The following is a 57,671-nucleotide window of genomic DNA, read 5'->3' on the forward strand; positions in this document are numbered from 1 at the left end:
TTTTGAAGTAATATCGTTTATGCCCACCTAAAGGCTCTTCTGCGCTACTGATTCTCTCTCGTTTTCAGTGGGGCAAAGATAATAACTTATTACAAAGCAAAACAAGTTTAGTTAACATAAATTTTACCGTTTCGTAATATTTAAACCTAAACAGCTGGATAGCAAGGTGAAAAATTTTAAACATTTGTTTGGAAGATCAGGTGGGTGGGTTGGAGGGTGGGAGCGTTGGAGAGGGTGAGAGGGGATGATTCCGGATGCAAGATGCGGGGTTTTGGGGCCGAATGATCAAAATATGGTCTATAGAATTATGAGAATAGCTTTTTTAAATTAATAACCTATATATAGGTTTTGGCTAAACCTGAATTAAGGGGTTCTTTTTTGCTAAACGGGATTCCTTCGACGAAGCTCAGGATTATACACCGCTTCTATTGAATAGGTATAAGAAACCACAGATGACACAGATGGACACAGATAAGATGTTTGCTTTTATATTATATATAGAGTAATAGGATTTAGCTCCTATACCCATAATTAATTAAAATGCTTAGCCTCAGCTCTGCAGGACACGGCTAATACTAACTGCTAAAAAAGTCTTAGATATTATCCTGACCACTTACTTCCTTTAAGGGCTCTCGTAAAGATGTTGGGATTCATGCAAAAATGACACAATGGGAATAGGGATTCTTACTCATTCCCCCGAAACCCACATCATCCATCATCCATCATCCATCATTCATCATTTATCATTTATAACTCCCCCCCTAGCCCTGATAGAAATGGTTACCCCGCAGCTTGCGTGGGAGAGTCGGTGGGTTGGAGCCTGGGAGACCCTTCGACTTCGCTCTGGGTGACAGCCTGAGAGAGCGCTGGCGCGAGGAGTAGGAATGGATAGCAGGATGAAACTCCCAAAAAAAAGTTGGAGAGTAAGAGAGTGAAAGGGTTGAAGATAAAAGAGGGTAAGACGCCTGGTGATGGAAGAATAAAAAAAGAAATAGGAAATAGTGAGAGTGTTTCTGGGAGTAAAAAAACATTCCGTAAGAGTCCTGTATATAAGGGACTCCTACGGAATGGGATAAAACAAAGTTATATTTTTTAGTTCAGAACGTATGATGTTCCGTCTCTTCCGTCTTTTAATTCGATACCTTCTGCAAGCAATTTGTCTCTGATCTGATCTGAAAGCTCAAAGTTTTTGGATTTTCTTGCCTGATTTCTCAGTTCGATCAAAACTTTTAGGGTCTGATCAAGCTTTTCATTGTTATTCTCTTCCACGGTTTGTAATCCCAGAACGTCAAAGATAAATGCATTGAGTGTAGTTTTCAAATCTTCAAGATCTGCAGTTGAGATTGTTTCTTTACCATCATTTAAAGCAAAGATGTATTTCACTGCTTCAAACAGGTGGGCAATCAGTATTGGTGAATTGAAATCGTCTGTTAAAGCTTCATAGGCTTTATTTTTCCACTCTTTCAGGCTGAAACCGGATTGTTTTGAATCATCTGGAGTAATAGAATTCAATACTTTCACTGCTTCCATTAATCTGATGAATCCTTTTTCACTGGCCATCATGGCATCGTTTGAAATATCCAGAACGCTTCTGTAGTGCGCCTGCAGGAAGCAGAAACGTACAATTGAAGGGTGGAAAGGTTTTTCAAAGAAGTCATTATCTCCGGTAACCAACTGCATTGGAAGGATATAGTTCCCTGTAGATTTGCTCATACGCTGAGAATTCATCGTCAGCATATTGGCGTGCATCCAGTAATTTACCGGTGCGGCATCGTTACAAGCTTTCCCTTGTGCAATTTCACATTCGTGGTGAGGGAATTTAAGGTCCATTCCTCCTCCATGGATATCGAATGTTTCACCCAAATATTTTGTACTCATTGCAGTACATTCCAGATGCCATCCCGGGAAGCCTTCTCCCCAAGGGGAATTCCATCTCATGATGTGAGCAGGGGATGCTTTTTTCCATAATGCAAAATCCTGTGGGTTTTTCTTTTCACCCTGTCCGTCAAGGTCTCTGGTATTGGCGAAAAGCTCTTCTATATTACGTTTTGAAAGTTCACCATAGTTCAGTCCTCTTTTGTTGTATTCTAATACATCAAAGTATACTGAGCCGTTGCTTTCGTAAGCAAAGCCTCTTTCAATCAGTTTTTGCGTTAATTCTATCTGCTCTACAATATGTCCTGTTGCTGTAGGTTCGATGTTGGGTGGCAGCAGATTGAACATATCCAGTACTTTGTGGAAGTCTACAGTGTACTTCTGTACAATTTCCATAGGTTCCAGCTTTTCAAGTCTGGTCTGCTTTACGAATCTGTCGTTATCTACATTTCCATCATCGGTAAGGTGTCCAGCATCGGTAATATTTCTTACATATCTTACTTTATACCCCAAATGAGTCAGGGTACGGTAGATAAAATCGAAGGAAAGGAAGGTTCTTACATTTCCTAAATGCACATTGCTGTACACGGTAGGTCCGCAGACATACATCCCGATATTTCCTTCTAAGATGGGTTTAAATATTTCTTTTTCCGCTGTAAGGGAGTTATATATTTTTAATTGCATTTATTTTTAAGTTAAAAGATTTAATAGTTTTAAAGATTCAAAAAGTAGTTAAAAAATAATTCTGTCACAACAAATAATTGTTGCAATGAAGATTTTATCGGAAACTTTTTTAAATTTTATCATAATTAAATCGCTTTTAAATGATGCTGTAAATGGTCTACATAATCATTAATAATAAATTCCAACGTATACACCCTGGGTTCTGTTTTGGTAGTATCACAGGTTCTCTGTAATGCTTCATCCGGAATATTTTCCACGATGTGAACAATCTGATAGTTCAAAGACTTCCAAAGGTCAATAAGATCTGAAACAGGAACATTCTGATAGTTCTGAGCTTTTACCCAAAAATTCTGGTCGTATACAATATTTTCGTTCTCTTTATATTGTGTCACAACAAATCTACGGATATTTGTAAAAGCGCTGTCACAAAGATGACCAATAATTTCTTTTTTTGACCATTTTTCAGAAATCCCTTTATATGACCACTCTTCATCAGTGATGTTTTGAAATCTCTGAAGCTCGGCATCGATAATATTTCTAAGAATCCGGTAGTTCATGATTTAATAATCAAGCTTTGCGTGGCTTCCTACGTAATGTAAGAATTCCTGTCTTGTAATAGGGTTGGTTCTGAAAATACCACTTAGTTCCGCAGTAATTGTAGAACTTGCTGTATCTTTTATTCCTCTACAGTTGACGCAAAGGTGTTTGGCATCAATGATACAGGCTACATCTTTTGTTCCCAAAGCTTCTTTCAAGGCATCAACAATCTGCATGGTCAATCTTTCCTGAACCTGTGGTCTTTTTGCATAATAATCCACAATTCTGTTAATTTTTGAAAGACCTATTACTTCTCCATTGGAAATATAAGCAACATGCGCTCTTCCTATGATAGGTAAAAAGTGGTGTTCGCAGAAAGAGTATACCGTGATATCTTTTTCCACCAACATCTGGCGGTACTTGTATTTATTTGAGAAAGTGGAAATTCCTGGCTTATTTTCCGGAAGAAGTCCTCCGAAAATCTCATTCACATACATCTTGGCAACACGTCTTGGAGAGTCTTTCAGAGAATCATCTGTCATATCCATGCCCAGCGTTTCCATGATCTCGCCGAAAAGTTCAGTAATTTTTTCAATTTTTTCCTGTGGCGATTTATCAAAAGCATCTTTCCTTATAGGCGTATGTTCTTTTCCCGTGAAAATATCATCGTCGTTATCAGTAAAATCAACCATTTTTATTTAATTTGCAGCAAAAATACGGATAATATCTTTTTCTCTATTTCAAATGAGATGAAAAACATTATCCTTTATAGCCATTTCTGATTAAAAAGCCTATGATTATTGTCGAACAAGTACAAAACCAACTCCAAAAAAGGGAATTTCTGGAATTCCCTGCCCGCCTCTATCAACACGACAAAAATTATATACGTCCTTTGAATAAAAATATTGAGGAGATTTTTGACCCTGAAAAAAACAAATTCTTTAAAAACGGAGAATGTGAGAGATTTTTGTTTAAAAAAAATAACAAGACAGTTGGAAAAGTTGCTGTTTTTGTGAATGGATGCTATGAGCAAAAGCAGCCTACGGGAGGAATTGGTTTTTTCGACTGTATTAATGATCAGGAAACAGCCAATTTTATTTTTGACTATTGTAAAAACCGGCTTCAGGAAAAAGGAATGGAGGCAATGGACGGCCCTATCAATTTTGGGGAACGGGATAAATTCTGGGGACTTTTAACTGAAGGTTTTATAGAGCCTTTGTTTGGAATGAATTACAACTTCCCTTATTACAAGGATCTTTTTGAAAATTATGGATTTCAGATTTATTTTGAGCAGCTTTGTTTTACCAGACCTGTTTTTGCAGAAGTTTCAAGGATTTTTACCATTGCACATGAAAAGAACAGAAGAAATCCTGCCATTTCTGCTCAGCCTGTAAAAAAGAATAATCTGCCGAAATTTGCAAAGGACTTTACAGAAGTTTATAATAAAGCCTGGGCTTCCCATGGGGAAGGGAAACGTTTGGAAGAGGCAAAAGTTCTGAAAATGTTCAAGACGATGAAACCCATCATCAATGAACATATTTCATGGTTTGTCTATGAAAATGAGAAACCGATTGCAATGTGGATCAATATTCCTGACGTTAACCAATGGTCTAAATATCTGAATGGAAAGTTCGGAATTTTTGAAAAGCTCAAATTTTTGTTTTTAAAGCGTTTTAAAAAGAATGAAAAAATGGTGGGTCTCGTTTTCGGTGTGGTCCCTGAATGGCAGAAGAAAGGGATTGACGGGTATATGATCTGGGAAGGAACACAGCATTTAAGAAAGCATACGGATTTTACGATTACGGAGCTGCAGTGGATTGGGGACTTTAATCCAAAAATGATTAAAATTGCAGAGGCTCTTGATACTACTGTTACCCGAAAACTGGCTACTTACCGGTATTTGTTTGACAGGAATAAGGAATTTGAGAGACATGAAATATTATAATTAAATACTTTAATGAAATTTAATTATTTTAAGAATAATAGTCGTATTTTTGAAAATAACTTTTGAAAACTTTAAACAAAACTAACAAAATGAGAAAAGTAATTATAAGCACCTTACTGGTTGCTTCATGCATTGTATATGCACAAGACTTTACACCTAACAACTACTCGTCCAACTACTCAAGTACAATATCTGTAAATAGCCTTGGAGGGGATCACGCAGTATTCGGAGTACGATCAGAAAACTTTGGGAGAGCATTAAAGTATGATGAAATAGCAGGTTCTCCTTATTACAATGCAGAATTCCATCTTGCTAAAGTAGCTGAAAACTTTGAAAAGGTATCTGTAAGATACAATAGCTATAAGGATGAAGTAGAATTTCAGAAAGAAGGTAAACCATTAGTCCTGCCTAAAGAAGAGCAGTTCTCCAGAATTGAAATTTTATCGCCCAAAAGCACAATGGTATTATTAAAAACTAATGACGACCTGAGTGGATATTTTTTCGAATTAGTTAATGGTAAAATCCCGCTTTACAAAAAAGTAAAGGTTAAATTTCAAGATGCTATTCCTGCAGCCAATTCATATGCAACTGATAAAGCAGCTTTTTTTAAAACATTAGATCCTGTTTATTATATCAAAACAGAGTCAGGGTATATTAAAAAACCAAAAAAAGTAAAAGATATCGCAGAGGCCTTTCCAGCAAAAAAGGATGCAATTGAAAATTTTGTAAAATCTAATGATATTAAAATCAATAAAGAAGAAGACCTCATCAAACTGGTTAAGTTCTTAAATCAATAAAAAAATAAACCCCTGTGGAATTCACAGGGGTTCCTTCATTTTGGTACTTTTATTAGAATAGCTCACCGGCTACTTTTTTAATATTATCACTTTTCCCCATTGAATAGAAGTGCAGAACAGGAACTCCAAAATCCAGCAATTCTCTGCATTGTGCAATGGCCCACTCAACTCCGATCTGCTTTACAGCTTCATTATTCTTCGCATTTTCTACCTCATTGATCAGTTCTTCGGGAAGATCTATTTTGAATACCTGAGGTAAGATTTTCAGGTGTTTCTTGGTCGCAATAGGTTTGATTCCCGGAATAATCGGAACTGTAATCCCTATTTCTCTTGCTTTCTGAACGAATTCAATATACTTTTTATTGTCAAAAAACATTTGGGTTACGATATAATCTGCTCCGGCATCTACTTTTTGTTTGAGCCACTTCAGGTCGTAATTCATGGAAGGGGCTTCCATATGCTTTTCGGGGTATCCGGCAACCCCGATGCAGAATTTGTTCAATTCATCACATACCTGTTCTTCGTTATGAAGGTATTTTCCTCTTCCGAGATCATTAATCTGCTCCACAAGATCCATCGCACTGGCATGACCTCCCTGAGTCGGTTCGAAATACTGATGTCCTTTCATGGCATCTCCCCTTAAAGCCATTACATTGTCTATCCCAAGGTACATACAATCTACCAGTAGATATTCTGTTTCTTCTTTTGTAAAACCTCCGCAAAGAAGATGTGGAACTGTGTCCACATTATATTTATGCTGGATTGCAGCACAAATTCCCAGTGTTCCGGGGCGCATTCTTGTAATACGGCGTTCCATCAGGCCATTTCCTTTATCTATATAAATATATTCTTCCCTTGAAGTGGTAACATCAATGAAAGGTGGTTTAAATTCCATCAAAGGATCTATATTGGTATAGAGATCTTCAATCCCGATTCCCTTCTGTGGCGGAACAACTTCTAAGGAGAATAAAGTTTTTCCATTTGCATTTTTAATGTGTTCTGTTATCTTCATGTCAATATTAATCTGCTAAATTGGGTGATAACCATTTTTTCGCTTCCTGAATGCTACAACCTCTTCTTTCTGCATAATCTTCAAGCTGGTCTTCTGTAATTTTTCCTAATCCGAAATATTTGGCATGCGGGCTTCCGAAATAATATCCGGAAACGGATGCTGTTGGGAACATGGCAAGGCTTTCTGTAAGGAAAACGCCTGTATTTTCTTCTACTTTTAATAAATCCCAGATGGTTTTCTTTTCCAAATGATCAGGGCAAGCCGGATAACCTGGGGCGGGACGGATTCCTTTATATTTTTCGGCAATAAGCTCTTCGTTGCTTAAGTTTTCCTGATTGGCATATCCCCAATATTCTGTTCGTACTTTTTTATGCAAAAATTCTGCATAGGCTTCTGCAAAACGGTCTGCCAGAGCTTTCACCATGATGGCATTGTAATCATCATTGGCTTTTTCATATTCTTCTGCCAATTCATCAGTTCCGAAACCTGTGGTCACACAAAATGCTCCTACATAATCGGTTTTACCTGAACTTTGAGGAGCGATGAAATCACTTAGCGCCAGATAATCTTTGCCTTTTGATCTCTGAGCCTGCTGTCTTAAGGTTAAAAACTTGGCCAGTTCATTATTATTTTCATCAAAAATCAGGATATCATCAGATACATTGGAATTGGCTTTAAAGATTCCGAAGATGGCTTTTGCTGTTAAAAGTTTCTCATCAAGAATTCTCTTCAGAATTACCTGAGCATCTTTGAACAGTTCTTTTGCCTGAGCTCCTACAACCTCATCTTCTAAGATATTCGGGTATTTCCCATGAAGATCCCAGCTTCTGAAGAACGGAGACCAGTCGATAAAAGGAAGAAGTTCTCTCAGATCCTGATTTTCTATTACCTTTATTCCAAGATTATTGGGTGTGAAAATTTCTTCATTTTCCCAGTCAATTTTAAAATTATTTTGTCTTGCTTCTTCAATGGAAACATAATCTTTATCTACCTGCCTGTTCAGGAACTTTTCTCTGAAATCGGAATAGTCATTCTTTAAATCTGAAACATATTCTTTATTCCTGTCGCCCAACAATGAACTTACTACGTTTACAGCTCGGGAAGCATCATTTACGTGAACAACAGCGTTTTTATATTTTAAATCGATTTTCACTGCGGTATGTGCTTTTGAAGTTGTTGCACCACCTATCAGCAAAGGAAAATCTAAATTTTGTCTTTCTAATTCTGAAGCGATATATACCATTTCATCCAAGCTTGGTGTAATCAGTCCGCTTAATCCAATAACATCTACTTTTTCTGCAATAGCGGTCTGGATAATCTTTTCAGCGGGAACCATCACACCGAGGTCTACGATTTCATAGTTGTTGCAACCCAAAACAACACTCACAATATTTTTACCGATATCATGAACGTCTCCTTTTACCGTTGCCATTAATATTTTTCCATTGGCAGGTTTCGAGCCGTCTTTTTCTGCTTCAATGTAAGGTTGTAAATAGGCCACTGCTTTTTTCATTACTCTCGCAGATTTCACTACCTGAGGTAAGAACATTTTCCCGCTTCCGAATAAATCCCCTACGACTCCCATTCCGGTCATCAGATTAATTTCGATCACATGAAGCGGTTTTGCAGCCAATTGTCTTGCTTCTTCTACATCTTCTTCGATAAAACGATCAATCCCTTTTACCAAAGCGTGGGTAATTCTTTCCTGTAATGGATTGTTTCGCCATTCCAGATCTTCGGTCTTTTCTTTCTTTACAGACTTGTGCTTTTCTGAATAGTCGAGAAGTCTTTCTGTAGCATCTTCTCGTTTATCCAGAATGACATCTTCTACCAGCTCCAGCAATTCTTTATTGATTTCATCATACACTTCCAGCATCGCAGGATTTACAATACCAATATTCATTCCTGCCTGAATGGCGTGATAAAGGAATACCGAGTGCATGGCTTCTCTTACGGTATCATTTCCACGGAAAGAGAAGGAGACGTTGCTCACTCCCCCACTTACGGATGCATAAGGAAGATTTTGTCTTACCCAGCGTGTCGCTTCAATAAAGTCGATGGCATTTCTTCTGTGCTCATCCATTCCTGTTGCCACCGGAAAGATATTTAAGTCGAAAATGATATCTTCTGCAGGGAAACCAATCTGATTGACCATAATATCATAGGAACGTTTTGAAATTTCAATTCTTCGTTCAAAACTGTCAGCCTGCCCTACCTCATCAAATGCCATAACAATGACTGCTGCTCCATATCTTTTAATAGCTTTGGCATGTTTTATAAATTCTTCCTCGCCTTCTTTTAAGCTGATAGAATTCACGACACATTTTCCCTGAGCTACCTGAAGACCAGCTTCCAGGATTTCCCATTTGGAAGAGTCTACCATGATTGGGATTCTTGCGATATCCGGTTCGGAGGCAATTAAGTTCAGGAATTTGATCATGGAAGCTTTTCCATCAATCAAACCATCATCAAAATTGACATCCAGAATCTGGGCACCTCCTTCTACCTGATGGCGGGCAATATCTAATGCTTCAGAGAATTTCTCCTCTTTAATGAGTCTTAAAAATTTTTTGGAACCGGCAACATTGGTCCTTTCACCAACATTGATAAAATTACTTTCCGGGGTTATGATAAGAGGCTCAAGGCCTGATAATCTTAAATACTTCATTTTATTCTTCTAAAATATAGTAGGCGTTATTGGCATTCTGCCTCAATAAATCCCTATGCTTACTTAAAGCTGCAGTCACTGAAAATTTCCCATATGCTAAATAATATTCTTTAGCAAATTCCCAGCTTTCCTTGGTGAATACTGATCTACCAGGTCAGCAATTGCTTTGATGTGCTCCGGAGTTGTTCCGCAGCATCCTCCGATAATGTTGATCAGTCCTTTTTCCACATATTCTTTGATCTGCCTTGCCATATCTTCGGGAGTTTCATCATATTTTCCGAAGGCATTCGGTAAACCGGCATTCGGGTATGCTGAGACATAGAATTCTGAATTATGAGCCAGTGTTTCAAGATAAGGAGTCAGCTGATCTGCTCCCAACGCGCAGTTAAAACCTACACTTAATAAATTCAGGTGGGAAACCGAAATCAGGAAAGCTTCTGCCGTCTGCCCACTTAATGTTCTTCCGGAAGCATCCGTAATCGTTCCTGAAACCATGATTGGAATTTTTATTCCTCTTTCGTCCTGTAATTCATCAATCGCAAATAAGGCAGCTTTTGCATTCAGGGTATCAAAGATGGTTTCTACCAGAAGGATATCTGAACCTCCGTCCAGCAAAGCTTCACACTGCTGTTTGTATGCCACTCTCAGCTCTTCAAAAGTGATGGCTCTGTATCCTGGATCATTAACGTCAGGGCTTAAACTAGCTGTTCTGTTTGTTGGTCCTATAGATCCGGCTACGAATCTCGGTTTGTCCGGATTTTTCGCGGTATACTCATCACAGGCTTTTCTGGCAATTTTTGCTGACTCATAGTTCAGTTCATATACCAGTTCTTCCATATGATAATCTGCCATTGCAATGGTAGTTCCTGAAAAGGTATTGGTTTCAATGATGTCTGCTCCTGCTTCCAGGTATTTTTTGTGAACTTCTTCAATCGCCTGAGGCTGCGTCAGAGAAAGCAGGTCATTATTTCCTTTTACAGGATGTTCCCAGTCTTTAAAACGCTCCCCGCGATAGTCTTCTTCTTCAAATTTGTATCTCTGAAGCATGGTTCCCATGGCACCGTCAAGAATCAAAATTCTTTCGGATAGCGCTTTATATAATTGTTCTGAATTTTTCATTTTCTATCAATTTGTAATAGTTTATAAATCCGCTGACCAGTTTTTTGCATAAGAGGATTTGTTTATTGATGATTTCAAAATCTTCTTTAGAAATATAATGCCGGTCTGAAGCAAAATGGAATTGAGTTTCCAGTTTACAGAGAGATTTTCCAGCAATATGCAGAAACTGTAAAGTATCTTCAGAAGCCTCTCTTCTACTTCCTTCCGTTATATTCAACGAAACTGAAGTTGCCATTCTTCTTATTGGACCCGTTAAAGCCAATAGCTCTTTTCTAGGAAAATTTGCAGTAAGGGCATAAGTTAAATGCACCAACTTTTTCCCTTCTCTCCAAATTGCTAATTCTGTGTAATCTCTATTCATTGAGTTCTTATAAACTGTTAACAATTAACTAATCTAAAGCCTGCTTCAAATCTGCAATTACATCCTCCACATTTTCCAGCCCTACTGAGCAACGAACCAACCCTGCAGTAATCCCTACTTCATTTCTTTCTTCGTCAGAAAGCTTGGAGTGCGTAGTGGATGCCGGATGCGTAACGATCGTTCTTGTATCACCTAAGTTGGCAGACAGCGAACACATTTGTATCTTATCTAAAAAGTTTCTTCCGCCTTCTATTCCTCCTTTTATTTCAAATGCTACAATGTTTCCTCCCAGCTTCATCTGCTTTTTGGCTACTTCATAATTTGGATGGGATTTCAGGAATGGATATTTTACTAATTCCACATTAGGATGGCTTTCTAAAAATTCGGCCACCTTCAAAGCATTTTCACAGTGTTTTTCTACACGGATTGCCAATGTTTCTAAACTTTTGGATAATACCCACGCATTAAAAGGAGATAATGCAGGTCCTGTATTTCTTGCGAAAAGATAAATTTCTCTGATCAGGTCTTCTTTTCCTACAGCTATTCCTCCTAAAACTCTTCCCTGCCCGTCAATCAGTTTCGTAGCTGAGTGTACCACAATATCTGCACCGTATTTGATTGGCTGCTGAAGATAAGGTGTTGCAAAACAGTTATCTACAATAAAAATAAGATTATGCTTTTTAGCGATCTGTCCGAAAAACTCAAGATCCAGAATTTCAATAGCCGGATTGGTAGGTGTTTCAAGATATAAGATCTTTGTATTGGGCTTAATGTATTGTTCAACATTTTCCGCATCTCCAGCTTTGAAATAAGAGGTTTCAATATTCCATTTCGGGAAATACTTGGTAAACAAAGTATGCGTAGACCCGAATACAGACTGACAGCTTACAATATGATCTCCGGCATTCAGCAATGCGGCAAATGTAGAATAGATGGCAGCCATCCCCGTTGCAAAGGCATATCCTGCTTCTGCGCCTTCCATTTTAGCAATTTTATCTGTAAACTCTGTTACGTTGGGATTAGAGAAACGGCTGTATAGGTTTTTAGGTTTTTCTTCAGCAAAGCTGGCTCTCATATCTTCCGCATCCTGAAATATAAAACTGGAAGTAAGATATAATGGTGTAGAATGCTCATCAAACTGAGATCTTTCCGTCTGGGTTCTTATTGCTGATGTTTCAAAATTTTCCATATAGTTTTAATTAATTTACCAATATAGCAGTCTGACAATGTACCAATTAAAATCTTCGCTTTGCTCAGAATAACGACACCAATTATTGGTAAACTGATACATTATTAGATTGTTACATTAAATATTATTTTGTTTCACTTACTCTTAAAATATCCCCGAATACACCTCTTGCCGTTACCTGTGCTCCGGCTCCGGCTCCCATGATAACAATTGGATTTTCTCCGTAACTTTCTGTATAAATTTCAAAGATTGAATCTGAACCTTTTAACTGACCTAAAGCGGAAGTTGCAGGAACTGAAATGAGTTTCACATCCAACTCGCCTTTATCTGTCTGCAGATCACCGTGCAGATCACCTACATATCTCAATACGTGTCCAGATTCCTGATTTTCTTTTATATTCTGGTATTCATCATCCAGTTCTTCCAGTCTTGAAAGGAATTCTGATTTTGAAACCTCCAATAAGCTTTCCGGAACCAGATTTTGGATATTGATATCTCCGAATTCATTGATTAAGTCTAATTCTCTCGCAAGAATCAATAGTTTTCTGGCTACATCATTTCCTGATAAGTCTTCTCTTGGATCCGGTTCTGTGTATCCTTTTTCAAGAGCTTCGTTGATGATGGTTGAAAATTTATCATCTCTTAAAGAAAAATTATTAAAAACATAGCTCAATGTTCCTGAGAATACGCCTTTAATTCTTGTAATATTCTCTCCTGAAAGGTGTAATAATTTGATGGTGTCAATTAACGGAAGACCTGCACCAACATTGGTTTCATACAGATAACGTCTGTTGTTTTTGCTCAACGTATATCTTAGTTTTCTGTATTCCTCAATGGGAAGCGTATTAAAAATTTTGTTGGAAGAAACGAGATCAAATCCGTTTTCTGCCAAAGCATGATAGTTTTTAACAAAATCTTTGCTGGCTGTGTTATCTACAACGATCAGGTTTTCCAGTTGATTTTCGTTCGAGAAATTAATCAGTTCTTCTACATTCGATGGATGTTCTGCGGTTAAAACCTCATCTTTCCAATTGGCATCAAATCCTTTTTTGTTGAAGGCAATTTTCTTAGAGTTGGCTACTGCGACTACTTTAAGATCAATTTTTTTACGTTTTTTAATTTCTTCTGCTGATTCAAGCACTTGTTCTATCAGTGTTTTTCCTACGTTTCCGTGACCAATGATAGCCAGATGAACTGTCTTTGGCTTTTTGAAAATTTCAGATTCTATGATATTTTTTGTTTTTTCATCCTGTGAAGAAGTCACTACGATATTGACTCTGTTTTCTCCTGCCACCTGATTTAAAAGCAATGGGAAAACATTATTTCTTGCCAGCTCAGCAAAGACTTTATTGAAATCTTCTGCTACAAAACCAATCACAGAAACATTATTGATACTATAGATCTGGGAAACTTTTCCTGATTTTCTTTCTTCTTCAAATTCATCAATAAGACAGGCTACTGCTTTTTCTGCATCATTGGCGTGAACCAGAATAGAAATTCCGTTTTCTACGGCCTGCTGAGAAATTACACCTACACTGATGCGCGCTAAAGTAAGCGCTTTAAAAATACGTCCGTCAATCCCGATTTCTCCCAGGAAATCTTCTCCTTCAAATTTGACGATTGATCTGTTCTTCAAAAATTTTATTTCGTTAGCATTTTTCATTACTTCTGTAAAATGTTTTTAATGATATTATTTAATTGTTGATATTCCATTAGGAAGGCATCATGCCCGTGTATAGATTGGATCTCGTGATAAGAAACATCCTTATTTTTCTCTTTTAAGTTTTCAAAACACATCCGGATTTCAGAAGCAGGGAAGAATAAGTCTGTATCTACGGAGATCATGTGCATTCGTGCCTGTATGTTCTCCAGTGCTTCTTCAGCAACGTTTATATTCATTAAGAGATGATTCATCAGCTTGTATGCTTTTAAACTAAACCTTTCGTTCAGTGCATTACCATGATAAACCAACCAGTCTTCTGATTCCAGGCGTTGTTTTTCCTGATTATATTGGTTTTGAAATCTGTCATTGAGTGACTGTGGAGTTCTGTAACACAGCATGGCATGAATTCTCGCTTTCTGTAATGGTTCTTCTTTATCATTCAATAAAAATTTCTGAACCAGACACTGCGCATGAAGCCAGTCGTGTGTTCTGTAATCACAGGCTATGGGAATAAATATTTCTGCGAGATCCGGCTGCTTGGCAAGCATTTCCCAGGCAATCCCTCCTCCCAGAGAGCCTCCGATAATGGCATATAAATTTTTGATATGTAAAGCTTCAAGTCCTTTCAGAAATATTGCGGCAATATCTGAAGGGGTGAAGTCTTCATAGTCTTCAATTAAAAAATCGTCATATCCGTTTCCGGGTATATTGAAACACAGAACAGTGTATTGATCAGTATCAACAATCTGGTTTTCTCCTACCAGCTGTTTCCACCAGCCTTTATCTCCGGATACATTTGAGTTTCCGGTAAGGGCGTGGTTGATTAAAATGACAGGGGCTGTAAACAGATCTTTCCCAAAAAGCTGATAGCTTAACGGGATATGGTATTCCTTTTGGGAATTTGTTTGATACGAAAGATTAATATAGTTTAGTTCTGTTTTCAATTCTATTAAATTTTAATACAATTGAAAATGCCACAGGAAATGGCTGAAAAGAACTTCAGTAAGTTATCTGTCCAAAATACTTTGGTAGAACGTAGCACCTTCTTTGCTTGCACAAAGGGTTGCTAAGGTTTCATAGGGTCTAATCCCTCAACCTTTCTTGATAACATTTTCAATATTTGAATGAACGAATGATGCAAAGGTAGTTCTTTTCTTTTAATTTCAAAAAAAAATTATTTTAATATTTAAAAAAGCCCTTAAACACAAGCATTTCAAGACTATATTAATAATTATTCAGATGAAAAAAATTGGAATTACTTGTCAAAAAAACTAACTTCGTGTGGAAAAATGATGAGATATGACCGCCGAAAAAGATAGATTACAAGATATCAAATGGAAAAACTGGGGACCTTATGTAAGTAACCGGCAGTGGGGAAATGTACGCGAAGATTATAGCCCGAACGGGAATGCCTGGAACTTTACCAATCATAATAATGCCGAAAGCTATGCCTACCGCTGGGGTGAAGAAGGCATTGCCGGAATTTCTGACGTAAAGCAGCTTTTGTGTTTTGCTCTTTCGTTCTGGAACAAGAAGGACAAAATGGTAAAAGAACGGTTCTTCGGATTGAGCAATCCTCAGGGGAACCATGGGGAAGACATCAAAGAAATCTTTTATTATCTGGATAATACGCCTACTCACAGCTATATGAAAATGGTGTATAAATATCCAATTAATGAATTTCCTTACGATGAGCTTGTTGCAGAAAACGGAAGACGCAGCAAAAAGCAACCGGAATATGAGATTTTCGATACCGGAATTTTCGATAATGATGAATATTTTGATATTTTCATTGAATACTGTAAAGCCGATCACAATGATATTCTTGCCAGAATAACAGTATGCAATCGAAGTCAGCATGAAGCTCCTATTCTGGTAGCTCCGACTGTATGGTTCAGAAACAACTGGAAATGGGGATACAATACGTATAAGGGAGAAATCAATGCATCTCCCGACGGAAGTATTAACATTGAACACGACAGCATTTCGATCAAGAAATTCTATTCCAGGAACTCAAACTCAGAAAGTGTATTTTGTGATAATGAAACCAATACGTCTAAACTTTACGGAGCTCCTGCTCCTGAAAATATGTATTTCAAAGACGGAATCAATAATTTCATTACTGATAAAACGAATACAGTAAATCCCGAAAAGCGGGGAACAAAAGCCTCTTTTCTGATTGATGAGCTTATCGGAGCCGGAGAATCAAAAGTTTTTGAATTCAGATTATGCCCTGAAGAGACCGATGAGCCTTTTGAAAACTTTGATGCCATTTTCAATACGCGGCAGGCTGAAGCTGAGGAATTTTATAAAGAAATTCAGAATGACACCGTAAACGAAGATGAAAGAAATGTACAGCGACAGGCTTTTGCCGGACTTCTCTGGAATAAACAGTTCTATCATTATAATATAGGAAAATGGCTGAAAGGTGATCCCAACTTTGAAGCACCAAGAAATTTCAACGAATATGTAAGAAATACAGAATGGAATCATCTCCATAATAAGGATATTATTTCTATGCCTGATAAATGGGAATATCCATGGTATGCAACATGGGATCTGGCATTTCACTGTGTTCCTTTTTCCATCATTGATGCTGAATTTGCCAAGGGACAGCTTTTGCTGCTTACAAAAGAATGGTACATGCATCCCAACGGACAGCTTCCTGCCTATGAATGGAATATGAGTGATGTGAACCCTCCTGTACATGCATGGTCATGCTTCCGGGTTTTTAAAATTGATGAAAAAAATAACGGAAAGCCGGATTTATTATTTTTAGAAAAAGTCTTCCAGAAATTGCTGCTTAATTTCACATGGTGGGTGAACCGGAAGGATAAAAAAGGGAAAAATATTTTTGGTGGCGGTTTCCTTGGTCTCGATAATATCGGAGCTTTTGACCGGAATATGGAACTAAAGGATGGCCAGCATCTGGAACAGGCAGACGGAACAAGCTGGATGGCGATGTATGCACTGAATATGATGCGTATTGCGATGGAACTTGCCCAATATTACAAGGTGTACGAAGATATGGCGATCAAATTTTTTGAACATTATCTTTATATCGCTGAAGCGATGGAAAATCTGGGTGAAGGCACAAAAGGTCTCTGGAATGAAGAAGACGGATTTTTCTATGATGTACTACAGCTCGGAAACGGAGACAGTGTTTCTTTAAAACTAAGAAGTATTGTAGGTTTAATCCCTATGTTTGCCGTTGAAATTGTAGATCATCATTTATTGGAAAAGATGCCGAATTTCAGGACCAGAATGGAATGGATCTTAAAAAATAAGCCGGAACTCACCAAGCTGGTTTCCCACTGGGACGAAGAAGGACAGGGAAGAAAACACCTGATGAGTATACTCCGCAAAAACAGACTGACAAAGGTATTGACCAGAATGCTTGATGAAAATGAGTTCCTGAGTTCTTACGGAATCCGTGCCATGTCTAAGGTATACGAAGAAAATCCGTTTGTATTCTCAGTACATGGAAAGGAAAACATGGTCTACTACACGCCGGCAGAAAGTGACAGCCGCATGTTTGGCGGAAACAGCAACTGGCGCGGACCCATTTGGTTTCCTATCAACTTTCTGATTGTAGAAAGTCTGCAACGTTTTCATTATTATTATGGAAACAGCCTGAAAGTAGAACTTCCAACAGGCAGCGGCGACAAGAGAAACCTTGATGAAGTGGCTCAAAATATCAGCAAAAGACTTTGTTCTATATTTTTAAAGGATGAACATGGGCAAAGGGCTTTCAACGGAGGGAATCCGAAATTCAATTATGATGAACATTTCAGAGATTATATTACCTTCTTTGAGTATTTCCATGGAGATAACGGCCGTGGCGTAGGGGCTTCCCACCAAACAGGATGGACCGCAACTGTGGCAAAACTGATAAAACCAAGACTTACCTTTTAATAAGCAATGAGTAATTGGTAATGAGTAATAAAAAAAGAGGCTGTCTCAAAAGTGCCATTCTGAACGAAATGAAATGTAGTAAAGAATCTCATATGTTTGGTTATCAATGAGATTCTTCCTTCGTCAGAATGACAAAAGCCAGATTGTTTGACTTTTGAGACAGCCTCTTTGCTCTTTTATGTAAGAGATTAAATTTTTTCTCCGTTCAGATATACTTCGTATCCGATTTCTACATTCGGTTCCAACGTTTTGGATACGGAACAGTATTTTTCAAAAGAAAGTTCCGCAGCCTTTTGTGCTTTTTTAGGATCAATTTCTCCTTCCAGAAGAAATTTAACGGTAATTGATTTAAAAGGTTTTGCATCCTCTATCTGTACTCTTTCTCCTTCTACCTCTACCTGAAAACTTTTGATCTCCTGACGCTGCTTCTTTAAAATAGAAACTACATCAATTCCGCTGCATCCTGCCACAGCCATCAGTACACTTTCCATCGGGGAAACACCTTTCGCTCCCGGCTGGGAAGTATTATCCAAAAGAATGGAGTTTCCCTGAGCGTTGGTACATTCAAATAAAAAGTCGTCGTTTATTCTGTTAAGTGTAATTTTCATTATTTATTGCTTATTGCTTATTGCTTATTGCTTATTGCTTCTACAAAGTTATAAAATTCCTCTCGCTTTTATCTCCAGATATTTATTGATAACATCAATATTCAAATTTTCTGGAAGGGTATATACTGTATAGATTCCATATTTGCGGAGTTCCTGGATGATCAGTTTCTTTTCAAACTCAAATTTTTCAGCAATGATTTCGTCGTAGATTTCCTGCGTACTTTCAGGATTTTTGTTGATCAGCGTCTGCAGTTCTGAATTTTTGAAGAATATCACTACCAGCAAGTGATTTTTAGCAATTCCGCGAAGATACTTCAGCTGCCGGTTCAGCCCGTCCAGGGTTTCAAAATTGGTAAAAAGCAGAATCAAGCTTCTTTGATTGATGGAATATTTTACGTCCTGATACAAACGGTTGAAATCACTTTCGAAGAAATCTGTTTTAATATTATAAAGAGCTTCAGAGATTTTCTTCAACTGTCCGGATTTATTATCTGCAGCAATTTTATTCTCCGCTTTTTTAGAAAATGTCATCATTCCGGCCCGGTCTCCTTTTCTTAAAATAATATGTGATAATGCCATCGTTGCATTGATGGAATAATCCAGTAAGCTTAATCCGTTGAAAGGCATTTTCATGGTTCGTCCTTTATCAATCAGCATAAAAATACGTTGTGATTTTTCATCCTGAAACTGGTTAACCATTAGACGATTCGTTTTGGAAGTGGCTTTCCAGTTGATCGTTCTTATATCATCTCCTTGTACATATTCTTTGATCTGTTCAAATTCCATGGTATGTCCCAGTTTTCTCACTCTCTTGATTCCGCCTAACAAAAATTCACTCTGAATGGCCATCAGCTCGTATTTTCTGAGATGAATAAAAGATGGATAAGAAGGAAGCATGGCATCTTTCTGGAAAATAAATCTTTTGGAGACGAATCCCAATGGTGAAGATGCATACAAATTCAAACCTCCGAAATGATATTCTCCTCTTTCCTTGGGTTCTAATGAATATTGAAAAAATGTATTGGCTCCGGACGCAATCTGCTTCTCAATCAAGAAATCTCTTTTCTGAAACTGGAACGGAATTTCATCAATAATTTTAGTGGTTATGGTAAAGCTGTAATTGTTTTTAATATCAATTTTCACAAAGTTCTCATCTCCGTTAGAAAGCTTTTCCGGCAGAATTCTTTGAACCTGTAAGGCATTTTTTTGATTAAAAATCAACAGAAAATCTACCATTGCGGCCAGAAAACATAGCAGGAGTACGATATGGGCAGCCCACATCAGTACCGGAAAGAAAAATGCAAGGACATACAGAATCCCCACTCCGATGAGTGCAAAAAAGAAACGTGTATTAATGTATAAGTTTTTCATGGGTTGGGTTGCAGGTTGCAGATGAAAGGGTTTAGAAATTATAATCCAAACTCTTCTCTCTACTAACCTATCTCGGTATTTCTATTCCTTCTAAAATCTGGCGGATAATTTCATCTGCGGTAAGACCTTCCATCTCTCTTTCCGGAGATACGATTACTCTGTGCCTTAAAACAGCGTAGCTTGCTTCTTTAATATCTTCAGGAGTTACAAAATCTCTTCCTCGTAATGCCGCAAATGCCTTTGATGCCGTAAGAAGTGCTAATGAAGCTCTTGGGGAAGCCCCTAAATATAAGAATTGGTTTTCTCTTGTATTGATGATAATTTTCGCAATATATTCCATCAATTGGGCTTCCACAATGATTTCTTTTACCAGATGCTGATAGTTTTTCAATTGTTCAGCTGTAATAACGCGGTTGATTCCTTCTGTTTTATCCTCTTTTTTACTTTCGTGCTGATTTTTAATGATCGCGATTTCCTGTTCAAGATTAGGATATCCTACATTGATTTTGAATAGAAAACGGTCCAGCTGCGCTTCCGGAAGTCTATACGTTCCTTCATGTTCTATCGGATTTTGAGTAGCGATCACCAGGAAAGGCTCTTCCAGAGTATAACGTGTTCCATCCATTGTGATCTGTCTTTCTTCCATAACTTCAAATAATGCAGACTGTGTTTTTGCCGGCGATCTGTTGATCTCATCAATCAGGATGAAATTGGAGAAGATAGGCCCTTTTTTAAATTCAAATTCTGAGTTTTTCACATTGAATACGGATGTTCCCAAAATATCAGAAGGCATAAGATCCGGTGTAAACTGGATTCTGCTGAAACCCACGTCTATGGTTTTGGCTAATAATTTCGCAGTGATTGTTTTCGCGACTCCCGGAACTCCTTCAATAAGAACGTGGCCGTTGGAAAGTAATGCGGCCAAAAGATGTTCAATCATCTTCTCCTGTCCTACGATCACTTTTCCGATCTCAGATTTTACTTTCTCCAGACTTGCACGAAGTTCTATCATATTGATTCTCGACTGAAACTGCTCTTCCTGTTTATTAAGATTGATAGCGCTTTGGTTTTCTATATTGGGGTTATCAAAGTTTTCCATAATAATTTTAATTTGTCTGTTTAACAATGCTTATCTACAATTAAATTTATGTTAACGAGCTTAGATTTTAGCATTGAAAACTTTTATATGGTTAGGTTATTCTATTGTTATATTATTTAAGTATTTCATCAAGGAGCTTATTGATCCTTGTAAGATCTTCTTTCATTACGCTGGCGTAAGGATCCTGAGCTTTTTTGATAAGTGCCATAGCTTCATTGATCATTTCCATGGTTTTCCCGGTTTTCAAATGTAATTTTTTTGCAAATTCTTCATCTAAATGCTGGGTATCTATCAACAGATCCATTCTCACTTTGTTCAGAAAGTACTGAGCTTTCTTGGCCATCATATCATGAAAATCGCCTTCCTGAAGATACAGATTTCCAATGCTTTTCACAAAATCAAGGGAAGTATTTCTCAATGGTTCCGTTACAGGGACTATTCTTTGTTTTCTTTTTGCATTAAAGAAGATAAAAAGAATCAAGCCTCCTAAAAATATCCACCAAGCATATTTTAAAGCCGGATTTGACAATATAAATCTCATAAAAAACCGTGATTCAGAGCTTTTGTTTGAGACAAACCATAGGGTTTCCTTATCCTGAAGATATGAAAACACGTCCTGAGCGTATTTTACATTTCCGGGTTTCAGAAGATAATAATTCGTCAGAAAAAGTGGTTCCGCATGCGCATAGATGTATCCCTTACCAAACTTTACTTTGATAAAGTTCGCCTGATCTGTATTCTTTCTTTCTACCGTTTTTCCAAGTACTTCCACTCTGGGTTTAATGAATGAAAACCCTCTCCCCGATGGGAATTTATCCAGCTTAATGAAATCATTCTGAAATTTTTTATCGGTAAGTTTCAATACATTTTCTTCTTCAAAAGAGATTTCAGAATCATAATATCCAATGCTGTCTGAAATTTCTTTAGGCATACGGGTCACCATCAGAAATGCGTCTGAGCCTTCAGATACCTGAGTCAGAATTTCATTCCAGGACTCTCTGTCAATATTATTTTCAATAACTACAATATTGTGAGGGGACTTTTTATGCTGGCTGTAGTATTCGTAGGGGATCTGCTCAATTTTTTTCAGATTATTTTTAAAAAGATCTTTAGCTTCATTATTAAAAACAAACAATCCAAAGGGAGACTTTTCATTGATATCAAAATTCTTCCGCCAGTCTGTTGTTTCTTTTTTGTTAACTTCAAGCAATGCCAGAACAATCATCACAATGACGAAAATTACAGCATATGTTTTGAAAGTTTTATTCATGGTTATTATTGTTATGGTTTAAATGCCTGATACTGATTTTTAAATTTCTGGTAGCTTTCTTCTTCAATATTGAACTCTCCGTACCAGACATAATCAAAAATATAAGACAGATTAGAGAAGTCATTTTTCAGATGAGGAGCTTTTAGCTCTGCGGCATAGTCCTTATTTGTTTTTTCAGGATTCCAATTAATCAGTTTCTTGTCACTCAGCTTTTTTAAGATAAACAGGAATTGGTAACGAACTGCAGAACGGTAATCTCCTGCAAGTTCAAATTTTGCGATACTTTCAGGAAAATTAATTTCGTGGATATTTTCATGAAGCTCCTGCACATTAAGCTCCAGTTTTTTATTCTTTTTACCAAAAATAAAATTTCCGTCTTTGCCCATGATATATCTGATGATGAAATAAAGCAGAAACCCAACAAGAACAATGGCAAAGAGACGAATAAGAACAGTCGTAAGTTCCGCCGACTTATTGAGTGCTGTATCTCCAAAGATTCCCTGTATAATCTGATTAATCTTCCGCATCAGTTTTTGAAAGAAAGATTCTCTCGGTTTTGAAACGGAGTAATCAAATTCATTTCCTTTATATCTCGACGGAATGTTTTCTTTGAATGTTTTGGGGTACACCTCATTCTCCGATACCGGATATTTCATCAGTACAGAATCTGCACGAAGCATATTCCTGTAATGTCCGGTTGTATATAATGAATCTGCCAGATCATCAGAAACCGGAGCATCATCCTGAGCCTGAACCAGCCCAAGAGAGAAAAAAAACAGTATGAAAAAAAGAATTTTATTCATTGATTCCAATCGTATCTATTTCTGCCAATTCTACTTTCTGGTGAAGATCTGTTCTGCTGTCATAATACATTAATCCCGCATTCACATACATCAGATTAGATAGAAAAAATGAAAGCAACATGGAAACTCCGTAGAATACAAAAAAAATGATTCCGGCAGTTCCGGTAAAAGGATTCTGTTCAAAATTTCCGTCCGGTGTAGAGGTAAGAAGCGATCCGTAAAAAAACATCATCGGGATAAATGTGAATATAGATGTTGCCATGTAAATGATAATAAACATTACAAAGGCAGATCCCCAATATTTCCAGAACGGAGATTTTTCACTTCCATGCGGGTAAGAAAACTGAGAACGCAAAGAATAACTCAGACTTCCCCAGAAGCCTCTGTCCGAATTAAAATAATCATACATCAGAAAGGTAGTAAAATTAAATATTGTTGGATAAAGCAACAGGATGAGAAACAACCCGATAATAATAAAAATCAGGATATAAGAAAAACCTACCACGAATAAAATTGCCGGAGTAACAATAAAGATCATTCCCAGACACAGCTTTACAATTCTACCGGCATTGTTTTTAAAGTCGCCAAGAATTTCATCTGTCTTTATTTTTTCTGCTCCCTGTGCAATTCTTTTTAAGTAAAAAACTGGATACAGATAATTGACAATCATCAGAATCATAAAAAGCAGGAAAGTCAGTAATCCTACTGTAATCAGCATTCCGGAATTTTCTGCAAAATACTGTTCAAAATAATAGGTCTCGCCGCTAAGATTGGATCCGAATATCTGCGAAAAGAGTTCTTTATACCCGAAAATTACAACGGTTACCATTAAAATCAGGAGCAAGCCATTGATCAGGATATAGTTTTTAAAATAATTCTTCCCGTATAATTTGAAAAAATTGAAACTATCACTGATAAAAGTTCCAAAATCTCTTTTTTTATAAAATTGTATCATGGATGTGTTGATTAGTTTTTTTGTAGACAACAGACGGATATACAAAATAGTAGAATCCTATGATTGCCAGTGAGCCTAAAATAATGATCAGGTTCAAAAGCAGAGGCATCTTCAATGCGTGTCTGGTGACATAACCTTCTATAATCCCTGCACAAATAGTGAAAGGAACCGTACTCAAAAATATTTTAAATGAATCTTTAAATCCTTTTTTAAAAGAATTAAATCTCGAAAACGTTCTCGGAAACAAAATAGAAGCTCCCAGAATCAATCCGCACATGGCTTCCACTACCATGGCAAAAATTTCAAAGACTCCATGAAGCCATATTCCTCTTGCACTCTCTTTCAATGCACCATAATCATAGAAAAAATATTGAAAAGCCCCCAGCATCACACTGTTGGAAAGTAGTGCGAATAATGTTCCCACTCCTCCGGCAATTCCGTAAATGTACAACTTCGCTCCTACCTGAATATTATTAAAAATAATCCCGATCGTACTTCCCCAAGTGCTTCCACTCTGATACACTCCTACAGCATTGTTATTTTTAATATTTTCAATAGTTTCATTCACATACCCTTCACCCAGGATAATATTCACAAAGCTTTTATCATAAACAGCAGAAAGTACTCCTATTGAGGTAAATAAAATGAAAAAGAGAAACGCATACATCAGATATCTCCGGTACTGATACATCAGCAGCGGAACTTCCGTTTTGAAAAAGTATACCAGCCTGTTCTCCTCCACCCTTTTTGTTTTATAGATCTTCTGAAAAATCTGGGCAGATAAATGATTCAGATAAACGGTAGTATTGCTTTTGGGATAATAAGTCTGGGCAAAAGAAAGATCGTTGATCAGGTTTATATACAGTGAAGACAGGTCATCAGGATTTTTTTTTATTTTCCCTTGAATAACCTGTTCGATTCCCAACCATTTTTCTTTATTTTGTTTAATGAAATAAACTTCTCTCATAATTGTTAAGGCTAAAATAATAAAAAATATGTCTCAAATTGCGATAAATACCTCACAAAATGTAAATATTAATTTTAATATTGCTGGTGTAGGAGAAAGGATGCTTGCCTTTATTATTGATCTTCTGATCAGGATTGCCTACGTGGTAATTATCCTGTATCTGTTCTTCAATATTTTTGATTTGGGATATCTTTTAGAGGGTCTTGACAGCTGGTCAATACAGGCTGTATATCTTGTCCTTACCTTTCCTGTTTATATTTATCCCCTTGTAATGGAAAGCTTGATGGAAGGTCAGACTCCTGGTAAAAAGCTCATGAAAATCAAAGTAGTGAAGATTGACGGTTACCAGGCAAGCTTCGCTGATTATATGATCCGGTGGGTCTTCAGAATTGTAGATGTTTCATTTGCCGGAGTAGTAGGACTTATTTCTATGATTGTTTCTAAAAATAATCAGCGTTTGGGTGACATAGCTTCCGGAACAGCTGTTATTTCTCTAAAGAACAACATCAATATTTCTCATACAATCCTGGAGAATATCCATGAAAATTATATTCCTTCTTTCCCTCAGGTGATTGCTTTGAGTGATAACGACATGAGAATCATCAAAGATAATTATACCAAAGCTCTGAAAGTAGACGACCGCCAGATCATCAGTAAACTGTCTGAAAAAATCAAAAGCATTCTGAAACTGGAAATAGATCCCACTAAAATGACGGAAAGACAGTTCATCAATGTTATTATCAAAGATTACAACTATTATACAGGAAAAGACAATTAGTAGAGTTGATCGTCAATTTTGCTTCGCAAGTGAACGGTTAATTTAAAAATGTTGAAAAATTAACAGCAAAGCCTATTCTCTATTGCTTATTGCTTATTGCTTATTGCTTATTGCTTACGCAAAGCTCGGTGCAATTTTTGTATATTTATCATTAAAGTCCTGAATCATGAAATTTGAAAACAATAAATCCGGAAACGGCGGAGTTCTTACTCTAAACAATGAAACAAAAGAAGTAGGGAGACTTACCTATACAATTTTCCCTGAAGATCATAAATTCATTATTTCTTTTGTATTGGTACACCCTGAATTCGAAGGAAGAGGAATGGGAAAATTTTTAGTGGAAGAAGCCATCAAATTTGCCAGAGAAAACAATTGGAAAGTATATCCGCACTGTTCCTATGCAAGATCTGTGATGATGAGAATGAGTGATGTGGACGATATATTTTTAAAGAATTAAAACTTCGTTGAGCAGGATATCTTCAATATCATCCGGATAATCTACTTTTAGATGATGATCGGAAGCTACCCACTCCATAATTTCCTGAAGACTTAAAACCTTGGAATTGGGTATTCCCATTTTGTCAAGAGCACATGCATTGCATTCCTGTTCATATTGATTGTGGATAGGAATTACGAAAAGTTTCTTATCCATAAACAATGCTTCTGCCGGACTTTCAAAACCTGCGTTGCACAAAACCCCTTCACAGCCTTCAAAGAATTTCAAATACTGAGTTTCATCAATAGGAAATACTTCCACGTTTTTCACCCTTACCTGTACTTTGCTGTATTTTGAAAATACTTTCCACTCCACAGGAATTTTTCTTAAAACCTTAATAATATTCTCATCTGCAAAACTGGGAAGATAAACAAGATAATATCCATGTTTATAAGGATTCAGATTTCTGATCTTTCTTCTGATTACAGGTTTTTTGATCTGTGGATGATAATTTTCAAAATGGAATCCTATTTTTCTTTCGCTGGGAACATAATATTTAAGAATCATTTCCCCCAGAAAATCTTTTTCCTTTGGTTTGGGGGTTTCAGGAAAACTCATGGAAGCCTGGTGGCTGAGTTCTATCATTGGCAGCTTTTTCAGCTTGGAAGCCCAACCTGTCAGAGGTTCATAATCATTAATAATTAAATCATACTGTGACAGTTCCAGCTCTCTGATTGTTTTAGCTGCTTCAAAGAATTTATTTTCGGTAAATGTTTTTCGGTAAGATAAGCCTCCTGTCTTATTATAGATAAGAGAAATACCTTTGTATTGAAAATTAATATCAAAATCAGCCTTCAATTGCGATTGATGACCACTGATCAGGGTATCCACAGATGCATGTTTTTTGAGAAGAGGAATGATTTCCTGTGCTCGGGCGACATGCCCGTTTCCAGTACCCTGGAATGCATACAAAATCTTCATTTAGGAAAAGTTGGTTACAATCTTTAAAAGAGCTGAATTATCCATCTCCTGGATTTCTTCTGCTTCATCATCTTTCAGTAAATGTTTATGCTCATCATAATAAAAAATACTCCATTGTTTATCATGATACTCCAAAGCAGAAAGATTTTCTATCCAGTCACCGGAATTCAAATAAGTACAGGATCCTTTTTTATTAACTACCTCACGAATCTGAGGCTGGTGGATATGCCCGCACACCACATAATCATATTGGTTGTCAATAGCCAGCTCAGAAGCCGTCAATTCAAAATCTCCGATATATTTTACCGCTTTTTTCACATTGTTTTTGATCTTCTTTGAAAATGAGTATTTCTCTTTACCCATTTTTTCTAAGAACCAATTTACAACATTATTGATAATAATCAGAAGGTCATAACCTTTTCCACCGAGTTTGGCGATCCATTTTGAGTGCTGGACGGATGCATCGAAAACATCCCCGTGAAAAATCCAGGTTTTTTTCTGATCGATATTCAGACAGATTTTATTACAGACTTTAAGTTTTCCCAGTTCAAAATCTGTGAACTTACGGAACATTTCGTCATGATTGCCTGTAATATAATAGACATCTGTTTTCTTGGTAGCTAATGAAAGAATCTTTCTGATTACTTTCAAATGAGGTTTAGGGAAGTAAGACTTTTTAAATTGCCAGATATCAATAATATCACCGTTTAAAACTAAAGTTTTAGGCTGGATAGAATTGAGGTATCTCAACAGTTCTTTAGCCTTACATCCATAAGTTCCCAAATGAACATCCGATATAACAACTAATTCAACGTTTCTTTTCATAGTTTTGTACAAAGAAACTAATTGAAAATTAACTGTATATGAATGCTATATTATTTTTTATAAAGAGTTCATCAGCTCTTCAGTAATTTCCATGTTGTGATAAACGTTCTGCACATCATCATCCTCTTCAAAACGCTCAAGCATTTTCATATTCGCTTTGAACTGTTCTGCGTTTACTTCTTTTGTATTATTTGGAATTCTTTGAAGTTCTGCACTTTTTGCTTCAATTCCCAGCGCATCCAATTTGTGAGATAAAGAACCAAAATCTTCAAAAGCTGTGGTAATCATTACTTCTTCTTCATCTTTTTCTACATCTTCTGCTCCTCCGTCAATCATTTCCATTTCGAAATCATCCCAATCCATTTTGATCTGAGCCAAATCTATTGTAAAAATTCCTTTTCTGTCGAAAATAAATGCTAATTCACCATTTTTACCAAGGTTACCGTCAAACTTGTTGAAGATAGCCCTTACGTTGGCTACAGTTCTTGTTGTATTGTTTGTAGTACATTCTACAAAAAATGCAACACCACCTTGTCCATAACCTTCATAAGTGATTTCTTCATAGTTTTCTGCATCTGCACCACTCGCTTTCTTAATGGCTCTTTCAACATTATCCTTAGGCATATTAGCCCCTTTTGCGTTCTGGATACATCTTCTCAACGCGGGATTGGATTCCGGATCTGTTCCACCTGCTTTTACAGCCAGTGCAATATCTTTTCCTATTTTAGAGAATGTCTTGGCCATTTTATCCCATCTGGCCATTTTAGAAGCTTTTCTATATTCAAATGCTCTTCCCATTTTAATTTTTAAATTTCCAACAAAATTACTCAAAAGTCAACAAAAAAAAAATACCTCCAATCAAATTGGAGGTATTCATTATTTAGAAAAATTAATTATTTTTTCTTTTTAACTACTTTTTTAGCAGGAGCTTTCTTACCTCCTTTTTTAGTAGCTTTTTTTGCTGGAGCAACAACAACATCAGATTTTTGATATTTGTTCCATTCACTGTCATCACCAATGTATCTAACAGTTACTTTTCTATCAGCTTGTCTTTCAGCATCAGATGCAGATTCTGCAACTTTAGCATTTTGCTCTCCAATACCTACTGATTTTAATACGTTAGTATCTACACCTCTCGCATCTAAAGCAGCAACTACAGAAGCAGCTCTTTCTTTAGATAATTTCAAGTTGTAAGCATCACTTCCTTTTTTGTCAGTTTCTCCAACTAATAGGAATCTACCTCCATCTTTCTTAATGATTTCAGCTGCAGTATCTAGAGCTCCTTTAGATTCAGGCTTGATAGTAGCTTTGTTAAAATCAAAGTATACGCTCTTAAGGTTCTTTTCAACATCAGTAGCTGTTACTTCTTTTGGTTTAGGACATCCGTTGTATTCTGGAAGACCTGGAACAGTAGGACAAGCATCATCTTTATCTAAGATACCGTCATTATCTGTATCTGGCCAAGGACAACCGTTGTTTTCTTTTGGACCTGCTACAGTAGGACAAGCATCATCTTTATCGATTACACCGTCACCGTCAGTATCTGGCCAAGGGCATCCGTTGTTTTCAACCGGACCAGCCACTTCTGGACATTGATCGTCTTTATCTGGAACTCCGTCACCGTCAGTATCAGGACATCCTTGGAATTCTGGTAAACCTGGAGTATCTGGACAAAGGTCATCTTTATCTAGGATACCATCCTTATCTCTGTCTCTGTTTCCGAATCTGAATAAGATAGAAGCAGAAGCCTGCCAGAAGTTAGCCACTGTAGAGTGGTCACCTGGAGTTGATACATAATCACCCTGAACACCAAGACCGAAGTTTTTAGTTACCCAGAAGTTAGCACCAGCACCTGTAGCCACAGTAAAGTGGTTAGCTTTACCGTTTTCGTTACCATCCTTACCGTTAACAACGTTTTCAATCGGGTTACCGTTAGCATCAACAGATGTTCTAGGGAAAGTAAGAGCTGTATAGTCATGTCTTAAGTAGTTAGCACCAACTCTTAAATATGGATCAAACCAAGATTCTTCGTTCCATAAAAGACCTGCAGCGTGAGCCTGGAAACCAAGACCTGTCATTAGGAAAAATTCTTTCCCCATGTTGAATCTTTTGTTTTCAACATTTCCAACAGAAGTTTGCCAGTCAATTACTAAACCTTTACCAATATTTCTAGCAACAGTTAGCTTAGATAGTGGAGGTGTAATAGAAAAGTTGTTCACATTGAACATACTTTTTGTCAAATTGTTAGCAGAGAACGTATTACTGAAGTTACTTCTTGCTGCTACGTGGTTTTCAGCATGAGCACCAACTCCGATTAACCACGGATTGTTGGTAGTCTGTGCGAAAACAGTAGAGGCAACAGTAAGCGCCAATGCTGAAATTCCTAATTTTAGATTTTTCATAGAATTAAATGATTAAATAATTGATAATGCAAAATAAATATAATTTTTCTTTATACACAAAGTTTTTCAAATGATTTTTAACTTTTCTTTAATATTCTGTCGAGGTTCCGTTTATTTTCTCTATCTTTTATCGCCTCTCTTTTATCGAAAAGTTTTTTCCCTCTACCAAGCGCTATCAGCACCTTTGCTTTACCTCGGTCAGTGATATATAATTTTAAAGGTACTATGGTATTCCCGGCATCCTTTAACTTTTTTTCAAGTTTTTGTAATTCTTTTTTGTGCAAGAGCAATTTCCGTTCCCTTTTTGTTTTATGATTGTAAAAAGTTCCCAATTTATATTCATCAATCATCATGTTGATGATGTACAATTCCCCATCAATAAACTGACAGAAGGATTCTGTGATAGATGCTTTGGAAGAACGCAAAGATTTTATTTCTGTACCCGTCAAAACCATTCCGGCTTCATACTCTTCAAGAATTTCATATTCAAAACGGGCTCTTTTATTTAATATGCTAACTGTTTTCTCAATCTTCATCATTTTAAAATTTCGTTAATGGAATATATAAAAAATACCATACATTTAAAAACTTGACTACTATATTATTACAAAATACCCAAATTCTTTTCGTATTTTTGCGCCAAATTTACAAAACTATATGTTAACAGTATCTAACTTATCTTTACAATTCGGGAAAAGAGTTCTTTTTGACGAGGTAAATATTATGTTTACCAAAGGAAACTGCTACGGAATCATCGGAGCAAACGGTGCGGGAAAGTCTACATTCCTGAAAATACTAACAGGAAAGCAGGATCCTACAACAGGAAATGTATCTCTGGAACCGGGGAAAAGAATGTCAGTTTTGGAACAGGATCACTTTGCTTACGATCAGTTTACTGTTCTTGAAGCTGTTTTAAGAGGTAATAAGAAATTATTTGAGATAAAAGAGGAAATGGATGCGTTATACGCAAAAGAAGATTTCTCTGACGAAGACGGTATTAAAGCCGGGGAACTAGGTGTAATTTATGACGAAATGGGTGGATGGACTGCAGAATCTGATGCTCAGACCATGCTTTCTAACGTAGGAATCACAGATGATATGCACTGGCAGTTAATGAGTGAACTTGAGAACAAAGACAAAGTAAAAGTTCTTTTGGCTCAGGCACTTTTCGGAAATCCTGATGTATTGATTCTGGATGAGCCTACCAACGACCTTGATATTGACACCATCTCATGGCTTGAAGACTTCCTTGCTGATTATGAAAACACTGTAATCGTTGTATCTCACGACCGTCACTTCCTTGACACGGTTTGTACACACATCGGTGACCTGGATTATTCTAAGCTTAACCTATATACAGGGAACTACTCTTTCTGGTACCAGGCTTCTCAATTGGCAACAAGACAAAGAGCTCAGGCCAATAAGAAAGCAGAAGAGAAGAAAAAAGAACTTCAGGACTTCATTGCAAGATTCAGCTCTAACGTTGCTAAGGCAAAACAGGCAACTGCAAGAAAGAAAATGATCGACAAATTAAATATTGACGATATTAAGCCTTCTTCCAGAAGATATCCTGCTATTATTTTCGAGATGGAGAGAGAAGCTGGAGATCAGATTTTAGATGTAAAAGGTCTTGAAAAAACAAAAGACGGAGAATTATTATTCTCTAATATTGATTTAAATCTTAAAAAAGGAGATAAAGTAGCTGTACTTTCCAAAAACTCTTTAGCCATTACAGAATTCTTCGAAATTCTTGCCGGAAATGTTGAAGCGGACAAAGGTACGGTTGCATGGGGAGTAACGACCAACCAGTCTCACATGCCATTGGATAATACCAATTTCTTCCAGGAAGACATGAGTTTGGTTGACTGGTTGAGACAGTTTACAAAGAACGACGAAGAACGTCACGAAGAATTCGTAAGAGGATTCTTGGGAAGAATGCTATTCTCAGGGGATGAAGCGCTGAAATCCTGTAAAGTACTTTCAGGAGGTGAAAAAATGAGATGTATGTTCAGTAGAATGATGCTTCAAAAAGCAAATGTTCTTTTATTAGATGAACCTACCAACCACTTAGACCTTGAGAGTATCACTACTTTGAACAACTCTTTATCTAACTTCAAAGGAAATCTTTTACTGGCATCCCATGACCACGAAATGCTTTCAACAGTCTGTAACAGAATTATTGAACTGACTCCTACCGGAATCATCGATAGAGAAATGACTTATGACGAATACCTTGCTGATAAAAAGGTAAAAGAATTAAGAGAGAAAATGTATTCTTAATCTGAGCAACATTAAAATTTATATAAAAATACCTCAAAACAATGTTTTGAGGTATTTTCGTGTAAACAAATAAATAAAATAATTATTTCGTCAATTTTGCAGTAGGCAGAGTAACTGTTACCGGATCTTTATGTGCCAGATTTCATGACTGATTACAGCAAGCAATTCATTATTAATGACCATATTCATTAATGCAGATAACGTATTGATATCTTTATTTCTTAACTTTATAATTCAAATTTGGGTCATCCTGAAACTGGTATTTTCCAACAGTTTGTTCAGTCTTACATCGTATCGATCTTTAGTTCCTGCTACAGAATTATTTTTACCCATCCAGTCTAATGATTCTTTGGATAATTTAATTGCCATCTTCGTTGGTAAATGTAAATTTTCTACATCATTTGAAACCATTACTGCTGCTTTTCCAAGGTTAATTTTCTTTGTATTGATCGAATATGCAGCCTCCAGTAAAGAAGGCATAGAGTAATTCATTTCATAGTCATTTAAAATTTGAGACACGAAGGCAGCCCTATTTTAACAGTGATAATGTCAAAACTTCGTTTCAGTTCTTCATAGAATGCTATTTTTTTTCCTTATTTTTGTGAAATGAGTCAAAAATGGATTTACAAGCCTGAACCCGATGAGGAAGTTGTGGACAGACTAAGTTCGTCACTTGGTTTTGGTACTTTTGAATCTAAAATCCTCGTTCTAAGGGGAATTGACAATTATCAAAAGGCCAGAGAATTCTTCAAACCAAACCTTAACGATATCCACAACCCGTTTTTAATGGCAGATATGCAAAAAGCTGTAGAGCGTATTGCCACCGCCATTGAAAATGGTGAAAAAATATTGGTATATGGTGACTATGACGTGGACGGAACTACAGCGGTTGCCCTGATGTATCTTTACCTCAGCAAGATTGTTGAGAAAAAATATCTGGACTATTATATCCCGGACAGGAATTCTGAAGGGTATGGAATTTCTACTGAAGGAATTGATTTTGCCAAAGAAAATGGCTTTTCATTAATTATCGCTCTGGACTGTGGAATCAAGGCACTTGATATGATCAACTATGCCAGCAATCTTGGGATAGATTTTATTATCTGTGATCACCACCTTCCCGGTGATGAAATTCCTAACGCTGCGGCTGTGCTTGATCCTAAAAGAAGTGACTGCCGGTATCCTTTCAAAGAACTTTCAGGATGTGGTGTTGGTTTTAAGCTCTGCCAGGGACTTAATACCATTTATAAATTACCGGAAGCAGAATTATTTGAACTGACAGATCTTCTGGCAATCTCCATTGCTGCCGATATTGTTTCCATGACAGGAGAAAACAGGGTTCTGGCTAAAATGGGATTAAAAACCCTCAGAAAAACCAGAAATCTTGGTTTAAGATTATTGATTCCTGAGGATAAGCTTTCTCATTTTGAAATTTCCAATATCGTTTTTGAAATCGCTCCAAAAATTAATGCTGCCGGAAGAATTTCCCATGGTAAAGCAGCGGTGGAACTTATGGTGTCTGACAACCTGAAGCATGCGAATCAGATTGTGAATGATATTATGAACCTCAACGATGAAAGGCGTGAGCTGGATATGAATTCCACCCTTTCCGCCCTGAATCAGATTATAGAATCCCAACAGGAAACCAAGCATACTACTATTGTTTATCATCCCGAATGGAATAAAGGAGTAATCGGGATTGTTGCCTCAAGACTTATTGAAACGTATTATAAACCTACACTGGTATTTACCGATGGTAATAATGGTGAGATGGTAGCTTCTGCAAGATCCGTTTCTGATTTTGATGTACATGAAGCTCTTGATCTGTGTTCTGAATATTTCCTTAAATTCGGAGGTCATCACGCTGCAGCGGGACTTTCAATGGAAAAGGATAAGTTTGAGGCTTTCAAAGAGAAATTTGAAAAAATAGTTTCTGAAAAAATCAAGGATCACCAGAAAGAGCCATCTATTACGATTGATACAGAGATTAAAGTGGATGAAATCAACAGAGAGTTTATCAATTTCCACAGAAAACTGGCTCCATTTGGACCTCATAATATGAAGCCTATTTTCACATTAACGAATCAGAAATTGTCGGGATATGTAAAAACGATGGGAAAAGATAATAATCATCTGAAGTTTTATATCAAACAGGAATCTACGGGACGAAATATTGAATGTGTAGGGTTTAAATTGGGGCAGTTTGTTGATGATTTTAAGAATAAAAATTTCGACCTGGCTTTTACCCTGGAAGAAAACCACTGGAAAGGCAATGTCACTCACTATCTTAATATCAAGGACGTAAAATTTAGAGAGTAAGTAAGGTTACGGGATTTAGGTTGCAGATAATAAAAGCCTGAACAATATAAAGTTCTGTTCAAAAGATTGATATTCTAAACTACTGCTACCTGCCCTCCGCTATCTATTAGCTAACAAAAAATGAAAAAAATCGGTTTATTTTTCGGATCATTTAATCCAATTCATATCGGACATCTTATTCTGGCTAATTATATCCTGGAAAACTCTGATATGGATGAGCTTTGGTTTGTTGTGAGCCCGCAAAACCCGTTTAAGGACAAAAAATCTTTACTGAATGACCATAACAGACTTGATATGGTACAGCTGGCAGTAAAGAATTATCCTAATATGAGGGCTTCCAATGTAGAGTTTTCTCTTCCGAAACCAAGCTATACCATTGATACACTCACTTATCTTCACGAGAAATATCCTGATTATTCTTTCAGCCTGATCATGGGAGAAGATAATCTGAAGAGTCTTCATAAATGGAAAAATTCTGATATTCTGATCAAAAATCATCATATTATTGTTTATCCTAGAGTATTTGAAGGTGAGAAAAAAGATTCGGATTATTTACAGCACGAAAATATATCCCTGATCAAGGCTCCGGTAATAGAACTTTCGGCCACTGAAATCCGGAACATGGTTAAGAATGGTAAAAATGTAAGACCTATGTTGCCGCCAGAAGTTTTTGAATATTTGGATGGTAGTAGTTTTTATAAGTAATTTTGCAGTTCAGAAATGAGAGGCAAAACTTAAAAAGCCAGAGAAAGACTCTTACTTTTAACTCTCACATCATACTTTAAGAAATGGATTTCATCGAAAAATTTTTCTCAAAATATTCTCAGGAAAAAATCATCAAATGGTTTAAACAGATTTGTCTTGCTGAAGCCGTTTCCTGTCTTTTACTGTATGGTATTGCGATGATCTGGATCCGATATGATGAAAATTTATATTCTATTATCTTCATCAGCGTTATTGGCAGTTTGCACGGATTATTTTTTACGCTTTACCTTTTACTCTGCCTTCCTGCCAGAAAAATTTATAATTGGGATGATGAAGATTTTGTCTTTGCCTTATTGTCTGCATTCTTCCCCTTTGCAACGGTCTGGGTAGATAAAAAGCTCGCCAGATTCGACAGAGAATAAACAATATAAAGCAAGAGGCTGTCTCAAAAGTGTCATTCTGAACGAAATGAAATGTAGTGAAGAATCTCATATGTTTGGTTATCAAGGAGATTCTTCCTTCGTCAGAATGACAAAAGCCAGATTGTTTGACTTTTGAGACAGCCTCTTTTTTATTTTTACGGTTATTACAATCCCGTTTCGCATGTGTTTTTGTGTGAAGCATAATTCCTGAACTAAGGGAATACGTTCTATTACAGTTTATATTTTAAAAAAAATCTTCATTATTTTTTTAACAAATGTAACATTTAACATCTTTCATTTGTCTTATTACACAGAAAGGTCAAGCAATCAATATTTCAACGTGAATTTTTATTAACTGATAATCAAATGATTACAATAATTCAAAAATATTTTTAAGTACTTTGTATTGCATAATACTAAATTTATTACATATCTTTGTAATGTTAAATAACAAACCATACAAGCTATTAATTAAAAAAGAATAATCATGAAGACTCAAATTCTTATTGCAGCACTATTTTTCGGTGGACTTATCACTGCCCAGCAGAAAAAAGACAGTTTGAAAGTAAATGCTATAGATGCAGTGACTCTCAAGAAGCAGGTTTTCAAAAAACAAGGTGACCGTTTGGTGTATGATGTAGCTTCTTCATCAATTGCTAAAGGAACAAACACTTTTAATCTTTTGAAACAAACACCGATGATTTCCAGTATTGACGGAAAAACGCTGAAGATTTTGGGAAAAAATGATGCAATCATCTACATCAACAATAAGAAAACCAACATGGATTCTGAAGCGTTGATTGAAATGCTGAAGTCTACTCCATCTGAGGACATCCAGAAAATAGAAGTGATTACAGTTCCGGGAAGTGAATTCCAGGTTGAATCCAAAGAAGGTGTCATCAATATTGTAATGAAAAAAAGCAAGAATAACGGTTACAACGGAACGTTGAAAATGCAGAATGAGCAGGCGTATTACAATAACCCTAATGCAGGAGCTTCTTTTAATTTCAGACAAGGTAAATGGTCTGGTAATTCCAATTTCAGAATGGGAAGCTGGACGGACAGACAAAGATATACACTTTCCAATGGAGATTCTACTTTCAAAAATGAATCATTTGGATTTAATGATGATCCTAATAAAAATTTTGGAGGAGGTTTCAATGTTGATTACGAGATCAATAAAAAACACAGTCTTGGATTCTCCTACAACATGAGATACAATAAAAGTTTCAATTCTGTACTGGATATTACCAACTGGCAAAACGGAGCATTAAATAACAGAACAGTCAATAACGAGGATGCACAGACCAGAAATCATTCTTTTAATTTGAATTATGAGATGAAAACGGATTCACTTGGAAGTAAGCTTACGTCAAACGTTTCTTACCTGTGGTTCAACAGGGATAAAGTAAGTTTCAATGAAAGTTTTCCTCTAACAAATGATACGATTAACAAATATTCTGCATTGCATCAGGCTGTTCCACAGATCATCAACAACTATGCTGCCAATATCGATTATCTGAAAAAGACGGCTAAAGGCGCAACGTGGTTAATGGGAATCAGTTACAACCACACCAATACAGATAACGATACCAAACAGGATAAATTGACAAAAGGAGAATTTATCATTGATCCCAACCAAACCAATCACTTCATTTATAAAGAAAATATATTGGGAATTTATCTGAACTATGAAAGAAAACTGACTGAGAAAATATCCGGAAAAATAGGAGCCCGTTACGAAATGACCAGAAGTACAGGTGATATTGTGGATAAAACAGGATTTGAAAGAAATTACAACAACCTTCTGCCTTACCTGAATTTAAATTACACCATCAGTTCAGACCATAATTTGAGCTATACTTTTTCCAGCAGAATCAGAAGACCTAGATTCTGGGAGCTGAATCCTTCGAGAACCTACTTCACTCCTACCAATTATACGCAGAACAATCCATTTATACTGGCTTCCAAATATTATAATCAGGAGTTAAATTATATGTACAAGAATGCATTCTATGCCAATCTTAGTTTTAATATGGTGGAAGATGCGGCAGCCTCAGACCTGATTCCATTACAGGGAACTGTAACAGCTCCAAAAAAGGATGCTAAGGGGAAAATCATCAAGGATATCAAAGGAAATCCAATTATGGAAACTACAAGATTCTTAAGATATATCAGAACTAATTATGGTAAAAACAGAGAAATTGCTCTTACTCTTGGAATGAACAAATCCTGGTTCAAAGATATATGGACAACCAACTATTCTGTCAATTTAGGATATGTTACCTACAAAGGCGGAGTATTTGAAGATCCTACTTCCATGCCGGTTCCGGGAGAAACTGAAGTTGTAGATCCTTATATCATTGATGTTAAAAACTATAATATGTCTGCAACCCTCAATAATGTCATCAGACTGTCTTCTAAAAAAGACTGGTTTCTGGGAGTGAATTACTTCTTTGCCAGCCAGACTGCCATGGAAGGAGGGATGATTGGGGCAAGACAAAGCTTTGATCTCAGCCTGAAAAAAATTGCAGGAGACTGGACGATTGTAGCGGAAGTAAGCGACCTGTTTAATCAAAGTTTTTACCGCATTAAAGGAGTACAGCCTAATGGAAAATTTAACAATATCACCAACTTCAATTATCCAAGGTTAATCAGCATCGGGGTTACTTACAATTTCGGAAATCAGAAACTTAAAAAAGCAAGGGAAATGAAATCAGCTAATGATGCTGTAAAATCAAGAACCTAATCTATAAAAACTTATATCACTATCCACTCTTAAATAAAACAAACATGAAACGTATAATTTTGTCAATGGCCATCATATTCGGTACTTGCGCACTCGCTCAGGAGAAAAAATCCGACACGGCAAAAACAAAAAATATAGAAGGAGTTACCATTACAAAACAGGTTTTCAAAAAACAAAGCGATCGTTTTGTATATGATGTGGCAGCTTCTCCCATAGCGAAAGGAAATACTACTTTTGATCTGCTAAAGCAGACGCCGTTATTATCTTCCACAGATGATAAAACATTGAAAATTGCTGGAAAAAATAATGCGCTGATCTATATCAACGGAAGAAAAAGCAATATGGATTCCGAATCTCTGGCTCAGTTCCTGAAAAATACTCCGGCTGAAAATATCCAGAAAATTGAAGTCATTACCGTTCCAGGAAGCGAATATCAGGTGGAATCATCTGATGGAATCATCAATATCGTTTTAAAGAAAAAAATGAGTGATGGTCTCAACGGAAACATGAGAATGTCTAATACTACCAATAAATATAACGGAAGCCAGGCGAGTTTCTCAGCCAACTACAGAAAAAACAAACTGGGAATAAGCGCCAGCCTTAGTGGTGGTGAAAATATAGAGGCACAAACGTATACGTTAAGAAATGGTACTGCCAAAACTTCTAATGAATCCGTAGGAGATGTTGATGATCCGAATAAAAACATCGGTGGTTATCTGAATATTGATTATCAACTGAATGATAAAAGCAATCTCGCATTATCATGGAATACATGGGCCAATAAAAGTTATAATTCAACGGTAGATTTATTTAATACCATAAAAAAAACAAATACGGAATATACGTGGTCTAAAAACCGGGAAGATTCAAGATCTTATAACAATTCTGTGAATTTAAATTATGAATTAAAAACAGATTCATTGGGAAGTAAACTGAATGTAAATGCAGCCTACCTCAACTACAGAAGATTCCAGTCCACAGATAACCAGACTTTTGCTTCGGATATCAACAGAGAAGTAGGAAAAATAAAAACACAGGTATTCCAGGATCTTCCTCAGATTATTAATAATTTCTCCGGAATGGTGGATTATAATCAAAAGTTTAAAAATGATTTGACTGTATCTATAGGCGGAAATTATAATAAGACTAAGACAGATAATGATTCTAAAAACATAACTTATTCTTTTAATCCTGTAAAAGCACCGGATTCAAGACCCAACCATTTTATCTATGATGAAAACATCTACGGAATGTATCTTACCCTTGAGAAAAAGATTTCCGACAAACTTTCCGGAAAAATAGGTGCCCGATATGAGATCACCAACAGTCTTGGAACTTCTGATAACGCTCCCACAGAAGCTCTTAGAAGAATTGAAAGAAATTATAAAAACCTTCTTCCCTATCTAAGCCTGAATTATACAATTAATGATAAAAACAATATCTCCTATTCCTTCTCTAGCAGAATGAGAAGACCTAGTTTCTGGGAACTTAATCCGGTAAGGAACATTCTTACAGATGATAATTATACTCAGAATGACCCGTTTGTAAAGGCATCTTCTACCTATAATCAGGAGCTTACTTATATGTTCAAAAATTCATATTTCCTGATTTTAAACCACTCTTACATTCAGGATGTGATTACGCAGGTACCCCTTCAGGGATATCCGGTATCACCGGCTGGAAAGGAAGGCGAAAACCCGGCTTTAAGATATATCAGAACCAATTTTGGGAATAAACAGGAAATGTCCGCAATGGTAGGTATTCAAAAGTCATTTTTCAAGCAATACTGGACAACCAATTTCAATATCGGTGTACAGCATAATATTAACAATGGAAGCCTTGATACTGATCCTACTACAGGAGACCGATTTAAAGATGAAAAAGGTACTCATGGAAAATTTATTACGTACACCAATAAAACCAATTCTACCAGTCTTCTGATCCAAACCAACAACACCGTTCGTCTTGATAAAAAGAAAACATGGTTCTTCGGAGTTAATTACTTCTTTGTAGACAAGCAGCAGATTGAGCTTGGTTCTTTGAAAAACTTAATGAGTTTAGACCTTAGTCTTAAGAAAATGTGGAACGACTGGACTTTTGCAGTGAACGTAAATGATGTACTGAACACCAACATTGTTAAAATTGAAGATTTCCAGGAGAACGGAAATTACAATTACATCCATCAAAACCGCTACAACAGAAGTTTAACGGTAAGCCTTACCTACAATTTCGGAAACCAGAAAGTGAAAAAGGTAAGAGACATTGAAGGGGCGTCAGATACCATCAAAAGCAGAACAAGATAGAGAATTTATCTTTCTTCATATTTAATTATTCTTACAGTATCCGCTGATTCTTTTCAGCGGATTTTTTATATTTAATCATTATGAAAAAAAATATAAAAATTATTTTGATCTCCCTCAGCCTCCTATTTCTATGGACAGGCTGTAAAGAAAAAAAGATAGAATTGGAAAAAGATATCAGCTTTGATAAAGAGGAAAATATTCATTATGGAAATAATACTGAACAGGTTATGGATCTTTATATTCCACAAATCAAAACAACCAAAGAAAAAGATGTCTTTATCATGATTCATGGTGGAGGCTGGTGCAGTGGAAATAAATCACAGCTCACCTTCTTCACCCTTTCTCTAATGCAGAAGTTTCCTGATCATATTTTTGTTAATATGAACTACAGACTGGTTTCAGAAACAAATTATGGACTGCCTAATCAAATGAATGATATTAAAGAGGTTTCTGCTTTCTTAGAAAAAAAACTCAGGTACAATCCTAAGTTCATATTATTAGGAAACAGTGCCGGAGGGCATTTATCCATGCTATATGCTTATAAGTTTGACACAGATAAAAGGATAAAAGCAGTTGTTAATATTGTTGGCCCTGCTGATCTTTCCGATCCAGGTTTCAAAAATTATCAGGAATATTCTTTTGTAGAAAAAAGACTTGTAGATCCCCGTGTACAGAAAACGGGAACATCCCTAATAGATTTTGCAAGTCCTGTAAAATGGATCAGAGAAAGCTCCCCTCCTACTCTATCTTATTATGGAAATTCGGATCGTGTGATTCCTTCTACTCAAGAAAAAATCTTAGATTCAACTTTAAATAAAAACCATATTCTCCATGAGTCTTATCAATTTAATGGCGGGCATCTGGACTGGGATAAACACCCAAATGCTCAATTTCTTATTGATAAAATAGAAACATTTCTCAAAAAAGCAGATAAAAAATAACACGTTCTGATTTTTCAAAACGTGTTATTTTTTTATTTTAAAATTGAATTTTATTCTGACTTTGCAACGGCAGTCCTTTCAGAAACACCGTTGGCATTGAAGGCTTCAATCTGGAAATAGTAGGCATCTGTTCTGTCTGCTCCTGTAAAGAAATATTCATTCTTTCCGTAGACCATAATGCTTCCATACAATTTATCGGGAGTCTTTCCGAAATAGATTACATAGCCATCCGCTTCAGGGTTCTGCTGCCATTTCATCCAGATGCTTCTCCTTTCGCCGTATTTTTTCGGGTCCGCTCTTAAAGGCACAAAACCTTCCACTTTAGCAGGTTTTTTCCCGGCTCCTTTTCCAAACACTCTGAAACCGCTTAATGCGAATTTTCCTGTTGGTATTTTCAGGTTTTCCATTTTCAGGAAGCGGGCTTTTGCAGGCTGTTCAAGCTCTACATAATCATGAGGAACGTCTTTTGTATTTTTGCTTTTATCCACAATTACATTCCATTTCTTGCCATCATTGGAACCGTAGATCTTGTACTGATGCATTTTCCCTAAGGTTTTCCCCATGAACTCAGCATCCTGATCCGCATAATTGATCTGAATGGCATTGATGGTGGAAACTTCCCCTAAATCCGTTTGAAACCATTCTCCGGAATTTCCGGTTTTAGCACTCCAATACGTTTTGATATCTTCATCTACTGCATAGTTGGGTTGATAACCTCCCAAAGTAGATGAAACCTGAACAGGTTTATTATAATTCAGCAGCATCCATCCTGCAAAAAGACCTTTTGTAAAATCTTTTCCCTGCGCATACTGTGGAAGATAAGTAGGATAATCTCCATAAGCTGTATTACAATACATCACGTCATCTTTATCAAACCCAGCCGGCCAGATTCCCAACCTTCTTTCAAAATTATTTTTGGTAGAAATAAAAATTGTGGAAACATGCCACCAGTTTTTGTAATTGTCTTCAAATGTTGCTCCGTGCCCCGCACCTCTGGCAAAACCGCCCGGTTTATAAGAGAACGGATTATGCTGCTGATATTCGAAGCCTTCCAAAGGGCTTTTGCTTACATATACCCCGTCAGAATATCCGCTGAACTCTGTTGCCGGAGCACCATACTGCATATAATATTTCCCGTTATGCTTTGTCATCCACGCTCCTTCTACAAAAGGCTGAAGAAAAACGTTGTCATTGTATTCCCCGAAACGTTCCCATCCATGGTCTTCCGGTTTTAATTTGATAATAGGTTTAACGAAACCTTCAGACTGAAGATTTTTCACTTTCACTTCTGTGCCCAGCAATGGCCATTCATTACTTGATCCCCAGTACAGATACAGTTTATTTTTATCTTCATCGTAGTGAAATGCCGGATCCCACGCTCCTACTTTTAAAGTATCCACTGCAATTTTCCAGTCGTCTTTGGTTGGGTTTGTACTTTTCCAGATCGGAAAATCCTGCTCCCATGTAGAACCATAGACATACAGCGTATCTTTCATGGCCCATACCGCCGGAGCATTCAGATCATGAATATATTTATTATCTCTTAAAAATTTTCTTTTCACAAATTTCCAGTCCAGCATATCATCACTGTACCAGTATCCTTCCTGATTGGTAGAAAAAAGAAACAGTTTATTCTTAAAATTAACAATCACCGGATCTGCCGTAGCACGGTGTTTCCCTTGTTTTGAAAAGACTTCGAAAGGCGTATAGCCATAATCTATGTTGATAGGATTGCAGAAAGTCTTCTGCTGGGCACCCACAATCATTCCGAGAAAAATTGCCAATGCCAGAAAATATTGTCTCATTTTTAGATTTTAAAGATTGAGACAAATTTAGGTAACTTTTTTGGGTTTTCTCCAAATAAAGCCATCCAGCAGATAATGAGTGAGCTGCGGAACAACCAACAGCGGAACCAGAAATTGAAACCATTTTTCTGAAACAATTATATCCAAGGAAAAGTGTTCGTTCCATACCAGAGTTTCCCATAAAAATTCTTCCAAGAAAGCAAAGCTTAAAAGAACGCCTATGAACAAAAGGATTCCTGAAAAAGATTTAAAAATCTGCATCCAATTCATCTGATGATTTTCTTTTTGTTGTATTTCTCTTATATAAATCAATGCGATGTAAGGAATTCCATGAGAAACTACATTCAGAAAAGTAAAAAGAAGATCGTTGTTAAAGTAGATAATTCCAAAATACCAGGAAAGGAAAGTTCCGGTGATCAATGCTGTTTTCGGAATATTAATATTTTTTGTTTTAAAAGCTTCGACAACAGTTTTAATAATCCAGATGCTCAGGATTGTAAAATATAGTGCGGTAATCAGAGGAAGATAATCCGGAAGATTTTGAAGCCAGTCAAACTCATTGTTAACGAACCAGGTAAAGGCACGAGGGGTTTTAAACCAGTACAGCATGGGAAAAATAGTAGCGGAGTAAACAGCAACCTCATCTATTTTTTTGCTCCAGTTATTGGGTTCGAAGCGGGCGTAGATCCTCATAAATCCATATTGCTGGCGTATAAAATGAAAAACAGCAATCAAAGCCAAAACCGACCAGAACGTCAGACTTCCAAACTGGAACAGGATCATTCCCAATATCCAGCTCAGAACAGGAATTCCCAGGTACAGCAGTTTATTTTTCCGGATTTCACCTTTAACAAAATAAGTTTTGAAGAGTGTAGAATATACGTGGGCAACATCTACAAAAACGATCAGGAACAGCCATGTATAAAAGGAATAATGATTTTCCAGCCCCTGAATCTGTTTCTGAAAAAGAAAAATAATCAGCAGCACCAGAAAAGGTGGTGATAAAATAAACCACCAGTCTGTTTTTGCATTATGTATCCACGGCTGTTTCATTGTATTATTGTATCATTTGTCCTGCAGTCCGGATTCCCTGATAAAAGGCTTCTTCAAAAATAGATATTCCCGAAAGATCAGAATGGGCAAAGAAAATTTTTCCTTCTAAAGATTCTTTCGCTGTTCGCGTTTCTTCTCCAAAAATCTGATCGGGAACAGGAGCAATCATGGCATGTCCTATTTTATGAAACTGCATTTCCAGAATGAAATCTTCTATCAGAGGATGCGCTTTCTTCAGATCATTTAGAACTAAATCTTTCAGTTCAGCATCTTTCATAGCGTAGAGCTTTTTTCTTGCTTTTCTACAATCTGCTGTTGAAAAACTTTTATAATGGGTAATTACTTTTTCGCCTATAATTTGATTCAGATTCTGGTGCTGGTCAAAGATATAACCTAGCCCGGAAGAACCGTAGATCACATTATCCCAGGCCAGTTCTTCATCTCCGCCGAATTCATTTTTCAGCGTAATGGTTGTTAAAAGCCAGGGCACGTAGTGAAATGATAATGCTTTCTGAAGATCAAAAATTCTTTCATTCACAAATTGAGGGGTTGCAAAAAGTACTTTATCCGCTATGATTTTCTTTGTTTTCTTTTGGGTATTATCAAAACTCAGGACCTCAACCTTATCATTGATTTTCACATCAAAAACCAGATTTTCAGACCTATATTTTCCTTCTGTATATTTTGAAAGATGCTTTGCCAATCGGGCATTTCCTTCCGGCCATGTGAATACCTGATCTTTATATTTCGTGCTCCAGTTATTTTTTCTGCCTGCAAAATAATGAATTCCTGCCCATGCTGAAACGTAATCAATTCCTAACCCGAAATCGTCTCTGCAGGAGTAATCCAGTAACCAAAGAAGTTCTTCGGAATGATAGTTATTTTCTTTGAGCCAGTCTTTGAAAATGATTTTCTCTAGTTTTAAAACCTCATCTTCCCTACTTGAATCATGCACCGGAATGGCAAACCAATATCTTCCCTCAGCATCTTTCTTTATCCGAAATTCATCCATCAGCTTAAAAAAGCGGGCAAACTCCTGCTGAGTTTGTACTGAAACTCCTCTTTGGGGAACAATATCGTTTTGCCAGGAGTTTTTATAGAAAAGTCTTTCCTGCTGTGGAAAAGTCATTTGATATTCATCAAGAACCGGCTCTCCATTATCTTCAGTTCCTAAACAGATTCCACATTCTTTTAGAAATTCGATGATTTCTGTATTTTCTTTATTGGGTAATGGCAGATAGTGTGCTCCCAAAGGGAATTTTGAAAAGGAATTCTGTCCATTGGAAGAATTTCCTCCCAGATGGTTTTCCATTTCAAGGAGCAGATAATCCTGTTCATTATTCTGACTGAAGAATCTGCATGCCGAAAGTCCGGAAATTCCACCCCCCACAACAAGATATCGGGTGTGGATAACTTCTGAAAACTGTGGAAAATCTTTGGCCCACAGTTTATGACCGAGAACATGATTAGTTCCGGTAATCTTCAGCAGCAATGATTTCACTTTCTTTCCACAATACTGCAAAAAGGGAAGCATAAGGCTACCTAAAAATATAGTTGTAAGAAAATCCTTTCTACTGTACTTTCCCCCACTCTTCATCGAAATAACGGACTAATATCTGGTTATCCAGACGGTTAACTTCTACGTCTTTCACTTTCATATCTTTGTTGAAATAAGACATCTGTGAAAAGTTGTAATCATAGTATTTCAAACCAGGGAGTTTTCTATAGATCCTGTTGTTAATGGGTTCAAAGGAAGCCATAGAAAATCCCCATTCCCCAAAAGACGGAACATAGGTGTGATAAGCTGCTGTGAAAGGAAAAATCTGGTTGATCGTTTTTTCGATGCACCAGAAAGATTTCGGAGCAAAATACGGAGAGGTGGTCTGAACCACAATCTTGGTATCAAGAGTTGTTAACCTCTCCAGTTCTTTATAAAATTGCAGGGAATATAATTTCCCTAAGCTGTAATTGGACGGATCCGGAAAGTCGATGATAATGACGTCAAATTTCTTTTTGCTGTCTTTTACCCAAATGTAAGCGTCTTTATTGATGATTTCCACTTTCGGATTGGAAAAAGAACTTTGGTTCAGCCTGCGCATGGTTTCATTGGTTTTGAAAAACTGGGTCATTTCACCATCCAAATCTACAAGGGTTACTTTTTTAACGTCTTTGTATTTCAAGACTTCTCTGGCTGCAAAGCCATCACCTCCTCCAAGGATCAGAACATTATCAATATTTTTTGCCATAGACATTGCGGGATGTACCAAAGCTTCATGATAACGGTATTCATCCGTGGATGAAAACTGTAAGTTGTTATTTAAATATAAACGGAACTCGTGGGTATTTCTTGTTAAAACAATTCTTTGATAGGGTGAACTTTTGGTATACACTACATTTTCTCCGTACAGTTTTTCTTCAGAGTAAGATAAAATCGTATCTGAGAAAAAGAAAAGACCTAACAGAAATGTAAATGCTGCAATAGATTTTACTTTGAGTGATAAAGGTTTTGACAATTCCTTTGTAAGGTAATAGCATAGAAATATCGCGATAGAGATATTAATCAGTCCAAAAAACAAAGGTGTTTTTACAATGCCCAGCTTTGGAATTAAAACCAACGGAAAAAGAATCGATGCCAGTAAAGCCCCGATATAATCGAATGCAAAGACGTTTGAAACTAAATCTTTAAACTGAACCCTGTCTTTCAGAATGTTCATCAGAAGCGGAATTTCCACTCCTACGAGACAGCCTGTGAAAAAGACAAAGAGATAGAGAACACTTTCAAAATGGGCAAGCGTATTAAACAGAATAAACAGCACCACAGAGCTTATTCCGCCAACGATTCCTACGAGGATTTCGATCTCAATGAATTTATCAATAAGATTTCCTTTGATGAATTTCGCAAGATAGGAACCTACTCCCATTGAAAATAGATACACCCCGATAATGAAGGAAAACTGCTTTACAGAGTCTCCTAAAAGATAGCTCGCCAGGGCCCCGGCCACCAGCTCATAAATCAGTCCACATGTAGCAATGACGAATACTGAAAACAATAAAAGCAGCTCAAGAGGAATCCTCTTCTTATCCATGAATTGCCGCGCTTATAATCATAGAAATTCCGATGATAAATGCCCCGAATACAATAGCCAATGCTATGTTTTTGTTCTGAGAGATCTCATGCCATGTTTTTTCCGGTGTAAGTTTTTCTATGATGAAATAGCAAACGAGAAGAATTGCGATTCCTAAGAATGAGTAAAGAACCGAGTTTAATATGGGTAAGAAATTGATGTTGTCCATAGTTTTTATATTTTTATTTGTGATAGTATCTGTAGAATCCTGCTCTGGAATGGCTTCTGGTAGTTCCGTCCCGGTATGTTTCCGTCTTGGCACAATCACATACCTGATTTCCCTGATAAGTAAGGTATACAAACCAGATCATGAAAAAGCCTCCGATTAAACAGAGCATCCAGTTTTGTCTTATGTAATGTAAAATAGTAGTCATCATGATGTGGCATAAGGGGTATTTGAACTGTTTTTCCATTTATTAACATTAAAGAAATGCCTTCCTATCCACATAGCTATAAAGAGAGCAATCATTATGAATAAAATAAATCCGAAGTTCCAGAATGAAACGGGAAGCCAGGTTGCCTTGATCTTCACATCGTTATTGGATGCAATAACATCTGTAGTGAGTTTTAGCCCTTCAGCATTGATCAGAGAGTCTATTTTGGAAGTTCCGAAGGATGCTTTCACCAGTTTACCCAATTCTGTTGTATCTTTTTCTAAAGTCTTTCCGTCTATGAAAGTGGTAGATTGTGCTTTATAGATGTCAGTAACATCCAAAACCCCGGATTTATCTCTGGAAATTAATACTTTTGAATCTGGCGACTGAAGACCGGAAAATGCGGGCAGTAATGATCCTTCTTTTTCTGCTGAAATAAGAAAATGATATTTTCCTGAGCTTACCCCGCAAAGGTTGAATTCTTCAGACTGATTTCCTTCTGACCAGCTTTCACCGTCTTCATAGCCGTGGTATTGTTCAATATCTTTGGAGGTATATACAATTTCGTTGGTATTCTCATTCACAAGGCTTAGCTGAACATTGGCCCACGAGTTGTCTACTGCTGAAAAGGCATTGACTTTTAATGGTGCTGAGCCTCCGGAAAGAGTAAAACTTTTGCTTACAAGTTCTTTATCCTTTACATCAGCAAAGTTGATCGACTGTTCAAAAACAGTTTCGTTTGTTCTTGAGATATACACGTAGAGCTGAAGCAGACATATCATTAATGCAGCCACACAAAAGATGTTCACAGCCTGTTTCATATCAAAATAATAAGGCTGAACGATCCCGACTCCTGTATAATAGGGCATGTGAGCTATTTTAAAAGCTCTTTTTACCTCATATTTTGAAATGTGAACTCCATAAAAATACTGGCTTTTCCTACCGGTCTTCTCCTGAGAGATCATACGGGTTCCATTGACATATTCTTTGTAGGTCGCAACGCTGAAATCAAGGTGTTCATCAAAAAAACCGGAAGCAGCATAAATACTGCATGGAGTGTTTTCGTACCAGCGATAAGTTCGCCCGGCATAGGTTGGTAATTTCAAATTTTTACCTTTAAAATCATCAGGATGCATTGGGACCAGGAATATCCAATGCCCATCGCTTTCACTCAGGAAAGCATCATTTCCTTTGCTGTCTTTTAAAGAATATTCCCGCCAGAAAATACTGTTTCCGTATTTTTTGACAATAATCGCAACAACCGTATATTCTACGCCGTCAATTTTTCCTTTCTGTCCGACATCTAACACAACATTTTCTGTCGGTATTTTCAAATGTTTAGTCTTTTTGTTCCCGGCTACATCAATGAGATGGGAACAGGTCATACAAACGTATTCTTCAACAGGAAAGGTAAGATCTAATTTATTTTCGGCTTCGCATGCTGGGCAGACATAGTGCATTTTTATCTGTAAATTTTGTGTTTCTGAATGGTATTAGCTTTAAAATACTGAACCACTTCATCTGCAATCTGCTCTACTTTTGTAGTGTTATCCTGTGTATAATTACAGAGAAAAACATCAAAGGTAAGCTGTTTAAATTCCGGCCACGTGTGGATACAAAGGTGAGACTCTTTAAGGATCACGGCGGAAGTAAAGCTGTCATTTTCAAAAATATGATTGGTTACTCCTACAATTTCCACCTCTTTGGTTTTCAGAATTTCTTCTGTAAATTCCAGAAATCCTTTGCTGTCTAATAACAAATCTTCTGACTCAGTTTCCAAAGTCAGAAGAATATGTAAACCTTTACTTGATAATGGTTTCAATTAATTTTTTCGTAAATATATTATTTTTTTGGAAGAAAAACCTCTGCAAGCATACATCTTGCGCTTCCTCCACCATTTACTTCAATGGTATTCAGGTCTGAATAGATAATTTCGCAGTATTTTTCAATAGCTGCTACCTGTTCTGAAGACAAGGACTTGTAAGCAGTCTGGCTCATCACAAGGAATTTATTACCGTCTTTATTCTGAACCTGAAGCATATTTCCTGCAAACTGCTGCATCTGTTCTTCAGAAATTTCGATAATTTCTTTTCCTGAACCTTTAATCGTTTCCACTACTTTTTCTCTTTCCAGCTCATCATCAATACAATCAAGACAGATTACGACAAACTTGTCTGCCACACACATCATGACATTGGTGTGATAGATTGGAAGTCTTTCTGTTCCTACGGTCTGGAAAGAATGGAAAACAACGGGAGTAAATCCGTATTTTGTACAGAATTCTCTGAACAGTTTTTCATCCAGTCTCAAGGAAACCGAGCCGTAAGCAATTTTGTTATCATGATCAAAAATCATACTTCCTGTTCCTTCCAGAAAGTGTCCCTGAGTTTCAGAGAAAGACCAGTCATCTACCTCAACCACATCAAATCCCTGTTCCCGGATACTTTCAATAATATCCTCTCTTCTTTCCACTCTTCTGTTGGAAGCAAACATGGGATATAAAACCACTTTTCCATCCTTGTGAAAACTTACCCAGTTATTCGGAAAAATAGAATCCGGAGTATGGGGATCTAAAGTATCTTTTATAGTAATTACATTAATTCCTTTTTCTCTCAGCTTTCCAACAAAGGTATTGAACTCCGCCAATGCTTTTGACTGGATATCAGAACCCGTCTGTTCTACCTGAAAGTAATTATTTTTCGCTGTTTCAGCGTTGTAACCGAATGCAATCGGCTCTATCATTAATACTGTATCTGTTGTTTGCATTTTTTCTAAGTTTGAAGGTATTAGCGTATGAGTGTTTGAGAGTTTTCACAACGGTTTATAAATTATTTTCTTCCTTTCTAATCGGAGAAAATGAACACCATTTTTCAGACTGGCTCATCATATTAACTAACATTCCTATTATTTGGTTGTATTGTTTGTGCAAATTTTCATATTGCTCTTCATTCATATAATCGCAGGTAAAAGCAAACTGAAGCAATATCTGGGTTTCTCTTGCCTCTCCCTCTGAATCCGTAAGTTTAGCAACGAAGGATTTTTCATATTTTCTTTTTCCCCATACCTCACTGATATTGGCTGTTACAGATCTTGATGATCTTCTTATCTGATCTGTAAGAGAGTAAAGTTCTTCTTTCGGAAAAGATTTTGAGAGTTCATAAATCACCTGTGCTGTTTCAAATGATTGTTGATAAACTTTTAAGTCCTGATGAAATTTAATTGTCGACATACCCAAATATTTTTTTTTAAATTAAAAAAATATTTAAATCCACCAACACTATAACTTCCAGACCTTAAAAACACTTCCACTCTCAAACCCTAAAACACTTCTACCCAATTATTCTCTCACAAGCGGCATTGTAGAACATCTCAACAAGCCTCCCATTTTGGAGATTTCTCTGTAAGGAATTTCTTCAACAGTCATTCCCCACTCGTTTCTCAAATGGTTATTCATTCTGGTGAATGCTTTGTCTGAAACCACTACATCAGGGGAAATAGAGAAAATATTCGGGAACATTTCAAACATTTCTTCATCATTGATATGGAAGCAGTTTTCTTCGCCGAAAATATCGATGATTAAACGGTAATCACTTTCGTCTACGAATCCGTTTTTATAAATGATACATTTGTCTTCTCCTACAGGATTAAATGTACAATCCAGATGCAGAATACCTTCAAACGGTACTTTATCGTTTTTCTTCAGTTCCAGATCTATGATTCTTTTCTTTGGAAAATATTCTTTCAGGATTTCGATAGCATACTCGTTGGTTCTTGCCGTTTTATAGTTTCTGTAATCTTCACTGAAGCAGGTTCCTATGAAAAGAAAATCATTCCATACAATTACATCTCCTCCTTCAATGTGTGCGGTTTCCGGAAGGTTGATAATCTTTCTCCATGCTACTTTTTCAAAAACACTTTTGTAGGCTTCCTGTTCGTCTGCTCTGTCTGCAATCACATTGGAAATGATCATCTTGTCATCAATCACAAAGGCTACATCTCTTGAAAAAACCTGATTGTAATCTTTGATGATACTAGGACGTAGAACTTCAACGCCATACTTTTTTAAAACCGCTTCAAAAGCGTTCATTTCATTGATAATATCCTCTTCTTTAGGATAAATGTTGTGTTCTATAGAGTAATATGACTTCGCGTCATAACTTTCCTCTAATGTGGGAACTGGTCCCAATGAATTAGGCTGGCCTAGAACTACTGACTTCAGCCTACCTGTTTCGTTTTTAATATTTAGTCTCATAAAGATTTATGCAATACTACAAATATAAGTAAAGGTCTCTATCTGGGAAACTTTTGGATTATTTTATGTATTAAATTTAATTTCTAAAATCAGCACTCTCCAATAAAATTTGCTTGTATATCCGGCCAACTGCAGTGAATAGTCCCAAAAACATCTACAACTTACTATTTTCCATCTACATAAGAATCAAAAAAAAGATAATTATATTATTTAATTTCCTATATTAGTGATATAATTTTCGCGAAATTATAAACAATAAAACGTAACTATTAACACCAAAAATCAAAGTCATGAACAAGAACAATCCGGTGCTGAAAAATGCACACAAATTAGGAAGAGATCAACAAAAATCTGTAATGGGAGGAGCTCCGATTTCAACTGGCAGAAGATGCTGCGAGTGGGACGATACAGGAAAATGTTATATCTGGACTTGCGACAGATGCCAATGTCCTTAATAAAAAACGGAAACCTGCTTGAAAAAGCAGGTTTTCTTCTACTATTTTATAGATTTATTCACCTGATATTAAATCAAAAAAGCTAATATCAGATATTGTTTCTCTCACTATGTGACAAGTTTTCAAGCCTCCTCAATATCAATATCCGTAAGCGTTCTTCATGATCATCACCCCATTTCCCTAATGTGGCAATTACCGGAATCAATGTCTGTCCGAATTCCGTAAGCCTGTATTCTACTTTTGGTGGCACAACAGGATAAATTTTCTTAGTGACAAGATCATGTTCTTCCAGTTCTTTTAACTGAACATTCAATACTCTGCGGGAAGCATCAGGAATTTTCCGTTGTAATTCACTTGGCCTTTGAAATCCTTCATTAATAAACCATAGCAAACGGATCTTCCATTTGCCATAGAGCACTTCAGCAATCAGATCAAGACCGCAATTCAGATTGGGTGGGATTTTTCTTTCGTACATAAAGCAAATGTAACACAATGAGATGAGATCACAATAGGGGATTAATTTATCCCTATGCGATTCGTAAGACCGTACTTGTAAGAGCCCGTCATACTCCTGAAATTTGTACAAAAAAGAAATCATGACAGAATCATTTCATTTCAACAACGAATTGTCAGGTAAAATTGCTTTGGTGACCGGAGGAACAAGAGGAACCGGAAAATCTATTGCCGAAAGATTACTCACTGCTGGTGCTACTGTAATTGTCACTGCAAGAAATCAGCCTGAAGAGATGAATAATCAACTTCATTTTATTTCAGGAGATCTCAGCCTGGCAAAAGGTACTGAAAAGGTGGTAAGAGAAGTGTTGTCTACTTTTGGCAAGCTTGATATTTTAATTAATACATTGGGGGGTTCAGAAACGCCAGGTGGTGGCTTCTCTGTTTTAAGTGATGAAGACTGGGAAAATACAATTCAGACCAATTTATTGGCACCCGTTCGTTTAGACAGAGGATTTCTGCCGCAAATGCTGGAACGAAAAACGGGAGTGATCATTCATATTGCCTCCATTCAGGGAAGGCTACCTTTATTTGATTCAACATTACCCTATGCTGCTGCCAAAGCCGGATTGATCAATTATAGTAAAGGTTTATCAAAAGAAGTTTCTCCAAAGGGAGTTCGTGTTCTTACCGTTTCTCCAGGCTGGATCATGACCTCATCTGCCATCCGAATGATGGAACGCATTGCTAAAAGTTCAGAAACTTCAATAGAAGAGGCTACTCAAAGTGTCATGGATGCGTTGGGTGGAATTCCCATTGGTAAACCTGCCCAGCCAGAAGATATTGCAGAGTTTGTTGGATTTTTAGTTTCTCCACGGGCACAATATCTAACCGGGACCGAATATGTAATAGATGGCGGCACTATTCCAACTGTTTAATCATTTAAAAATAACAATATGAACTTACCTAACATTTTACAGGAATTCTTGAAGGCGCAGGAACTTTTTGACAGTATTTCTTTCTCTAACTGTTTTTCTGAACAGGCATCCGTATTTGATGAAGGAAAAATATACACCGGAAAAGAGGAAATAAGACAATGGAATGAAAAATCCAATAATGAATACAAAACCTTGTTTGAGGTAAAAGATTTTTCGGTGAAGGATAATACAACCGTTTTAAGAATTAATATTTCCGGTTCTTTTGATGGAAGTCCGGCAATGCTGAATTTTCATTTCCGAACGAAGAACGATCTTATTACGGCTTTAGCTATTACTGAATAAGTTGTAAAAATAAAGAATCCCAAAGCAAGCTTTGGGATTCTTTTATATTGTAAGCAAATATTATCTGCTTGCGATGTCGATGTAGTTTCTTTCCTGAGCACCTTGGTAAACCTGTCTTGGTCTTCCGATCGGGTCTCCTTTCAGTCTCATTTCTTTCCACTGAGAAATCCATCCCGGAAGTCTTCCTAATGCAAACATTACGGTGAACATTTCTGTAGGAATTCCTAATGCTCTGTAGATGATCCCTGAGTAGAAGTCTACGTTTGGATATAGTTTTCTTTCTACGAAGTATTCGTCTTCCAGCGCTACTCTTTCCAACTGCATTGCAATGTCAAGAGCTTTATCCTGGATGCCTAATGCTTTAAGGATATCGTCAGCAGCTTTCTTGATGATTTTCGCTCTTGGGTCGAAGTTTTTGTAAACTCTGTGTCCGAATCCCATTAGACGGAAGTTATCATTCTTATCTTTAGCTTTAGCAACATATTTAGATACGTCACCACCATCTTTCTCAATCATTTCAAGCATTTCGATTACAGCCTGGTTAGCACCACCGTGAAGTGGTCCCCAAAGTGCAGATACCCCAGCAGAGATAGAAGCGAAAAGACCTGTGTGAGCAGAACCTACCATTCTTACTGTGGAAGTAGAACAGTTTTGTTCGTGGTCTGCGTGAAGGATTAATAATTTATCTAAAGCATTTACCACTACCGGATCGATTTCGAAATCAGCGTTTGGTAATCTGAAGGCCATTTTGTAGAAGTTCTCTACATAGTTCAGGTTGTTATCACCGTGGTTTAATGGTAAACCTTGAGTTTTTCTGTAAGTCCATGCACAAAGGTGAGAGAACTTAGCGATCATAAGCTCAGCAGCATGATCCATTTCTTCTTTAGAGTTTACGTTAACGGCTTTCGGGTTGAAAGCTGTCAAAGCAGAAGTTAAAGAAGACAAAACTCCCATAGGGTGAGCAGAACGAGGAAAAACATCAATGATTTTTTTCATTTCGTCTGCGATGAAGTTATATTGTTTAATATTGTTGTCGAATGAAGTAAACTGGTCCTGAGTAGGTAATTCTCCATGTAATAAAAGATACATTACTTCAGTGAAGTTAGATTTCTCAGCAATCTGCTCGATTGGATAACCTCTGTAGAATAATTCTCCTTTATCTCCGTCTAAGTAAGTGATGTCGCTAATAGTAGCCCCTGTATTTTTGTAACCTAAATCCAGAGTGATCAAACCTGTCTGGTCTCTTAATTTTGAAATATCAATCCCTCTGTCTCCGATAGTACTATCCACGATTGGATATTCATATGAATTACCGTCGTAATTCAATATTACTTTGTTGTCTGACATTATTTATTTATTTTTTTTAAATATACTACTTTCCATAAAATACGGCAAACAAAAATTATCGCTTGCCGTTATTTATAAATTCGATTATCTTTTAATTTTAAATGCTCCTAAACCCGGGAAAATTGCAGTTTCACCAAGTGCCTCTTCAATTCTTAACAGCTGGTTATATTTTGCCATTCTGTCTGATCTTGAAGCTGAACCTGTCTTGATCTGTCCACAGTTCATTGCTACTGCTAAATCAGCAATTGTAGAGTCTTCAGTTTCTCCTGATCTGTGAGACATCACTGAAGTAAACTTGTTATTCTGAGCCATCTGTACAGCAGCCATTGTTTCAGAAAGAGAACCAATCTGATTTACTTTTACAAGGATTGAGTTGGCAATTCCTTCTGTTACTCCTCTTGACAACCTGTCTACGTTGGTTACAAATAAATCATCTCCTACCAGCTGTACTCTGTCACCGATTTTATCAGTTAACATTTTCCATCCTTCCCAGTCATCTTCCTGCATTCCGTCTTCGATAGAGATGATCGGATATTTAGCAGCCAATTCTGCAAGGTAAGAAACCTGCTCTTCTCTTGATCTGTGAGCGCCTTTGTCTCCTTCGAATTTTCTGTAATCGTAGGTTCCGTCTTTATAGAATTCTGAAGCAGCACAGTCTAATGCCAGCATGATGTCATCACCTGGCTTATAACCTGCTTTTTCGATCGCCTGAAGTAAGGTATCCAAAGCATCTTCTGTTCCGTTGAAAGTAGGAGCAAAACCTCCTTCGTCTCCTACTGCTGTAGAAAGACCTCTTCCTTTAAGGATCGATTTTAGGTTGTGGAAAATTTCAGTTCCTTTTCTCAATGCGTGAGAGAAAGAATCTGCTTTTACCGGCATAATCATGAATTCCTGGAATGCAATAGGAGCATCTGAGTGAGATCCACCGTTAATTACATTCATCATTGGAACAGGAAGAGTGTTTGCGTTCACTCCGCCTACGTATTTATAAAGAGGCATTCCCAATTCTGCAGCTGCAGCTCTGGCTACCGCCAAAGAAACACCAAGAATAGCATTAGCACCAAGATTTCCTTTGTTAGGCGTTCCGTCAAGATCAATCATAATCTGATCGATATAGTTTTGTTCAAAAACCGGTTGCCCTACTAAATTCTCTGCAATTACTTCTTTTACATTTTCAACAGCTTTCAGGACTCCTTTTCCCTGATATTCCGAACCGCCGTCACGTAATTCTACCGCCTCGTGTTCACCTGTAGATGCTCCTGAAGGTACAGCTGCACGGCCCATTGCCCCGCTTTCTGTAAATACATCTACTTCAATGGTAGGATTTCCTCTGGAGTCTAAAATCTGTCTTGCTTCTATGTAAGAAATTGCACTCATTTTTTATTTTTTTTAGTTTAGACAAATTTAATCAAAATTTAACTTTCAGGGGTATTTCAGCGTATTTTTTTGAAATAAATCCGAGTTAAATTTTAGTTAATTTATATTATGATGATTCCCCATTTTAAAGCCAATAGATCAGGAGTTTAAAATAGGCCAATAATAAAGAAA

53 protein-coding genes and 1 riboswitch are annotated in these 57,671 nt (G+C 36.8%); of the genes, 15 read left to right on the forward strand and 38 right to left on the reverse strand.

What is annotated here, in order from left to right; translation table 11 throughout:
• Positions 1-1,092: 1,092 nt before the first annotated feature.
• The 3 genes from cysS to folE form a co-directional block, all read right to left on the reverse strand.
• Positions 1,093-2,559 carry a cysteine--tRNA ligase gene (gene cysS / locus BW946_RS14895; RefSeq protein ID WP_076596941.1) on the reverse strand — a complete coding sequence of 489 codons (1,467 nt, stop codon included), beginning with the start codon at positions 2,557-2,559 and terminating at the stop codon, positions 1,093-1,095.
• Between the two features lie 125 nt (positions 2,560-2,684).
• Entirely contained in the window at positions 2,685-3,116 is a 432-nt protein-coding gene (locus BW946_RS14900; RefSeq protein WP_076596942.1) for a DinB family protein, read from the reverse strand.
• Positions 3,117-3,119: 3 nt separating this feature from the next.
• Positions 3,120-3,788 (reverse strand): GTP cyclohydrolase I FolE, encoded by a 669-nt coding sequence (gene folE, locus BW946_RS14905; RefSeq protein WP_047376638.1) that lies wholly within the window; start codon positions 3,786-3,788, stop codon positions 3,120-3,122.
• A gap of 101 nt (positions 3,789-3,889) precedes the next feature.
• Here folE and BW946_RS14910 point away from each other — a divergent pair, with 101 nt between their 5' ends.
• Both BW946_RS14910 and BW946_RS14915 read left to right on the forward strand, forming a co-directional pair.
• A complete protein-coding gene (locus BW946_RS14910; protein WP_076596943.1) occupies positions 3,890-5,041 on the forward strand; it encodes a hypothetical protein in 1,152 nt (383 codons plus the stop codon).
• 89 nt (positions 5,042-5,130) lie between these two features.
• A complete protein-coding gene (locus BW946_RS14915; protein WP_076596944.1) occupies positions 5,131-5,838 on the forward strand; it encodes a hypothetical protein in 708 nt (235 codons plus the stop codon).
• Positions 5,839-5,890: 52 nt separating this feature from the next.
• Here BW946_RS14915 and metF read toward each other — a convergent pair whose 3' ends face one another.
• From metF to BW946_RS14950, 7 genes are all read right to left on the reverse strand, one after another.
• A complete protein-coding gene (gene metF, locus BW946_RS14920) occupies positions 5,891-6,850 on the reverse strand; it encodes a methylenetetrahydrofolate reductase [NAD(P)H] (protein WP_076596945.1) in 960 nt (319 codons plus the stop codon).
• Between the two features lie 7 nt (positions 6,851-6,857).
• Positions 6,858-9,518 carry a methionine synthase gene (metH, locus tag BW946_RS14925; RefSeq protein WP_076596946.1) on the reverse strand — a complete coding sequence of 887 codons (2,661 nt, stop codon included), beginning with the start codon at positions 9,516-9,518 and terminating at the stop codon, positions 6,858-6,860.
• 96 nt (positions 9,519-9,614) lie between these two features.
• Positions 9,615-10,637 (reverse strand): homocysteine S-methyltransferase family protein, encoded by a 1,023-nt coding sequence (locus BW946_RS14930; protein ID WP_076596947.1) that lies wholly within the window; start codon positions 10,635-10,637, stop codon positions 9,615-9,617.
• Positions 10,612-10,998, reverse strand: coding sequence for a four helix bundle protein (locus tag BW946_RS14935; RefSeq protein WP_076596948.1), 387 nt, complete (start codon positions 10,996-10,998; stop codon positions 10,612-10,614). The genes BW946_RS14930 and BW946_RS14935 overlap by 26 nt, the downstream gene beginning before the upstream one ends.
• A 28-nt stretch (positions 10,999-11,026) precedes the next feature.
• Positions 11,027-12,187 carry an O-succinylhomoserine sulfhydrylase gene (locus tag BW946_RS14940; RefSeq protein WP_076596949.1) on the reverse strand — a complete coding sequence of 387 codons (1,161 nt, stop codon included), beginning with the start codon at positions 12,185-12,187 and terminating at the stop codon, positions 11,027-11,029.
• Positions 12,188-12,311: 124 nt separating this feature from the next.
• Positions 12,312-13,850 (reverse strand): ACT domain-containing protein, encoded by a 1,539-nt coding sequence (locus BW946_RS14945; protein ID WP_076596950.1) that lies wholly within the window; start codon positions 13,848-13,850, stop codon positions 12,312-12,314.
• Positions 13,850-14,794, reverse strand: coding sequence for an alpha/beta fold hydrolase (locus BW946_RS14950; RefSeq protein ID WP_076596951.1), 945 nt, complete (start codon positions 14,792-14,794; stop codon positions 13,850-13,852). The genes BW946_RS14945 and BW946_RS14950 overlap by 1 nt, the downstream gene beginning before the upstream one ends.
• A gap of 60 nt (positions 14,795-14,854) precedes the next feature.
• A riboswitch (SAM riboswitch) is annotated at positions 14,855-14,961 on the reverse strand.
• 188 nt (positions 14,962-15,149) lie between these two features.
• Here BW946_RS14950 and BW946_RS14955 point away from each other — a divergent pair.
• A complete protein-coding gene (locus BW946_RS14955; protein WP_076596952.1) occupies positions 15,150-17,765 on the forward strand; it encodes an MGH1-like glycoside hydrolase domain-containing protein in 2,616 nt (871 codons plus the stop codon).
• Between the two features lie 188 nt (positions 17,766-17,953).
• On the opposite strand, the gene BW946_RS14960 is transcribed toward BW946_RS14955, so the two are convergent.
• The 7 genes from BW946_RS14960 to BW946_RS14990 all read right to left on the reverse strand — a co-directional run bounded on the left by BW946_RS14960 (position 17,954) and on the right by BW946_RS14990 (position 24,838).
• Positions 17,954-18,373 (reverse strand): OsmC family protein, encoded by a 420-nt coding sequence (locus BW946_RS14960; protein ID WP_076596953.1) that lies wholly within the window; start codon positions 18,371-18,373, stop codon positions 17,954-17,956.
• Positions 18,374-18,421: 48 nt separating this feature from the next.
• Entirely contained in the window at positions 18,422-19,744 is a 1,323-nt protein-coding gene (locus tag BW946_RS14965) for a DUF58 domain-containing protein (RefSeq protein ID WP_076596954.1), read from the reverse strand.
• A gap of 67 nt (positions 19,745-19,811) precedes the next feature.
• On the reverse strand, positions 19,812-20,843 hold the full coding sequence (locus BW946_RS14970; protein WP_076596955.1) for an AAA family ATPase: 1,032 nt from the start codon (positions 20,841-20,843) through the stop codon (positions 19,812-19,814).
• A 112-nt stretch (positions 20,844-20,955) separates the two neighbouring features.
• On the reverse strand, positions 20,956-22,113 hold the full coding sequence (locus BW946_RS14975) for a hypothetical protein (RefSeq protein WP_076596956.1): 1,158 nt from the start codon (positions 22,111-22,113) through the stop codon (positions 20,956-20,958).
• An 11-nt stretch (positions 22,114-22,124) separates the two neighbouring features.
• Positions 22,125-22,916 carry a DUF4129 domain-containing protein gene (locus BW946_RS14980; RefSeq protein ID WP_076596957.1) on the reverse strand — a complete coding sequence of 264 codons (792 nt, stop codon included), beginning with the start codon at positions 22,914-22,916 and terminating at the stop codon, positions 22,125-22,127.
• A complete protein-coding gene (locus tag BW946_RS14985) occupies positions 22,909-23,871 on the reverse strand; it encodes a DUF4013 domain-containing protein (protein ID WP_076596958.1) in 963 nt (320 codons plus the stop codon). Before BW946_RS14985 ends, BW946_RS14980 begins: the two co-directional genes overlap by 8 nt.
• Complete coding sequence (locus BW946_RS14990; RefSeq protein WP_076596959.1) at positions 23,855-24,838, reverse strand: stage II sporulation protein M; 984 nt, start codon at positions 24,836-24,838, stop codon at positions 23,855-23,857. Before BW946_RS14990 ends, BW946_RS14985 begins: the two co-directional genes overlap by 17 nt.
• Before the next feature lie 28 nt (positions 24,839-24,866).
• Between BW946_RS14990 and BW946_RS14995 the strand changes: the two genes are divergently transcribed.
• Positions 24,867-25,616: an RDD family protein gene (locus tag BW946_RS14995; RefSeq protein ID WP_076596960.1), complete on the forward strand. Its 750-nt coding sequence runs from the start codon at positions 24,867-24,869 to the stop codon at positions 25,614-25,616.
• Between the two features lie 166 nt (positions 25,617-25,782).
• Positions 25,783-26,073, forward strand: a complete 291-nt coding sequence (locus tag BW946_RS15000; protein ID WP_062673684.1) for a GNAT family N-acetyltransferase — start codon at positions 25,783-25,785, stop codon at positions 26,071-26,073.
• On the opposite strand, the gene BW946_RS15005 is transcribed toward BW946_RS15000, so the two are convergent.
• The 5 genes from BW946_RS15005 to smpB all read right to left on the reverse strand — a co-directional run bounded on the left by BW946_RS15005 (position 26,062) and on the right by smpB (position 30,796).
• Positions 26,062-27,033, reverse strand: a complete 972-nt coding sequence (locus BW946_RS15005) for a glycosyltransferase family protein (protein WP_076596961.1) — start codon at positions 27,031-27,033, stop codon at positions 26,062-26,064. The genes BW946_RS15000 and BW946_RS15005 overlap by 12 nt on opposite strands.
• Entirely contained in the window at positions 27,034-27,858 is an 825-nt protein-coding gene (locus tag BW946_RS15010; protein WP_076596962.1) for a UDP-2,3-diacylglucosamine diphosphatase, read from the reverse strand. It lies immediately after the preceding gene.
• Positions 27,859-27,915: 57 nt separating this feature from the next.
• The gene (locus BW946_RS15015; RefSeq protein ID WP_076596963.1) at positions 27,916-28,656 is read right to left on the reverse strand and encodes a YebC/PmpR family DNA-binding transcriptional regulator; all 741 of its coding nucleotides are present in this window, start codon (positions 28,654-28,656) and stop codon (positions 27,916-27,918) included.
• A gap of 95 nt (positions 28,657-28,751) precedes the next feature.
• Positions 28,752-30,260, reverse strand: coding sequence for an OmpA family protein (locus tag BW946_RS15020; RefSeq protein WP_076596964.1), 1,509 nt, complete (start codon positions 30,258-30,260; stop codon positions 28,752-28,754).
• A gap of 77 nt (positions 30,261-30,337) precedes the next feature.
• Positions 30,338-30,796 carry an SsrA-binding protein SmpB gene (gene smpB, locus BW946_RS15025; RefSeq protein ID WP_076597029.1) on the reverse strand — a complete coding sequence of 153 codons (459 nt, stop codon included), beginning with the start codon at positions 30,794-30,796 and terminating at the stop codon, positions 30,338-30,340.
• A 121-nt stretch (positions 30,797-30,917) separates the two neighbouring features.
• Between smpB and BW946_RS15030 the strand changes: the two genes are divergently transcribed.
• Positions 30,918-32,540 (forward strand): ABC-F family ATP-binding cassette domain-containing protein, encoded by a 1,623-nt coding sequence (locus BW946_RS15030; protein ID WP_076596965.1) that lies wholly within the window; start codon positions 30,918-30,920, stop codon positions 32,538-32,540.
• Between the two features lie 117 nt (positions 32,541-32,657).
• On the opposite strand, the gene BW946_RS21815 is transcribed toward BW946_RS15030, so the two are convergent.
• Both BW946_RS21815 and BW946_RS15035 read right to left on the reverse strand, forming a co-directional pair.
• Positions 32,658-32,774 carry a M48 family metalloprotease gene (locus BW946_RS21815; RefSeq protein ID WP_317043158.1) on the reverse strand — a complete coding sequence of 39 codons (117 nt, stop codon included), beginning with the start codon at positions 32,772-32,774 and terminating at the stop codon, positions 32,658-32,660.
• Positions 32,775-33,059 (reverse strand): hypothetical protein, encoded by a 285-nt coding sequence (locus tag BW946_RS15035; RefSeq protein ID WP_228402601.1) that lies wholly within the window; start codon positions 33,057-33,059, stop codon positions 32,775-32,777.
• Between the two features lie 87 nt (positions 33,060-33,146).
• Here BW946_RS15035 and recJ point away from each other — a divergent pair, with 87 nt between their 5' ends.
• From recJ to BW946_RS15065, 6 genes are all read left to right on the forward strand, one after another.
• Entirely contained in the window at positions 33,147-34,859 is a 1,713-nt protein-coding gene (gene recJ, locus BW946_RS15040; protein ID WP_076596967.1) for a single-stranded-DNA-specific exonuclease RecJ, read from the forward strand.
• Between the two features lie 120 nt (positions 34,860-34,979).
• The gene (gene nadD, locus BW946_RS15045; RefSeq protein ID WP_076596968.1) at positions 34,980-35,564 is read left to right on the forward strand and encodes a nicotinate (nicotinamide) nucleotide adenylyltransferase; all 585 of its coding nucleotides are present in this window, start codon (positions 34,980-34,982) and stop codon (positions 35,562-35,564) included.
• Positions 35,565-35,647: 83 nt separating this feature from the next.
• Positions 35,648-35,986 (forward strand): DUF3817 domain-containing protein, encoded by a 339-nt coding sequence (locus tag BW946_RS15050; protein ID WP_076596969.1) that lies wholly within the window; start codon positions 35,648-35,650, stop codon positions 35,984-35,986.
• 487 nt (positions 35,987-36,473) lie between these two features.
• Positions 36,474-38,735, forward strand: a complete 2,262-nt coding sequence (locus BW946_RS15055; protein ID WP_076596970.1) for an outer membrane beta-barrel family protein — start codon at positions 36,474-36,476, stop codon at positions 38,733-38,735.
• Between the two features lie 44 nt (positions 38,736-38,779).
• Complete coding sequence (locus BW946_RS15060; RefSeq protein WP_076596971.1) at positions 38,780-41,038, forward strand: TonB-dependent receptor domain-containing protein; 2,259 nt, start codon at positions 38,780-38,782, stop codon at positions 41,036-41,038.
• An 80-nt stretch (positions 41,039-41,118) separates the two neighbouring features.
• Entirely contained in the window at positions 41,119-41,979 is an 861-nt protein-coding gene (locus tag BW946_RS15065) for an alpha/beta hydrolase (RefSeq protein ID WP_076596972.1), read from the forward strand.
• Between the two features lie 50 nt (positions 41,980-42,029).
• Here BW946_RS15065 and BW946_RS15070 read toward each other — a convergent pair whose 3' ends face one another.
• The 11 genes from BW946_RS15070 to BW946_RS15120 form a co-directional block, all read right to left on the reverse strand.
• The gene (locus BW946_RS15070; RefSeq protein ID WP_076596973.1) at positions 42,030-43,784 is read right to left on the reverse strand and encodes a discoidin domain-containing protein; all 1,755 of its coding nucleotides are present in this window, start codon (positions 43,782-43,784) and stop codon (positions 42,030-42,032) included.
• Positions 43,785-43,811: 27 nt separating this feature from the next.
• The gene (locus BW946_RS15075) at positions 43,812-44,837 is read right to left on the reverse strand and encodes a hypothetical protein (RefSeq protein ID WP_076596974.1); all 1,026 of its coding nucleotides are present in this window, start codon (positions 44,835-44,837) and stop codon (positions 43,812-43,814) included.
• Between the two features lie 4 nt (positions 44,838-44,841).
• Positions 44,842-46,371: a flavin monoamine oxidase family protein gene (locus tag BW946_RS15080; RefSeq protein WP_228402603.1), complete on the reverse strand. Its 1,530-nt coding sequence runs from the start codon at positions 46,369-46,371 to the stop codon at positions 44,842-44,844.
• A 37-nt stretch (positions 46,372-46,408) separates the two neighbouring features.
• Positions 46,409-47,923, reverse strand: a complete 1,515-nt coding sequence (locus BW946_RS15085) for a polyamine aminopropyltransferase (RefSeq protein WP_076596976.1) — start codon at positions 47,921-47,923, stop codon at positions 46,409-46,411.
• Complete coding sequence (locus BW946_RS15090; RefSeq protein WP_076596977.1) at positions 47,916-48,131, reverse strand: DUF350 domain-containing protein; 216 nt, start codon at positions 48,129-48,131, stop codon at positions 47,916-47,918. Before BW946_RS15090 ends, BW946_RS15085 begins: the two co-directional genes overlap by 8 nt.
• Before the next feature lie 13 nt (positions 48,132-48,144).
• Complete coding sequence (locus BW946_RS15095; protein ID WP_228402605.1) at positions 48,145-48,300, reverse strand: hypothetical protein; 156 nt, start codon at positions 48,298-48,300, stop codon at positions 48,145-48,147.
• A 35-nt stretch (positions 48,301-48,335) separates the two neighbouring features.
• Entirely contained in the window at positions 48,336-49,796 is a 1,461-nt protein-coding gene (locus tag BW946_RS15100) for a DUF4178 domain-containing protein (RefSeq protein ID WP_076596979.1), read from the reverse strand.
• Positions 49,797-49,798: 2 nt separating this feature from the next.
• Positions 49,799-50,158, reverse strand: a complete 360-nt coding sequence (locus tag BW946_RS15105) for an S-adenosylmethionine decarboxylase family protein (RefSeq protein ID WP_076596980.1) — start codon at positions 50,156-50,158, stop codon at positions 49,799-49,801.
• A 20-nt stretch (positions 50,159-50,178) separates the two neighbouring features.
• A complete protein-coding gene (gene ctlX / locus BW946_RS15110) occupies positions 50,179-51,102 on the reverse strand; it encodes a citrulline utilization hydrolase CtlX (RefSeq protein WP_076596981.1) in 924 nt (307 codons plus the stop codon).
• 55 nt (positions 51,103-51,157) lie between these two features.
• Positions 51,158-51,565: a four helix bundle protein gene (locus BW946_RS15115; RefSeq protein WP_076596982.1), complete on the reverse strand. Its 408-nt coding sequence runs from the start codon at positions 51,563-51,565 to the stop codon at positions 51,158-51,160.
• Between the two features lie 108 nt (positions 51,566-51,673).
• Positions 51,674-52,588: a dimethylarginine dimethylaminohydrolase family protein gene (locus tag BW946_RS15120; protein WP_076596983.1), complete on the reverse strand. Its 915-nt coding sequence runs from the start codon at positions 52,586-52,588 to the stop codon at positions 51,674-51,676.
• A 290-nt stretch (positions 52,589-52,878) separates the two neighbouring features.
• On the opposite strand from BW946_RS15120, the gene BW946_RS21455 reads away from it, so the two are divergent.
• A complete protein-coding gene (locus BW946_RS21455; RefSeq protein ID WP_168801913.1) occupies positions 52,879-53,043 on the forward strand; it encodes a hypothetical protein in 165 nt (54 codons plus the stop codon).
• Between the two features lie 88 nt (positions 53,044-53,131).
• Here the strand turns inward: BW946_RS21455 and BW946_RS15125 are convergent, their stop codons facing one another.
• A complete protein-coding gene (locus BW946_RS15125; protein ID WP_076596984.1) occupies positions 53,132-53,518 on the reverse strand; it encodes a winged helix-turn-helix transcriptional regulator in 387 nt (128 codons plus the stop codon).
• A gap of 121 nt (positions 53,519-53,639) precedes the next feature.
• On the opposite strand from BW946_RS15125, the gene BW946_RS15130 reads away from it, so the two are divergent.
• Positions 53,640-54,434, forward strand: a complete 795-nt coding sequence (locus tag BW946_RS15130; protein ID WP_076596985.1) for an SDR family oxidoreductase — start codon at positions 53,640-53,642, stop codon at positions 54,432-54,434.
• An 18-nt stretch (positions 54,435-54,452) separates the two neighbouring features.
• Positions 54,453-54,776, forward strand: coding sequence for a nuclear transport factor 2-like protein (locus BW946_RS15135; protein ID WP_076596986.1), 324 nt, complete (start codon positions 54,453-54,455; stop codon positions 54,774-54,776).
• Positions 54,777-54,836: 60 nt separating this feature from the next.
• Here the strand turns inward: BW946_RS15135 and BW946_RS15140 are convergent, their stop codons facing one another.
• Together BW946_RS15140 and eno are read right to left on the reverse strand one after the other, a co-directional pair.
• Positions 54,837-56,123: a citrate synthase gene (locus BW946_RS15140; RefSeq protein ID WP_076596987.1), complete on the reverse strand. Its 1,287-nt coding sequence runs from the start codon at positions 56,121-56,123 to the stop codon at positions 54,837-54,839.
• 84 nt (positions 56,124-56,207) lie between these two features.
• On the reverse strand, positions 56,208-57,500 hold the full coding sequence (gene eno, locus BW946_RS15145) for a phosphopyruvate hydratase (protein WP_076596988.1): 1,293 nt from the start codon (positions 57,498-57,500) through the stop codon (positions 56,208-56,210).
• Positions 57,501-57,671 lie beyond the last annotated feature (171 nt).

The organism is Chryseobacterium sp. RU33C (assembly GCF_900156015.1).
GTDB lineage: Bacteria > Bacteroidota > Bacteroidia > Flavobacteriales > Weeksellaceae > Chryseobacterium > Chryseobacterium candidae.

Excerpts from the sequence above, each read along its gene's own strand:
- BW946_RS15090 (WP_076596977.1), bottom strand. The coding sequence starts at position 48,131 with ATGGACAACATCAATTTCTTACCCATATTAAACTCGGTTCTTTACTCA.
- BW946_RS14900 (WP_076596942.1), bottom strand. The coding sequence starts at position 3,116 with ATGAACTACCGGATTCTTAGAAATATTATCGATGCCGAGCTTCAGAGA.
- BW946_RS14945 (WP_076596950.1), bottom strand. The coding sequence starts at position 13,850 with ATGAAAAATGCTAACGAAATAAAATTTTTGAAGAACAGATCAATCGTC.
- BW946_RS15050 (WP_076596969.1), top strand. The coding sequence starts at position 35,648 with ATGGATTTCATCGAAAAATTTTTCTCAAAATATTCTCAGGAAAAAATC.
- BW946_RS15055 (WP_076596970.1), top strand. The coding sequence starts at position 36,474 with ATGAAGACTCAAATTCTTATTGCAGCACTATTTTTCGGTGGACTTATC.
- BW946_RS15140 (WP_076596987.1), bottom strand. The coding sequence starts at position 56,123 with ATGTCAGACAACAAAGTAATATTGAATTACGACGGTAATTCATATGAA.
- smpB (WP_076597029.1), bottom strand. The coding sequence starts at position 30,796 with ATGAAGATTGAGAAAACAGTTAGCATATTAAATAAAAGAGCCCGTTTT.
- BW946_RS15125 (WP_076596984.1), bottom strand. The coding sequence starts at position 53,518 with ATGTACGAAAGAAAAATCCCACCCAATCTGAATTGCGGTCTTGATCTG.
- BW946_RS15005 (WP_076596961.1), bottom strand. The coding sequence starts at position 27,033 with ATGAAGATTTTGTATGCATTCCAGGGTACTGGAAACGGGCATGTCGCC.
- BW946_RS15115 (WP_076596982.1), bottom strand. The coding sequence starts at position 51,565 with ATGTCGACAATTAAATTTCATCAGGACTTAAAAGTTTATCAACAATCA.
- BW946_RS15030 (WP_076596965.1), top strand. The coding sequence starts at position 30,918 with ATGTTAACAGTATCTAACTTATCTTTACAATTCGGGAAAAGAGTTCTT.
- nadD (WP_076596968.1), top strand. The coding sequence starts at position 34,980 with ATGAAAAAAATCGGTTTATTTTTCGGATCATTTAATCCAATTCATATC.
- BW946_RS15000 (WP_062673684.1), top strand. The coding sequence starts at position 25,783 with ATGAAATTTGAAAACAATAAATCCGGAAACGGCGGAGTTCTTACTCTA.
- cysS (WP_076596941.1), bottom strand. The coding sequence starts at position 2,559 with ATGCAATTAAAAATATATAACTCCCTTACAGCGGAAAAAGAAATATTT.
- BW946_RS14995 (WP_076596960.1), top strand. The coding sequence starts at position 24,867 with ATGTCTCAAATTGCGATAAATACCTCACAAAATGTAAATATTAATTTT.
- BW946_RS15100 (WP_076596979.1), bottom strand. The coding sequence starts at position 49,796 with ATGCACTATGTCTGCCCAGCATGCGAAGCCGAAAATAAATTAGATCTT.
- BW946_RS14935 (WP_076596948.1), bottom strand. The coding sequence starts at position 10,998 with ATGAATAGAGATTACACAGAATTAGCAATTTGGAGAGAAGGGAAAAAG.
- BW946_RS15130 (WP_076596985.1), top strand. The coding sequence starts at position 53,640 with ATGACAGAATCATTTCATTTCAACAACGAATTGTCAGGTAAAATTGCT.
- BW946_RS15135 (WP_076596986.1), top strand. The coding sequence starts at position 54,453 with ATGAACTTACCTAACATTTTACAGGAATTCTTGAAGGCGCAGGAACTT.
- BW946_RS14960 (WP_076596953.1), bottom strand. The coding sequence starts at position 18,373 with ATGAAAATTACACTTAACAGAATAAACGACGACTTTTTATTTGAATGT.
- BW946_RS14915 (WP_076596944.1), top strand. The coding sequence starts at position 5,131 with ATGAGAAAAGTAATTATAAGCACCTTACTGGTTGCTTCATGCATTGTA.
- BW946_RS15070 (WP_076596973.1), bottom strand. The coding sequence starts at position 43,784 with ATGAGACAATATTTTCTGGCATTGGCAATTTTTCTCGGAATGATTGTG.
- BW946_RS15020 (WP_076596964.1), bottom strand. The coding sequence starts at position 30,260 with ATGAAAAATCTAAAATTAGGAATTTCAGCATTGGCGCTTACTGTTGCC.
- BW946_RS15120 (WP_076596983.1), bottom strand. The coding sequence starts at position 52,588 with ATGAGACTAAATATTAAAAACGAAACAGGTAGGCTGAAGTCAGTAGTT.
- BW946_RS21455 (WP_168801913.1), top strand. The coding sequence starts at position 52,879 with ATGAACAAGAACAATCCGGTGCTGAAAAATGCACACAAATTAGGAAGA.
- BW946_RS15085 (WP_076596976.1), bottom strand. The coding sequence starts at position 47,923 with ATGGATAAGAAGAGGATTCCTCTTGAGCTGCTTTTATTGTTTTCAGTA.
- BW946_RS15060 (WP_076596971.1), top strand. The coding sequence starts at position 38,780 with ATGAAACGTATAATTTTGTCAATGGCCATCATATTCGGTACTTGCGCA.
- folE (WP_047376638.1), bottom strand. The coding sequence starts at position 3,788 with ATGGTTGATTTTACTGATAACGACGATGATATTTTCACGGGAAAAGAA.
- BW946_RS14990 (WP_076596959.1), bottom strand. The coding sequence starts at position 24,838 with ATGAGAGAAGTTTATTTCATTAAACAAAATAAAGAAAAATGGTTGGGA.
- BW946_RS15080 (WP_228402603.1), bottom strand. The coding sequence starts at position 46,371 with ATGCTTCCCTTTTTGCAGTATTGTGGAAAGAAAGTGAAATCATTGCTG.
- BW946_RS14970 (WP_076596955.1), bottom strand. The coding sequence starts at position 20,843 with ATGGAAAACTTTGATAACCCCAATATAGAAAACCAAAGCGCTATCAAT.
- BW946_RS14985 (WP_076596958.1), bottom strand. The coding sequence starts at position 23,871 with ATGATACAATTTTATAAAAAAAGAGATTTTGGAACTTTTATCAGTGAT.
- BW946_RS15095 (WP_228402605.1), bottom strand. The coding sequence starts at position 48,300 with ATGCTCTGTTTAATCGGAGGCTTTTTCATGATCTGGTTTGTATACCTT.
- recJ (WP_076596967.1), top strand. The coding sequence starts at position 33,147 with ATGAGTCAAAAATGGATTTACAAGCCTGAACCCGATGAGGAAGTTGTG.
- eno (WP_076596988.1), bottom strand. The coding sequence starts at position 57,500 with ATGAGTGCAATTTCTTACATAGAAGCAAGACAGATTTTAGACTCCAGA.
- BW946_RS14980 (WP_076596957.1), bottom strand. The coding sequence starts at position 22,916 with ATGAATAAAATTCTTTTTTTCATACTGTTTTTTTTCTCTCTTGGGCTG.
- BW946_RS14930 (WP_076596947.1), bottom strand. The coding sequence starts at position 10,637 with ATGAAAAATTCAGAACAATTATATAAAGCGCTATCCGAAAGAATTTTG.
- ctlX (WP_076596981.1), bottom strand. The coding sequence starts at position 51,102 with ATGCAAACAACAGATACAGTATTAATGATAGAGCCGATTGCATTCGGT.
- BW946_RS14965 (WP_076596954.1), bottom strand. The coding sequence starts at position 19,744 with ATGAAAAACTTATACATTAATACACGTTTCTTTTTTGCACTCATCGGA.
- metF (WP_076596945.1), bottom strand. The coding sequence starts at position 6,850 with ATGAAGATAACAGAACACATTAAAAATGCAAATGGAAAAACTTTATTC.
- metH (WP_076596946.1), bottom strand. The coding sequence starts at position 9,518 with ATGAAGTATTTAAGATTATCAGGCCTTGAGCCTCTTATCATAACCCCG.
- BW946_RS15010 (WP_076596962.1), bottom strand. The coding sequence starts at position 27,858 with ATGAAAAGAAACGTTGAATTAGTTGTTATATCGGATGTTCATTTGGGA.
- BW946_RS14910 (WP_076596943.1), top strand. The coding sequence starts at position 3,890 with ATGATTATTGTCGAACAAGTACAAAACCAACTCCAAAAAAGGGAATTT.
- BW946_RS14940 (WP_076596949.1), bottom strand. The coding sequence starts at position 12,187 with ATGGAAAATTTTGAAACATCAGCAATAAGAACCCAGACGGAAAGATCT.
- BW946_RS15075 (WP_076596974.1), bottom strand. The coding sequence starts at position 44,837 with ATGAAACAGCCGTGGATACATAATGCAAAAACAGACTGGTGGTTTATT.
- BW946_RS14975 (WP_076596956.1), bottom strand. The coding sequence starts at position 22,113 with ATGAATAAAACTTTCAAAACATATGCTGTAATTTTCGTCATTGTGATG.
- BW946_RS15065 (WP_076596972.1), top strand. The coding sequence starts at position 41,119 with ATGAAAAAAAATATAAAAATTATTTTGATCTCCCTCAGCCTCCTATTT.
- BW946_RS15015 (WP_076596963.1), bottom strand. The coding sequence starts at position 28,656 with ATGGGAAGAGCATTTGAATATAGAAAAGCTTCTAAAATGGCCAGATGG.
- BW946_RS14955 (WP_076596952.1), top strand. The coding sequence starts at position 15,150 with ATGACCGCCGAAAAAGATAGATTACAAGATATCAAATGGAAAAACTGG.